Raw genomic sequence first — 57,671 nt, 5'->3', positions numbered from 1 at the left:
GACATAACGTTCGCGGTTTTCAAGGTGTGATGACAATGTTTTTGAACAGAAAGAGGAATGATTCGGTGTATGCTCAATGAAACGTCCATGTGCTCCTGGACCAAAGCCTGCATATTGGTGATAACGCCAATAAAGAAGATTGTGTGCTGATTCGGCACCGGGCATTGCATGGTTTGAGATTTCATAGGCAGGAAGTCCATGTAGTGCCGTTATTTCTTGAGTAAGATGATACAGATCTGCTGCTAGCTCTGATGGGGGAAGGATAAGTCTTCCTGCATCATGAAGCCGTTTAAAGGCAGTTCCTTCTTCGATTGTCAATTGATAAAGAGAAAGATGGTCCGCTGCTAAATCAATTGCTTGTACAAGTTCAGATTTCCATTGTTCAAGGGTTTGTTCGGGGCGGGCATAAATGAGATCAAAAGATAAACGTGGAAAAATTTGCCGTGCTAAAGTAATAGCGCAAAGAGCTTGTTCCACATTATGGAGTCGGCCAAGTTTGCGCAATGCTTTATCATTGAGCGCTTGTATCCCTAGAGATAAGCGATTAACACCTGCCGCACGGTATCCACGAAAGCGCTCTGCTTCCACACTGGATGGATTAGCTTCTAATGTAATTTCAACTTTATCATCGACTACCCATTTTTTTGCAAGTGCTTGCAATAGGGCATCGACAGTTTGCGGCTTCATAAGGGAAGGGGTTCCTCCACCAATAAAAATACTTGTAATATGGCGTGGGCCTATTTTGTGGTATTGCGTTTCTATTTCGCGCTTAAAGGCGGTGACAAAACGTGGTTGATCAACACCATGGATGCGAACATGCGAATTAAAGTCACAATAAGGACATTTAGCTACACAAAAGGGCCAATGAATGTAAATGCCAAAAGGTTCATTCATGAGAATGCTAAAAGGTTTTCTGCCAAAAGTTTGAAAGCACGTGCGCGATGTGAAAGAGGGGGAAGATCATTACGTTTCCAGTTGTGTTTTTGTTCTGTTGACATTTCTCCAAAGGTATTTTCACATCCATCTGGTAAAAAAATAGGATCAAAACCAAAGCCTTTGTCTCCTCGTGGAGGCCAAATGAACGTTCCTTCAACGCATCCGCGGAAGTAATCTGCATGAGCATCAGGCCATGCAATGCAAATGACGGATATAAAACGGCATTTCCGTTGGCTTTTTTCTTGTGCTCCGACTTTTTGGAGTTCATTTTCTATTTTTTTCATAGCTTTTGGAAAATTACGTGTACCATCGGCTTGAATTGCCCAATCAGCGGTATAAACGCCTGGCGCACCCTCCAATGCATCTACCTCTAAGCCTGAATCATCAGAGAGCGCAGGAAGTCCTGTTTTTTTTGCTGCTGAAAAAGCTTTAATATAAGCATTTTCTTCAAATGTTTTTCCCGTTTCTTTTGGTTCTGGCAAGCCTAGTTCTTTTGCCGATTGTATTATTAAACCGAAAGGCGTAATTAAAGTAGTGATTTCATGCAATTTTCCGGTGTTATGTGTAGCAATGACAAGTTTTTTATCTGCTATGCTTCTCATATAGATTTCTCCAAAAATGAAAGGGGAATTATTTTTGTGCTAAAAAACGGTTTAAATGCTCATACACACACATTCTGCTTGCTCTAAAGGGTGAAATTTTCTATTTACAGCGGTTTTTAATCAATCTAGATTCTCTTGACAAGTCCCTACAGCAGACCACTTTACAGATCAATTCTTAATCTTAAATATTTCTCACACACTCTAACAAAAATATTTCCTGCGTAATTTATCAAGCATCACTCTGAAAGGTAGCATTTTACAGCTCAATAGGATAATATGTTTTTATACTACTTTAGACTATTTGACCAAACCTTGGCAAAACTTATATAAGAGATGAGGATTTTAAAAGTAGTGAAACAATTGTGATGAAGCACAAAACTATTGATAATGAACTAAAATATCTTGATGAACGTTCGCGTGATATTTTTCGCCATATTGTTGAAGCTTATCTTAATGATGGTGAACCTGTAGGATCACGTAATCTTTCGCGGCTTTTACAACAGACATTATCGCCTGCGACGATTCGCAATGTGATGAGTGATCTTGAACATCTCGGTTTGATTTATGCACCACATGTTTCTGCGGGTCGAATGCCAACACAATCAGGTTTACGCTTTTTTGTTGATGCATTTATGGAAGCGGGTGATTTGCCAAACGAAGAGCGAGAAAATATTGAAATGCAAGTCAAAGAGGCTGGTCATGCACAATCGGTTGAACATTTTCTTGTTCAAGCAAGCCGAGTTCTTTCAGATCTTTCACGTGGGGCAGGGCTTGTTTTAGCAACAAAACAAGAAGGAACATTGAAACATATTGAATTTGTGCGCCTTGATAGGGAGCACGCTCTTGCCGTTTTGGTGACTCAACAAGGTGAAGTTGAAAATCGTATTGTTCATTTACCGGAAGGGGTTACTCATGCACAATTGACGGAAGCAACGAATTTTCTCAATGCCCATATTCAAGGGCGTACATTGAGTGAAGCTAAAGGGGAAATTGCCCGCTTATGCGCAGAAACAAGGGCCGCACTTGATGATTTATCACATCATCTTGTTGAAACGGGATTAGCTCTTTGGGGAGGAGAAGATGCTGATCATAAAATACACCTCATTGTTCGCGGGCGTAGCAATTTACTTGAAGATGTGAAAGCAGAAGAAGATTTAGAACGGTTACGCCATTTGTTTGATGATCTTGAAACGCGCGAGAGTATGGCACAGCTTCTCGATTTAACGGATGAAGGTTCTGGGGTTAGAATTTTTATTGGTTCAGAAAATAAGTTATTTTCTCTTTCTGGTTCTTCTTTAGTTGTAGCACCTTATCGTGATTCACAACAAAGAGTCATTGGTGCTTTAGGTGTTATTGGTCCTACACGGCTTAATTATGCAAGGATCGTGCCCATGGTTGATTATACAGCTCAACTTGTGTCACAGTTATTGCGTTAAAACGATGCAAGTAAGTATTTGTACTATAAAAGCTCATTGTATTATATACATTGCTACCCCTTGATTTTTGTCTGTAGAATTTCGATATCGAGAATAACGAATCTTATGAAGGAATAAAATTTTTATGTCTGATGAAAAAAACAAATTTACTGACGCTTCATTTGAAAATTGTGATTTAAAAAATCCAGCTGATCGTAATACACTTAAACAGGCAGCCGATGAATTTTTAAAAACACATAAAACAGAGGAACACGAAGTCGTTGAAACAGAAAGCAATGAGGTTAGTGATCTTTTAGCGTCTTTGCAGGATGAAAATAAAGAACTGAAAGATCAGCTTTTACGTCTTGTTGCAGATATGGAAAATCTTCGACGCCGTACTATGCGAGATGTGGCGGATGCAAGAGCTTATTCCATTGCTAATTTTGCACGGGATATGTTATCGGTTTCTGACAATCTCAATCGTGCTTTGGAAGCTATTCCAGAAGGTGCACGGGAGAGTGATGCTGGTTTGAAATCATTGGCAGAAGGCGTTGAAATGACTGAACGTGCCATGATGGCAGCATTAGAACGTCATGGGGTGCAAAAAATTCATCCAGAGGGGCAAAAATTTGATCCTCACTTTCATCAAGCGATGTTTGAAATTCCCAATGCTGATGTTCCAGATAATACTGTTCAACAAGTGGTTCAGGCAGGTTATATTATCGGGGAAAGGGTACTACGTCCAGCTATAGTGGGTGTAGCTAAAGGAGGAGCAAAAGAAGCTTCTGTTGAAGCTGATTCGGCTTAAAACACATCAATAATAAATCTCCAACATAAAATGCAGTATTCCCTGCAATTACACATATATGAAGTCTTTTCTTAAAGGGTTTTTAAAGGGTGTTATAAACACCCTTTTATCTTTGAAGCGCCCAACTTCCTTTTACAATATAGGGAGCCTTATTTAAGGGAGAGGCCGATAACAATAAAACAAAATGATCAACTTCAAAAGGAGGGACAAAAAAATCATCTTGAAAAGATAGATAAGAAGAAAGATCTTTAAGATTAATATCAAATATTCGTGCAAGAGTGATATGCGGAATGAACAGTCTTTCATCAGGCTTTAACTCTAATTTATTCCGAATATATTGCATCTTTTCATGTAAAAGAGTAAGCTTTTCACAAGGTTCAATGCGAACCACAAGAGAATGAGGAGCATTTTCTGAACCCAAAACTTCAAAACCTTTTATCTGTAGCGTAAAAGAAGGAAGTTCTATAGTGTTAAAGGTATGCATAATTTCATCTGCTAAGGAGCTTTCAACTTCGCCAAAAAAAGATAAGGTGACATGAAAATTTTGCGGGTTGATCCATTGCGCTTTTGGTAAGCCATTTTGCAATGATACGAGGGCTTTTGTTGTTTGTTGAGGAATCTGAAGAGCACTAAATAGACGACCCATGATATTATCTCCTTATAATGAAAGATGCTATCCCAAGCGCAATATAGATAATAAGGGCGGGGCACGTACCACAGAAAACAAGGCAATAGTATAGAAAAAGAATGTCTAAAAAATGCTTACTATAATTATGAGCGTACAAAGCTTATTCGTTTTAAGAAAATGGTTATGATATTGATAAGAATTGCGTTTTCAGGATCTGTATCACAATGATGTGCAATGGAAGATTACTTGTGTATTATAAAGGCTACAAAGTTAGCAGAAAATAAGAAAAGTTGATAGATTTTTGATGTGCGAAATTATTTTGACATTTATCTTTAGCCTAAAATAAAGCATACTTTAATACAAGGTGAAGAGTTCTCTTTTCTGTAAAAATTTAATTATATGATTAAGTCGGGGAATAGCCATAATACGCAAAACTATTCAAATTGGTCAAATAATGTTAGGAAAGGAAGAAAAAAATCGAGCATAACAAAATTACTATAAGCTTTTACATTTATGATAATTATGCCAATCTATAATGGATATGAATATTGGTATAAAAGCGGGAAGAGAAATTAAAATTCAAAATAATGATCGAAAGTTCCTATTTTCTAAGAATTATCATCTTTGTTTATGATGAAAAAGCACTAGTTTTCCTCTCCAAAGTTGTTATTGATGAGCTTTTCAAGAGCATTAAGAGCATCTGTTGCTTCTGGTCCTGAAACACGAATGGTGAGGTTGCAACCGGATGAAGCCGCTAGCATCATAAGTCCCATAATTGATGATCCGCCAACAATTTTCCCGTCCTTTTCAACTTCAACAGTAACATTAAAATTGTCAACAGTTTGTACAAATTTTGCAGAAGCACGTGCATGCAACCCACGTTTATTACAGATATTGAAATGACGACTTATACATGGGAGGGTATCTTTGGAAAACATTGGTATTTTATTATCCGCTATAAAATCATACTTGGTACATTAATATATTTACGCCCTGCTTCTTGTGCTATTCTTAACGCGTCTGATAATGAAATATCAGGACATTTGCGAATAGAAATCAGTTTAATAAGCATGGGCAAATTAACACCCGCAATCATTTCAACGCGTCCTTTTTCAATAGCAGGAATAGCTATATTTGATGGTGTTCCACCGAACACATCTGTTAATATGATGACGCCATGATCCGTATCTGTATCGGTTACTGCGGCTATAATATCACCTCGGCGCTGATCTATATCGTCATCGGGATAAACGCATATTGTTGCGAACTTTTCTTGTACTCCAACAACATGTTCCACGGCATGTAAAAATTCGACAGCCAGCTCACCGTGCGTTACAAGCACGAGTCCAATCATTTACGCAAACTCCTGTTAACTAATAAGACCCAACCATAGTTGGTGGGAAAGACATTGTACAAGGCTTTATCTTGCTGCCAAGAAAAATTTGCAAAAAAAAGGCAAAAATTGTGATTTTTTTATCTTTAGAAAAAAATTAGACAGATTTTTGCCATATTTTTCTAAACAAAAATGCTTCAATAGCTTGACAAATGGCTGTACAATCGGCTTCACGAAGAGAGGGAAGTTTTAAAAGAGGAATGTGCAAATTTTCAAATTGAAAAGTTTTATTTGTGGAAAAACGTTCATATTCCGGACCGAGAAAAATAACACAATCGATAGTTGTGTGCTTTTTGAATTCTATCATATAAAGACCAACGCCACGAATCTCGATGCCGCCCTCTAAATTATCGGGAGTGTATCCGTGAAGCTTTCCATTTTCCGCACGCAACATTGTATAATCATCACTGATAAGCTTCGCTTCACGTTTTGACCACTCAGCGCGGTCAAGCAAAGAAAGGGTGATGGTTGATTTTCCTGATCCGGATGGACCTATAATTAACAGCCCCTTGCCCCCCAGTTGAAGGCAATTTGCGTGGAGTATTTCACATTTTGTTTTCATGCCTTTTACTTTGGATAAAAGATTTATTTAGCAAGCGGAAGCATAATAGTAAAACGTGCACCAGTTTTACACTTCCCAAGTGTAGGATCGATAATATTTTCGGCTGTAATTGTCCCATTATGAGCCTCGATGATTTGCCGACTAATAGAAAGGCCAAGTCCAGAGTTTTGTCCAAAAGCATCTTCATTTGGTCGATCTGTGTAAAAACGTTCAAAAATGCGTTCAATATTTTCTGAACGAATACCTGGGCCATTATCTTCAATGGTTAAAATAAGGGTTGAAGCATGGCTTTTCATAGTAATGCAAATTTTGCCACGATTCCGAGGAATAAAAGAACGCGCATTTTCAAGAAGATTTGAAATCACTTGTCCTAAACGAAGTTCATGTCCCAATACAAGATAAGCTTTTCCATGAGGACGTGGGACAATATTAAGGCTTATATCAATAGTTTGCGTATTACGATACACTTCCTGAACAGCATGAACAAGACTTTCCAAAAGCGGTGTCATATCAACAATCTCTGCGGTTTCTCGTGCAAGCTCTGCATCGAGTCGCGATGCATCAGAAATATCTGTAATCAACCGATCAAGGCGGCGCACATCATGTTGAATAATTTCCAGCAATTTCTCTTGTGCTTCTTCATTTTTAGCCAGAGGGAGCGTTTCAACAGCACTGCGTAGAGAGGTGAGAGGATTTTTTAATTCGTGGCTTACATCAGCAGCAAAGCGTTCAATGGCTTCAATACGCATATAAAGGGCATTAGTCATATCACGAATAGAAGTTGAAAGGTGACCAATTTCATCTTCACGCATTGAAAAATCAGGAATTTCTACACGCTGATTATTACCATTACGCACTCGATTAGCCGAGGCAGATAATTTACTTAATGGATGGGCAATCGTATGGGCCAAAAAGAGAGAAAGAACCAAAAGTACGCTACCTACAACGGCAAAAACTTTAAAGATAACCAGTCTTTCGCCTTTTACAATGTTATCAATATCGGAACCAGTGGTCGAAAGAAGAAGAGCTCCAACCACTGCGCGATAGCGTTGAACAGGAACGGCAACAGAAACAATTAATTGCCCTTGTCTGTTGCGTCTTTTAGCCGTAGCAAGAGATCCGTTTAATGCGCGGTACACTTCTGGATAAGCAATACCACTGGTTTTTGTTTGTTCTCTGTCAAGAGCAATACCTTTGCCATAAAATGCGCTTGAATACCATGAAGTAAGGCGATCCCACATGTTTTGTTCTGTTTTAAGTGGGGGTAAATCATAACTAAAAACTTCTCCACTAGAATAAAGAACGCGCGAATCAAGAAGGAGAGTAGCATCACGATCATAGATACGTGCTCTTGTCGTTTTAGGTGTAATAAGACGCCGTAAAAGAGGGGCAACTTGCTCAGGGTTAATAGGAAAATCCCAAGAATCGGTTGATTGAGGAGCGGGTGTAACGCTTTCACCAGTCTGTAACTCTAAGAGTTTTTGAGGGTCAATGAGGATAGAATTTGTATCTACTGTTGCAGAAGCAGCAATAGCCCCAGCAATAATTTTTCCTTGGGTACATAAACTTTTGATTTTTGCTTCAATTAAACCATCGCGAAATTGGTTAAGGTATAAAATGCCTGTAACTAAAACGGCAAGGGCAGCAATGTTTAATATAACAATGCGACGTGTGAGGCTGGAAAAAAGCAATTGTCTAAAGAGACGTTGTGTTCGAAGATGCAAACGAGCGAACATAAGAAATGGCGTTGGGGATGTACCATTAACGGTTGTTTTTTGTAAAGTTTCCAGTTGAGAATTGTCTGTCATCGATTTGATTGCCATTCAAATTTTTGCGACAAAGTAGTTTTATACCTCGTGGAAACGATAACCTACACCATAAAGTGTTTCAATCATTGCAAAATCATCATCCACTTGTTTAAACTTTTTACGCAGACGTTTAATGTGACTATCAATGGTGCGATCATCTACGTAGACTTGATCACTATAAGCAGCATCCATTAAAGCATCACGACTTTTTACAACTCCTGGTCTTTGTGCTAAGGTTTGCAGAATCAAAAATTCCGTAACGGTTAAAATAACAGGTTTATCTTTCCATGTACAGGTGTGGCGTTCTTGATCCATCACAAGATCTCCGCGTTTGAGAGAAGAGGTGGAAGAAGTTCCTGTAGAAAGCGGTTGGTTACGTGCATTAGAACGGCGTAAAATAGCTTTCACGCGTTCAATAAGAAGACGTTGGGAGAAAGGTTTAGTAATAAAATCATCAGCTCCCATTTTGAGACCAAATAATTCATCAATTTCATCATCTTTAGAGGTAAGAAAAATAACTGGAAGATCAGATTTTTGACGCAAACGACGCAAAAGTTCCATCCCATCCATTCGGGGCATTTTAATATCAAAAATAGCTAAGTGTGGAGGGTGAAGTGTGAGACCCTTGAGTGCAGATGCTCCATCTGTATAGCTTTCAACCCGATATCCTTCTGTCTCAAGCGCAAAAGATAAAGATGTCAAAATATTGCGATCATCATCAACAAGTACAATCGTTTGCGTGATTGTTGGTGTATCTTTCATGGTTTCTTAGACCTTTCTATTGCTGTGGTAGCAAATTACCCACACTTATTTATATGGGAGTTCATATTTTTTTTGCAAAACAAATATGATACAAATTGTAGCAAAGTAAAAAACCTTTTGTCATTACTGTAAAATCTTGTTTTGCTTTCATAATTTATAATGTTTCTACGTCTATTAAGATCCCTTCATTTGAGAGAAAATTTTCATAAAGGCTTTTTTTATCAAGGTTTATTACAAAGTTTATTATTGTATTTGTCTCATAATTGAACAGATGTAGTTTTGATTGTTGAAGTTTAGAAAATCTGCCTATGTGTTTTAAGAGCAAAGAAAAGAATGTGGCAATATATGCACAAAAATTTGTTTCTGCTACACGAAAGGAGGTCGTAATGGGATTTTTTAATTTTATTAAAACTGTAGGGGAAAAGTTAGGTATTGGGGACCATGAACCAAAAGAAAAGGATTTTAAGAGAGCATTTGATCATTTTCAACTCGGTACAGAAAAAGTCAATATTCAAGTTGAAGACGGTAAAGCTATTTTAAGCGGTGAAGTTCCAGATAGGGAAACACTTGAAAAAGCACTGCTGGTTGTTGGCAATTCACAAGGTATCTCTTCTGTAGATGTTAATCAATTAAAGGTTATAGATACAACGCCTAGAAAAACTTCTCGCTTTTATGAGGTTAAATCTGGTGATAATCTTTGGAAAATTGCTGAAGAGGTTTATGGAAAAGGGCAAGGTAATAAAAACACATTTATTTTTGAAGCCAATAAGCCAATGCTAAAATCTCCCGATAAAATTTATCCTGGACAAGTTTTACGTATTCCTGAAATTGACCATAGTTAATTCATCAAAGGGGATAATTTTTTACTGATGGCATTAAACAAAAAATAAAGAAGCGTAAAAAAATTTCACGCTTCTTCATTTTATAAAGTGTGTATTTATAATAAAAGGAGCTTAGTGAACAGGAGAGGATTTAGAAGGTGATGGTACTTTCATAGCGTTTACAGAGAAATCAACATCAATGGTTCCTGCTTTCTCAAATGTTAATTTTGCGCTAATTTTATCACCTAACTTAAATGGTTGTGAAAGCCCCATGAACATAATATGATCACCGCCAGGCTTAAGCGTGATTTCGCCATTTCCCGGAATTTCAATGCCATTGTGCATTTTTTCCATTTTCATAATATCATTAACGACAGCCATAGAATGTATCTCTGTTGTTTTTACTCCGTTTGTGGAAATAGAAACCAAACGGTCTGGGGTATTACTGTGATTGATAATGTAGAGATAACCGCTACCAACTCTTATACCTCTAGGTGTTTCGCGTGTCCAAGGATTGAGAATTTCTATGTCGCCAAGTTTATATTGCTGAGCACCTGCTGGCAGGGTTATACCAGCAAAGAGAAGAGCACACACGATATTTATGATAACCTTTTTGTATGGATATTGTGTATGTATTATATTCTTAAAGATGAGATTTGTTATTTTCTTAATAATAGATGTCATCATTGATTTACCCTCCTTCATAAGATTCACACTTTGAATATTTTTATTTTAGCAGAGCTTTTATTTAAAATAAAAGAAAGAAATGCTAAAATGAAATTGATTTGAATATAAAAATCATAGAATTCTTGAAATTTAAAAGAAGACAGTAAGATTTACAATGACAACACACCTCTTAACGCTTCCGTGTTCATCTCATAAATAGTATTTGCAAATGGTATAAAATCTATGATGCACTACTATTTTACTTAATGAAGATATAATACAGAACAATCATCAACTACTTTACCAATTTTAATATTATGACAGCTCTTGGCATTTTAAAGCGTTTATACAGAGGTATTTTTATATATTTTCAAAGTTCAAAATTATACAGTTAAGAAAAAACGCTTTAGATGAATTTAAAGCACAGATTTCAAATAGCCGCAAACAATGAGACCGTTAGAAGGAGAATTTTTGAAAGGAGATCGATAGATAATACCTTTACTGATATGAGCATTAGATATGATGACTATTTTAGTCCAAGGAAAATTTATAATATTTGTGATATAAATTATTCGCCTTTTAAAAAGCTTTTACGTGAGTATGATTTTATCAATGATGAGAAGATCAAGAGCGAGAGTGCAATCATTCTTTTATTTTTTAATTTTTATAGAAAGATATATTTTTTGAGAATTGCAAGAAAAATATATTATGCTCTCAAGTCTCTCATAAATATGGTATTTATGGGTCATTAGAGTGCCTATTTTAAAATAAATTTTTTATTTTGGAGATGTTTCTCTCATTATTCTCTTGTAGCAATAAAAGCCTGTTCTTATATACGAGGCAGCAAGGCTTGTTGCGACTTGCAGTTTATTATTATTTATATTGCTTGAAGCAATATACGGGCTTTAGGTGTTATGAGGAGCTATCTTAAAAAGATGCTTTATGAAGGTTGAGGTAGCTTGCTGAATGGAGATTATAATATGGCAAAAGTAATTGGTATTGATTTGGGGACAACGAACTCTTGTGTGGCTGTTATGGATGGCAAAAACGCAAAAGTTATTGAAAACTCAGAAGGAGCGCGAACAACACCTTCCGTTGTTGCCTTTACTGATGGGGGAGAGCGGCTTGTTGGGCAGCCTGCTAAACGGCAGGCGGTGACAAATCCTGAAGGGACAGTTTTTGCAGTTAAACGTTTGATAGGGCGCCGTTTTGATGACCCTATGGTTGAAAAAGATAAAGCGCTTGTTCCTTATAAAATTGTTAAAGGTGACAATGGTGATGCATGGGTTGAAGAGGCGGGAAAGAAATATTCTCCGTCACAAATTTCAGCTATGATTTTGCAAAAGATGAAGGAAACAGCAGAATCTTATCTTGGTGAAAAAGTTGAACAAGCCGTTATTACGGTTCCTGCTTATTTTAATGATGCGCAACGTCAAGCCACGAAAGACGCAGGTAAAATTGCTGGACTTGAAGTTTTACGGATTATTAATGAGCCAACAGCTGCTGCTTTAGCTTATGGTTTGGACAAAAAGGACGGAAAAACAATTGCTGTTTACGACCTTGGTGGTGGTACATTTGATATTTCAGTCCTTGAAATTGGAGATGGCGTTTTTGAAGTTAAGTCAACCAATGGGGATACGTTTTTAGGGGGTGAAGACTTTGACATGCGCTTGGTCGGTTATTTTGCCGATGAATTCAAAAAAGAACAAGGAATTGATCTGAAAAATGATAAACTCGCTTTACAGCGCTTAAAAGAAGCGGCAGAAAAAGCAAAGATTGAGCTTTCTTCGTCACAGCAAACAGAAATCAATTTACCATTTATCACGGCAGATCAATCAGGTCCTAAGCACTTAACAATGAAATTGACTCGGGCAAAATTTGAATCTCTCGTTGACGATTTAGTGCAGCGTACCATTGAACCTTGTAAAGCTGCGTTGAAAGATGCTGGATTAAAGGCCGGTGAGATTGACGAAGTTGTTTTAGTGGGTGGAATGACACGTATGCCCAAGATTCAGCAAGTTGTGCAGAGCTTCTTTGGTAAGGATCCACACAAAGGCGTTAATCCTGATGAAGTGGTCGCAATGGGTGCTGCCATCCAAGGAGGTGTATTGCAAGGCGATGTCAAAGATGTGTTGTTGCTAGATGTAACACCTTTATCTTTGGGTATTGAAACCTTGGGTGGGGTTTTCACACGCCTTATTGAGCGCAATACCACTATCCCGACGAAAAAATCGCAAGTTTTTTCGACAGCTGATGATAACCAGAGTGCTGTGACGATTCGTGTTTTCCAAGGTGAACGGGAAATGGCAAGTGATAATAAGTTATTGGCTCAATTTGATCTTGTTGGTATTCCTCCAGCCCCACGTGGTATACCTCAAATTGAAGTTACTTTTGATATCGATGCGAATGGTATTGTTAATGTTTCGGCCAAAGATAAGGGAACAGGTAAAGAGCATCAAATTCGTATTCAGGCATCAGGTGGTTTAAGTGATGCTGATATTGAAAAAATGGTAAAGGATGCAGAAGAGCACGCGGCTGAGGATAAAAAACGCCGTGAAGGTGTTGAAGCTAGAAATCAAGCGGAGGCTCTTATTCATTCAACTGAAAAGTCGCTCAATGAATATGGCGATAAAGTATCAGCTGAAGAAAAGGGACAGATTGAAACAGCAATATCTGATTTGAAATCTGCGCTTGAAGGCAGTGATACGGAAGAAGTAACAACAAAGATGCAAAAATTAGCAGAAGTCAGTATGAAACTTGGACAGGCTATGTACGAAGCCTCACAAGCAGCGAGCGCTGACACTGAAACAGAGGCAAAGAATGATGATGTTGTTGATGCTGATTTTGAAGAAGTTAATGATAAGAAGAAATAGTGTCAGCATATGTGTTGATTAATTGATAAACCCAGCCTTTGAAATATAAGGCTGGGCTTTATTATTTGAGATAAGTTGCAACTTTGTTGCTAAAAATATAAATTAAAAGCAATATTATCCATAAAGATGGATGACAGAAAAATTATCAGGAATACATGATGAAGGTTGACTATTATGAAATTCTTGGCGTGACTCGCGAATGTGATGATAAAAAGTTGAAATCTGCTTTTCGTAAGTTGGCAATGCAATATCATCCTGATCGCAACGCGGGGGATAAAGAAGCAGAGCGAAAATTCAAAGAAATTGGCGAAGCCTATGAAGTTCTTAAAGATCCCCAGAAGCGTGCTGCTTATGATCGATTTGGCCATGCGGCCTTTGAAAATAGCGGTGGTCAAGGGGGAGCAAATCCCTTTGGTGGTTTTGCTGCTGGTGGTGGATTTGCGGATATTTTCGAAGACTTTTTTGGTGAGATTATGGGAGGGACACACCGTAAGCGTGGTGATAGTCGCGAACGTGGCGCAGATTTGAGTTATAATATGGAAGTGACTTTAGAAGAGGCATTTTCAGGAAAAACTGCAGAAATTAATATTCCCAGTTCCGTTACGTGTGATGTTTGTGAAGGATCAGGAGCGAGAAAAGGCTCTAAGCCGCAAGTTTGTGGAACATGTCATGGATCTGGTCGTGTGCGTGCTGCACAGGGTTTCTTTTCTATTGAGCGGACATGTCCTACATGTCATGGACGTGGTGAAACTATTACGGATCCATGCCCCAAATGTCAGGGGACACGGCGTATAGAGAAAAAACGTTCATTAAGCGTAAATGTTCCAGCTGGTATTGAAGATGGAACGCGTATTCGCCTTTCTGGTGAGGGTGATGCTGGTATTCGTGGTGGCCCCAATGGTGATCTTTATATTTTCCTTTCCATTAAACCGCATGAGTTTTTTCAGCGAGAAGGAGCAGATCTTCACTGTCGCGTTCCTATTTCAATGGTAACAGCTGCTTTAGGAGGAGAGTTTGAAGTTTCCGACCTTGATGGTGTTAAAGCACGCGTTAAGATTCCAGAAGGGACACAAAATGGACGTCAATTCCGCCTTAGAGGCAAAGGTATGCCCATGTTGCGCCATCAGCAAGCAAGGGGTGATCTTTACATCCATATCACGATTGAGACACCGCAGAAATTAACGCAAGAACAACGTGAATTGTTGCAAAAATTTGAGAAACTCTCAAATCATGAAAATTCACCGCAATCACATGGTTTTTTTTCACGTATGAAAGAATTTTTTGAAAATATTTCTGGTTAAAATTATGTGAATGTTCTCAGAATAATTAGAGAGAACTGTGGGAAAGTTATTTTCATTAAGCTTTCTATTGTCTCATTATCTTTGAAAAGCATTTTTTCTTGAAAAGAAAAGAGAGAGACAGCTAATTTAGGATAAATTCCTGCTGCTGATAGTTTTTATATTTCATGAGTTTTATGGATAAGTCTTATTTTTGAGTGTCTATGACATTTTAAAAAGGGCTTATCCATATAAGAACGCAATTGAGTGATTGATAATAAATATTGCCAGTGTCATGATAACTGCCTTTATGCATTCAGTATTTTTGGTGTTTATTTTTTCACTCAAAATTTCTTTTTAAAGGCTCTATAATAAAACTATAAAATAGGTAGCGGCTTGCCAAGAAACGCTAAATAAGCTGTTAGGCAATCCATCTTTTTCAAATAAAGTATCAACTTCTTATAACCGATTTTATTTTTGGCATTTTTCATAGTTTTAATCACTGCTTCCTTTAAAATAAGGGTTATTTTGTTCGGAATAGCTTTTACATGCCTCATCTTAGCTTTTAGCAGTAATCATGTCTTTTTAGATGCGGATTTAGTTTTGTATTTCTGATGTCATAAATAGTTCTTCCAGATAATAAAAACACTATAATCAAGTTTATTTTGTTCCAAAGAAATTGTGGAATGAGATAATGTGTGTTGAATGCTAAAGAAGACATAACAAAACACTTTTTGAGGTATTCGATGTATCTCTCTTGTGGGGAAACAGATTCGATGGAATTCACTTAATTGAATTTATTGGCATAATAAAAAGTTGGTGGGAAGATAGAGGAAGTTACCTTTAAAAAGAAAAAACAAATACAATAAAAAAATAGCACAATATGCTTAGAAAACAGCACGATATATTGTTGAAATTGATTGGTGATATGGAAAGAGAAGTATACGAAATGAATCTTTTTTCATAAAATAACATAATTAAAAGAATTAAAAATTCTAAAAAACATTGAATAATTCAAGCATGTATTGCTATGCAAAAAGAAAAACTTAATGACAGATCATGAAAAATGAGAAATTTTATCAAATCTTACGAAGAGAGTAATCTAAACAATTAAATGCTTTTACGAAGATGCTTTTGAAGAGCTATCACAATATATGGATAATGTTGCAAAGCCTTTTTTCGATTTTACGATATAAAAAGATAAATTATTATTATAAATCAACTTATTATGATTCTCCATAAGGAGCGTTCAGTTGACATTTCCTCATGTTTTATGATTGAGAAAAAGTCAAATTTTTAAAACCAAAGTTATAGTTTATTGGGATAAGCTATAAAGCAGTTGAGTGATTTCTTATCTTAGGAATATGTTAATTTTATTATTATAAGAAACTTTATTTTTATCTTAAAAAATCAATGGTTGTATATATTCCTATTCATTGTTAAGTATCCATAGGGATAAACTAATGAGTTGAATGTGCAGCGTAGCTTCAAAATTTTGCTTTTCAATTTTATATATAAGATCATAAAATAATGACGTTTTTTTACGCCTATTTTGTTTAATTTTTCGCTGTCAATTTTTAAAGGAAGTTTTTGTATTTCATTTCGCTATTCCTTTTTCGTAATTTAGAGGAAAATTGACGATTTTCAGGGGGGGATAGAGTAAAGTTTGGTTTTATTGTTTTCACTTTTCCTAAATTTCATTAAGAGATGGTAAAAAGTGATGAGGAGGCTCTATTGATGGATGATGCTAAAAACGGTGATGTAGATGTTTTGGAAAAACAAGCAGCATTTTTATCGTCTGCTTTACCCTATATGCAAAAATATGAAAATGAAACGGTCGTGGTAAAATATGGCGGCCATGCTATGGGTGATCCTGCTTTGGGGCGAGCATTTGCGCGTGATGTTGCTCTATTAAAGCAATCGGGGATCAATCCTGTTGTTGTTCATGGTGGTGGGCCTCAAATTGCTGAAATTTTAATGAAAATGGGGATTGAATCGCGATTTGAAAACGGATTACGGGTAACCGATGAGCGGATCGTTGAAGTGGTTGAAATGGTTTTAGCGGGTTCCATAAATAAAGAAATTGTTGCTCTCATCAATGCTGAGGGAGAATGGGCAATAGGATTATGCGGCAAGGATGGCAATATGGTTTTTGCCGAAAAGGCTTATAAAACTGTTATTGATCCTGATTCGCATATTGAACGTGTTTTAGATTTGGGGTTTGTTGGTGAGCCTGTTGAAGTTGACCGCACGTTGCTAGATCTTTTAGCATGTTCTGAAATGATACCGGTTCTTGCTCCTGTGGCTCCAGGACGCGATGGTAAAACTTATAATATTAATGCTGATATTTTTGCTGGAGCTATTGCTGGTGCATTAGAGGCTAAACGCCTTTTATTTCTCACTGATGTTCCTGGTGTTTTGGATAAACAGGGTAAACTTTTAAAAGAATTGACAGTTTCTGAAGCTGAGAAATTTATTAAAAATGGGACAATTTCAGGAGGCATGATTCCAAAAGTAGAGACTTGTATAAAAGCCCTTCAAAATGGTGTGGAAGGTGTTGTCATTTTAAATGGTAAAACTCCTCATTCTGTTTTACTAGAGCTGTTTACCGAACAGGGAGTTGGAACGCTTATTGTTTCATAAATTGTGGGGAAAATTGGAAGAGAAAGTTTTTCATGGTGAATCTAAAACAGTTTAAATATCCTTTATTAAGTAAGCCAGAATTGGCAATATTTACTGCGACAATATTGTGGGGCATTACATTTTTAGTCATTCACATTGCGGTACGCTATAGCGGTCCTCTGTTTTTTGTTGGATTTCGTTTTATTGTTGCATCTCTTATATGTGGGGTAGTTTTTTGGCGCTCTATAAAAGGGATAACTGTTTATGAAGTTTTCGCTGGGATGGCGATTGGTTTAGCCATGTTTTTGGGTTATGCTTTTCAAGCAGCTGGACTTCAAACGATTATTAGTAGTCAGTCGGCTTTTATCACAGCGCTTTATGTACCTATGGTTCCAATTTTGCAATGGATTGCTTTTAAAAAACCTCCCCGTTTAGCTTGTTGGATTGGCATTATTTTCGCTTTTATTGGGCTTGTATTTATTTCAGGACAAAAGCCGGGAAATTTTGATTTTTCAAAAGGCGAAATTTTAACTTTGTTAGGCGCTTTAGCGATTGCTGGAGAAGTCATACTCATCGGAATTTTTGCGAACAAGGTTGATAGTCGGCGTGTAACCATTATTCAGTTATTTTTTAGTGGTTTTTTTTCATTTGCTTGTATGCCGTTGATGGGTGAAAGCATCCCTGAATTTTCGTGGGTTTGGTTTAATATTGGTATAGGATTGGCATTAATGAGTGCCATCATTCAATTAGCTATGAATTGGGCACAAAAGTCTATTTCCCCTACGCGTGCGACACTCATTTACGCAGGTGAACCGGTATGGGCTGGTATTGTTGGGCGTTTGGCTGGAGAACATTTATCTCCCTTAGCTTTATTGGGCGGTTTGCTTATTCTGATTGGAATCATTGTGGCTGAATTACAACCTTCACAATGGCGTAAAAAAAATAAAGCAATTAAAAAAATTGATTAGCTATACATTTTTTTATTGTGATTTTATTGCATGAGCTTTTTGCTTGTAGAGTTTTCATTTTTGGAGCTTTTTTAATATTCAGATGATTAAGAAGTTCTATAAGTTATTCCAGCTTTTGCATACCAAATTGGAGAAATAGTATGCTTCTATCTGTTTGTCTGATTTCTGAACCGGGAAGACAACCTTTATTGAGCCAAAGCATGAGGTGATATAAAGGTAAAAATTAACGATCATGTTTAAATTTGGCTTTAACAACTTTCAAAAACATCTACGGTAATGTTTTTGAATAATGAAAATTACGCACTGTCGCACGTTATTTCTTTTGTCCTTTAATAGAGTTACGCTTCTCATGCAAAATAGAACGCCCAAAGTATCCCCATAACGTTGTACATTAAAGCGTTTTTTAAAAGATAATTTTCTCAATATACATCATATTCATTGACGGTTTGCATGAAGTATAGAAAAACCACAGAGCATCATCATTTTACTTAAAATAAAAGGCACGAGCATTTTCTTTATCTGTTCTCAATATTACGATAGTTTTTGGCATTTGAAAGAGAGAGGTATTTTTACTCATTTCTTAAACGTTTTTATCCATACACTAGCTCTGTTTTATAATGGGGGAGCAAAAAATTTATTGATTCATTATGAGAAGATTTAAAATGAGAGAAGCTCGCGATATTCAGAGCTTTAATTTAAATTGCAAAACAATAAACGATCATTATAAATCAATGCGTTATCCAATGAATCGAAGAGGATTGGTGTGTTTTATATTTAATGAAGGAAGGAGTTGTATAAAAAGTATATAAAACATCACTCAATAGAGCATATTTCTAAAGTTTTAAAAATTGAGAAGAAACTCTCTCGATATTCATGTTATTTTATATAAGATTGCTAAAAAAGCAGATTATTGCGTACAAATAAAAAAGCATTTCTTACGAATTTTATTGCAATCCTAAGTGATATATACGCCTATCATATAAATATGATAATACATTGATTTATAATGATAATATAGCATTATTTACATTGAATTAGAACCTTGAATACTGTAAAACTTTCTCACGTCAAATCATTTTCATGTTAAATCAATCCAAATCACTTGCTTACACGTCACAAGTGAATGAGTGGGGGGCATGTGGGTAAAGACTGTGCAAGAAAAGTATATCTCTGATAAACTTTTTCAAGTGTAAAGGATCGTCGCAATATTGGAGATTAGCAAAGTATGTGATGGTACTGGCTTATTACAGCATATGAGTCATCAAACAAGATGTGAAAAGATCATTTTAGGACCTTTTGTATTTAATTTCGCAAACAAAAGCCTTATTGTTTAGGCTATGAGAAGTTGTGTTTTGAGAAGCTTTTTTGGTTTATATTCTTTTGTAAGGAGCTGGAGCATAATTGGTCTTTGCGTTTTGTATTATTCTTTGCTAAATCGCCTTATATGACAATAGATCGTAATTATATTCGTAATTTTTCCATCGTGGCGCATATTGATCACGGCAAATCCACTTTAGCTGATCGTTTGATTCAAATAACAGGTGGGCTTGATACACGTGAGATGAAAGAACAAGTACTCGATTCCATGGATATTGAGCGTGAACGTGGAATTACTATTAAAGCACAAACGGTACGTTTACGCTATAAAGCCAAGAATGGTGAGACCTATATTTTAAATCTTATGGATACACCTGGTCATGTGGATTTTGCTTATGAGGTTTCGCGTTCATTGGCAGCTTGTGAAGGTTCTCTGTTGGTGGTGGATGCAAGCCAAGGCGTAGAGGCGCAGACGTTAGCAAATGTTTATCAAGCCATTGATAATTCCCATGAGTTGGTTGTTGTTCTCAATAAAGTTGATCTTCCAGCAGCAGAACCTGAGCGTGTTAAAGAACAAATTGAAGATGTAATAGGCATTGATACATCTCAAGCAGTAGAAATATCAGCAAAAACAGGTTTGGGTGTTCCTGATGTTCTGGAGGCAATTGTTGCACAATTACCACCTCCACATACAGGCGATGTTGCAAATCCCTTGAAAGCAATGTTGGTTGATAGCTGGTATGATGCATATCTTGGTGTCATTGTTTTGGTACGGGTGATAGATGGTATTTTAAAAAAAGGCCAAACCATTCGTATGATGGGTACAGGAGCAAAATATCCAGTTGAGCGCGTTGGGGTTTTTACACCTAAAATGATACAGGTTGATGAATTAGGACCGGGCGAGATTGGTTTTATCACTGCTTCTATCAAAGAGGTAGCAGATACACGGGTTGGGGATACGATTACTGAAGAGCGCCGTCCTTGTGAAAATGCTTTACCTGGTTTTAAGCCTGCGCAACCGGTTGTCTTTTGTGGACTTTTTCCAATTGATGCTGCCGATTTTGATGATTTGCGTGCAGCCATGGGCAAATTACGCTTAAATGATGCGAGTTTTTCTTTTGAAATGGAAACATCTGCGGCTTTGGGGTTTGGTTTTCGCTGTGGATTTTTGGGACTTCTACATCTTGAAATTATTCAAGAGCGATTAGAGCGTGAGTTTAATTTGGATTTAATCGCGACAGCACCTTCAGTTGTTTATCGCATGAATATGAATGATGGTTCTGTTAAAGAGTTACATAATCCAGCGGATATGCCTGATGTGGTTAAAATTTCTTCCATAGAAGAACCATGGATTCGGGCGACAATCATGACTCCTGATAATTATCTTGGGTCAATTTTAGAGCTATGCCAAGAGCGGCGTGGGGTACAGGTTGGTTTATCCTATGTTGGAACCCGTGCTATGGTAACGTATGATTTACCACTGAATGAAGTTGTTTTTGATTTTTATGATCGGCTAAAATCAATCTCCAAGGGTTATGCTTCTTTTGATTATCAAATGACAGATTATGCAGAAGGTGATTTAGTTAAAATGTCTATTTTGGTGAATGGAGAGCCTATTGATGCATTATCGATGCTTGTTCACCGCACGATTGCAGAAAAGCGCGGGCGTTCAATGTGTGAAAAACTGAAAGATCTTATTCCTCAGCATATGTTTCAGATTCCAGTTCAAGCGGCTATTGGTGGTAAAGTTATAGCGCGCGAAACGATTCGTGCTTTGCGTAAAGATGTAACAGCGAAATGTTACGGGGGTGATGTTACGCGTAAGCGCAAACTTTTGGAAAAGCAAAAAGAAGGCAAAAAGCGGATGCGCCAATTTGGAAAAGTAGAAATTCCACAATCGGCATTTATTCAAGCGCTCAAAATGAACAAATAATGAAAAAAGGGGTATTTTCTCTCATTGATTGCGCTTTTGCTTTTGTCGATTGGTTCAGGTGTTTAAAGAACACTTTTAAATAGAATTGCGTCGTGCTTCATGTTCTTGTGTATTGCATAATGGTATCACTTTCTCACGTAAAACAGAATGCTTTAAACAAAATACATTTATGTTGCATATTGGCGTGCTCGTTTTCGTAAATCATCACTCAATACATCAAACTCCATTTCACAACGGGGGCTGTGAAAAATATAACGTAAAATACACTGTGAATGATATAAAGTCCATTTGGCATTACCGCTTTTACGCGTCAGAAAGGTGCAAAGCGCACCCATCATACTCTTTTTCAGCTCAAAATATTATGACAGTCCTTATCACTTGAGAGAATTCATTAAAGGTATTTCACTCTTTTCTTGAAGTGTTTCTTACCCACATACCAACTGTGTTTGTAACGAGCAAGGAAATGATAGTGATTGATTCACTATGAAAGGATTTGAAATGAGAGAATCCTTGTATTCGAGGTTATTATTCAAGTTAAAAAACGAGGCAATATTATTATGCATTAATCTTGTGTCTAAGAACGTAAAAGATCATTAATAGATGTTTTTTCTCGTGTTTTTTGATCAACGCGTTTTACAATAACAGCACAATAAAGGTTTGGGCCTGCTTCACCATTTGGTAAAGGTTTTCCGGGGAGAGAACCTGGTACAACCACTGAATAGGCTGGTACTTCACCAATAAAAATTTCACCTGTTGTACGATCAATAATCTTTGTTGATTTTCCAATAAAGACTCCCATTCCCAAAACAGCACCTTCACGGATAATACAGCCTTCAACAATTTCAGAGCGAGCACCGATAAAGCAATGATCTTCAATGATTGTTGGATTTGCTTGCAGTGGTTCTAAAACACCTCCAATACCAACACCGCCAGAAAGATGGACATGTTTACCAATTTGTGCACAAGAACCAACGGTGGTCCATGTATCAACCATTGTGCCCTCATCGATAAAAGCACCAAGATTGACAAAGGATGGCATCAATATAACATTGGGTGCAATGTAAGCAGAATGACGTACAATGGCTCCAGGAACGGAACGGAAATCAGCACTTTTAAAATCTGCCTCTTGCCAACCAGAGAATTTTGAAGGAACTTTATCCCACCAATGTGTCCCATTGATTCCACCAGTAATAATTTGCATAGGATTAAGCCGAAAAGAGAGTAAAACCGCTTTTTTCAACCATTGATGAACATGCCATTGTCCATTTTTTTGTCGTTCTGCAACACGGATTTCACCTTTATCAAGAAGGTTCAATGCATGTTCAACACTCTCACGTATTTCGCCTTTTGTGGTAGTATCGATAGAATCGCGATCGTCAAAAGCTTGTTCGATAATAATTTCAAGTTGTGTGATATGGGTCATGACGAGAGTTCCGTTAAACAAGTTGAAAGCTTCAAGATTTATTCTCTATGAACTACGCGAAGAAATGTGTTCAGTCAATAAAACGATGAGGAAGTAGGACAGGTGCATGAAAAAAAGCTGTAAAGAAAAAAGAAAAAGGGAGCAAGAAAACTGGACGCCACTTCTCCATACGAAGGATGCTCTACAACAGATCCATAAAGTCTCTAATTCAGCACAGGTGCGTTCGTCTACTTATCGTTTAGCCTATATCGATCAAGATTTTATGATGCGTCCAGAGCTGCGTTCACAACGTATTAGTCTTGAATTTTTAAAGCCGGAAATAACCCTTAAAGAATATGATATTCAATCAACAGTTGTTTTATTTGGTGGTGCGCGTATTCCTGAACCTGGGCAAGCAGCGTGGGCTGCAAAGAATGAAATACAAAAGAAAAATTTGCATGCTATGTCACATTATTACGATGAAGCAAGAGAGTTTGCACGTTTGTGCTCACTTTATTCTGCTACGACACAATATCGTGAATTTGTGGTTGTTACAGGGGGCGGACCAGGAATCATGGAGGCGGGAAATCGTGGTGCTTGTGATGTTGGTGCCCCAACGATTGGCTTGAATATTATTTTACCACATGAGCAGGAGCCTAATTCGTATGTGTCACCGCATTTGTGTTTTAATTTCCACTATTTGGGGATGCGCAAAATGCATTTTTTAGTACGAGCGAAAGCCCTAGCCATTTTCCCTGGCGGATTTGGAACTCTGGATGAACTGTTTGAGACGTTAACTTTAGTACAGACGGGGCGTATGAAACAGGTACCAATTTTATTGTTTGGCAAAGAATTTTGGAGCAATACTGTCAATTTTGAGTATCTGTCTGCACAAGGTACAATTTCTCCTACTGATATTAATTTTGTGAAATTTGTTAATACAGCAGCAGAAGCTTTTGAAGAAATTCGTTCTTTTTATAAACTGCCTTAACGACTTTTGAGATGCTCACTCTTGAAGGATAATTAATACTCTACTTTGGTTAAATAAAGTCCTGAGGGGGGGGCAACAACACCACAACGTTTACGATCTTTAGCATGAAGAGCTGTTTCGAGATCTTGAGCTGTCCAACGTCCAATACCCACTTCCATGAGGCTTCCTGCGAATGAACGGATTTGATGATGAAGAAAAGAACGAGCTTGTGCATAAAGGAAAATTTCTTCACCTTCTCTTTGAATATCGAGACGTTCAAGGGTGCGAATAGGGCTTTTGGCTTGGCAATGTGCTGAACGGAAAGTTGTAAAATCATGTTGTCCTACAAGCTTTTGCGCAGCTTCATGCATGGCTTCAGCATGAAGAGGTTTTGGTATCCACCACACGCGTTTGGCATTTAAAGCTGGTGGAGAGCGACGATTAAGTATTTTAAAAAGATAATGGCGTTTTACAGCGGAAAATCGTGCATCAAAGTCATCAGGGACATTTTCTACATTTAAGATTGAAATCGCCTCTCCCTGTTTACGTAAAAGAGCATTGAGCGCGTCACGCACAGTATGGGAGAGCCAGTTTTTTTCAAAATCAACATGCGCAACTTGTCCCGTAGCATGTACGCCCGCATCGGTTCTTCCTGCTGTTGTTATGGTCAATTGTTGTCCACTAAAGCAAAAAATTGCTTGTTCAAGAGCTCCTTGTATCGTGTGAAGTTTTGCTTGACGCTGCCAACCAGCATAATTTGAACCATCATATTCAAGAGTGAGTTTAAAACGTGGCATCTTAAAAAACAGCAGAAATATGAGCACCTCGCAAAAAGGTTGCGCACTCAAGAATTTTACCGCCAGATCTTTGGAGAGAGGTTATTTCTATCCGTCCTTGCCCACAATGGATAATCAAAGAATCTGGTTCTATCCGTCCAATTTCAAGAGAAGGACCTGTTGTTAAACGACTATCAAGAATTTTTACACGTTCTTCTCGTCCACCGATATTCATATTGCACCAGCAACTAGGAGAGGGAGAGAGCGCGCGAATATGCCTATGAATAAACTCTGCAGGTTTTGTCCAATCAATGCGGGTCTCTTCTTTTCTAATTTTGGCGGCATAGGTGATGCCTTCTTCTGATTGTGGGGTCAGTTTAAGTTGTCCTTTTTCAAGAGTGGATAAAGTCTCTACCATAAGTTCTGCGCCAATATGTGAAAGTCTGTTTGAAAGCTCAGCAGTGGTGGTGTTATCAGTAATGGGGATGGAGCGAGAAAGAGCGATAGGCCCCGTATCAAGTCCTTCATCCATTTTCATGATCATGATACCTGTTTCTTTATCACCAGCCATAATTGCTCGTTGAATAGGCGCAGCACCACGCCAACGTGGTAAGAGTGAAGCGTGGGCATTAAAACAACCAAAACGTGGCGTTTCGAGAATAGCTTTGGGTAAAAGGAGTCCATAAGCCACCACAATAGCAGCATCAACAGAAAGTGCTGCAAATTGCTCCTGTTGTTCGATTGTTTTGAGTGTTTGAGGCGTGAAGACAGGAATGGATTTTTCTTTTGCTACGGTGTGAACAGCGGAGGGGATTAATTTAAGCCCTCGACGTCCTGCTGGGCGAGGGGGTTGACTATAAACAGCAACAACATCATGACCTGCATCCAATAAAGCATGTAAAATAGGAACAGAAAAATCTGGTGTTCCCATAAAACTTAATCGTAAAGCCATTACAAAACTGCTTCCTGCATGTTTTTTTCTTTTGCGCGTTTTTTAAATTTTCGTATCACCATATCGCGTTTGATCTTTGAAATGTAATCAATAAAAAGGCGCCCATCTAAATGATCAATTTCATGCTGTAAGCAAGTTGCTAAGAGATCGTCTGCTTCAATTTCTGTTTGTTTTCCTTCACGGTTCTGATAGCGAACACGAAGGCGTTTAGGACGTTCAACTTCTGCAAAATAATCAGGAATAGAAAGACAACCTTCTTTGTAAATATTACGCTCATCTGAAAGCCATAAAATTTCAGGGTTGATAATAACAAGTGGTTTTTCCTGCTCATCTTCAGAATTTCCAGAGACATCTATAACCAACATACGTAGCGGTATACCAATTTGAATAGCAGCAAGACCAACGCCCTTAGAATTATACATGGTTTCCAACATGTCATCCGCAAGTTTTTGGAGAGCTGAATCGACCTGCTCAACAGGTTTGGACACTTCCCGTAAAATCGGATCAGGTAAAGTAACTAAAGATCTCATTGGCATAAGTAGAGATTAATCAATGGTTTGTTATTGGTCAATATTGAATAACGGATTCTTGCGTTTTTTTACAATAAGAGCGTTATATTACAATTTATGTTTGATTCGTTTTTTTCCATACTCGCTGGTGATTTTTTTTCTAAACTAATGCTTTTGCTTTTATTTATACTTGTCTGTTTGGCATTTTTTATGTTGATACATTCTCATCGAAAAAAAGCATTTTTGGAAAATGAAATTGCTGAACGCGCACGTGAGGCACAAATGCAGATGGCTACCTTGCTGAAAACACAAGCTGAAATGCAAGGACGAATGCAAACGATGGCGGAAATTTTTGGTCAACGGCAGGCTGAATTGAATAAATCACTCAGTGAGCAACTCAATGGGATGACAACAAGCTTAGGCCAAACACTTCAGGTACAGACCAAATCCACTTATGAAAATTTGAATCGTTTGCAAGAGCGTTTAGCAGTGATTGATGCAGCACAAAATAATATTCAATCGCTTACGGGACAAGTTGTTCAGTTGCAGTCCATTTTAAGCAATAAGCAGACGCGTGGTACTTTCGGTCAAGGGCGGATGGAAGCAATTATTGCCGATGCCTTACCAACAAACGCTTATGCTTTTCAGGCTGTTCTTTCCAATGGAAAGCGCCCAGATTGTCTCATTCATATGCCCAATAAAGCTCCTTCTCTTGTTGTTGATGCTAAATTTCCTCTGGAAGCTTGGAATGCTATGCGTAAGGCAGAATCAGCGCAAGAGCGTCAAGAGGCAGAACGCCAATTTCGTACCGATATGGAAGTTCATATTCGTGATATTGCACAAAAATATTTGATTCCTGGAGAAACCCATGACACTGCTTTCCTTTTTGTGCCATCTGAATCGATTTTCGCAACAATTTATGAGGATTTTGAGGCATTGGTACAAAAATCCAATAGAGCCCATGTGATTATTGTTTCACCATCTTTGTTGATGCTCTCTGTCCAAGTGGTACAAACCATTATGAAAGATGCGCGTATGCGTGAACAAGCGCATTTAATTCAATCAGAAGTAGCAAAATTGATGGAAGATTTTGGACGAATGGATACGCGTGTTCGCGCACTACAGAAGCACTTTCATAAAGCAGGTGAAGATATAGAGGGAATTTTGATATCGTCCTCCAAAATCATGAAACGGGCAAATCGCATTGAAACTGTCGAATTAAAAGAAAATTACTCTGAACCAACAAAAATGACAACATTGGCTCAGTCGCAAACATTGCGTTTTGCTGATGAGGAATAAAGCAAAGCAAGCTTCTTAAATATTACAAGTTAGATCATGTTCTTTATTGATTGGTAATCATTTTTTAGTATCTCTATCTTGTTTTATTTCTTAAACGAGAGGAATAGGAATATGCGACACCTTTTGTTTTTAGGGGCACTGGTGTTTTTGCTAGAGGGATGCGCAACAACCACTCCCATCCACACAAATAATGCTTGTGCTATTTTAGCACAAAAAAATGGTTTTTTTGACAATTGGGGTAAGGTGTCTCAAAGAGCGGAAATGCGCTATGGAATTCCTATGCCTATTATTCTTGCAACCATTAGGATGGAATCGAGCTTTCGTCACAATGCACGTCCTCCACGCAAAAAACTACTTGGTTTTATTCCATGGAAGCGTCGGTCGACAGCTTATGGTTATGCTCAAGCGCTTGATAGTACATGGGCAATGTATCTTCGCTCTACAGGAAAGTCTTTTGCATGGCGTACGAATTTCGCAGATGCTGCTGATTTTGTTGCTTGGTATCATCGCCAAAGTGTTCAACGCAATGGGGTGAGGTTTGATGATGCATATAGCCTTTATTTAAATTATCATATGGGGCATGGTGCTTATGCACGTAGTGGTGGGCATGTCAGTGCTGCGCTTTCACAGACAGCACAGCGCATGGCAAGGATATCGAGGCTCTATGAACAGCAATTAAAAAGATGTGGATGGCATTAGGGAAGATTTTTGAAAATCTCAATCAGGGAATTGATGGGATAAAATTATTCGAAAGCAAAATTCCGCATGATATGATAAAATAGTGTCGTTTTTCCGATCGTTCAATGAAATAAATTGTTATTTTTTAGAATAAACTCAAGCAACAGAAAGTTTTTGCAATACACAATATATTTGAAGATACTCTCGACATTTTTACCTCCTTTGTTAAAAAAATTTATAATAGAAACCATTTTCTATTTAGTGTTGGCATTTCGCATTGGGCTAAGTACTAGAGGTTATTGAAGAAAAATTTTAAAATATAATATCATTTTTTATTTTCATTATGCGTATTACTGGCTGATTATTATATGAATATTTTCTTTGTTAAGTGTATAAAATAGCAATTAAAACAAATGCAATTCGGGCATCATAAAAAGGGTAAAATATTCAATATAAGAAAACGAGAAATGCATTAAACGAAAAAACGTTGTTTTGTATAAAGAGGGCGCTACAGTCTTCAAAAAAACTAAGTGTATTTAGTATTGTATGAAATAAAACATAGTCGTCCATCCAGTTCATCTTAATTGAAAGAAGTTATCTTATTGTATTGTAAAAACACTCCCGTTTATAGGATGATAAGGTATATGCAACTTTACACACAATGAATATTCAGGGTAGGGAATATTCAGAGAAAGATTTGTAACGCCTATGAAGTAACAAGTCAGTCTCCAATGTTGTGATAGCTTTTGCATTTGAGAATATTTATGAGAAGCATTTTTATTCTTTTTCTTAAATGGTTTAAGCATATTGATTTATAAAGATAATATATCGTTATTCATATTAAAGTAAGAATCTCGAATGGCGTAGGGTTTTATCGTTTCAGATCTCTTGAGGTTGAATCAATAAAACCATTGGCTTGCACATAACAAGCACAATGGGTATGTGGATAAAAACTGTGAAAGAAAAGACTAAAAATGTTTTTTTATGAACATACATTCTCAAATGTGAGAATTATCCGTAACATTGGGAATTAGCACATATAATGATAGCACCACTTTGCTCTTACACCTCGACCTTGTTTATGACGTGCAAGGAAAAAAATTAATTGATTCAATATATTATTTAAGTATTAATATACCTTAGTATTGAGCAGGTATACGCTACTCAAGGTGGATAATTTTTAATTGGCAGAACATCTGATCAGGCTAAAAATACTCGAAAAAAGTTCTGATTCGCAATAATTGAGAAGTATATTTTAATATTTTATTCTCTACTCTTTGTTTAAGTACTTCATATCTTTTAAAAAGATACCGGTAACCAACATATTATGATATTTGTGGAAATATTGTGGTAAAGGAAATTCAAATTTTGTCCTTTAAGACAAGGCGCAGGTTAAACAGCTCATTTTCTATTTCTGTGCAAAGCATAAAAAATTATCTACTTTCACGGTTGCGACAGTAAATTTTATAATCCAACAAATGATTAAAAATGTATTATAATATCATTAAGATGCAAGGAACAGGCGCTATTGGAATGATAATTAAATAGCACATAAACCTTTTAAATTGATGCACACATCTTTTATTATAATTGATTCCCTTGATAGAACAGTTGGTCTTTTTGGTGGAGCTAAGCGGGATCGAACCGCTGACCTCTTGCATGCCATGCAAGCGCTCTCCCAGCTGAGCTATAGCCCCTATAAAAACAAATTGTCCCAAAAAGACAGTATACAATTCCAGCTTTTCTAGAACGATCAAAATTGAAGATCAAGAAGAATTTACATTCAATAGATAAAGATGTCCTCTTTTACTTCTTTTAAGCATCGTCATCATTAGAAACACCGCCTCCGAGAATATCAGTAACGTCATCATCTTCATCGTCACCATCATGAGACAAAAATGTATCATCATCATCACCAAGATCTACATCACTATCTTCTAAATCAGGAAGATCGTCATCTTTAGAATCCACATCATCATCTTCAAGAAGCATAAAAGCAGATTTTTCAAGTGCTGTATCAAGCTCCTCAGTATCAACTTCTTCTTCATTATTTGCTTCAGCTGCTGCAACTTCAAAGTAAGAACGCGGATAAGAAATTCCTGTATAGGGCGACACAATAGGATCGCGATTTAGATCGTAAAATTTTTTTCCTGTTTCTGGATCAACACGTTTAGTTCCAAGTTCTTGTTTTGCCATAAACCGTGCCTCTTTGATTAACTATTATTCCATTAAAAGATAAATTTTATGGTGCTTAATCGAAAAATAATACCTTTGTCAAAGATAAATACACTGTTCCACAGTGATTTTTTCATGACGTCTTTTAAAGCATGTGCTAAAGGATGCACAATTTCATAAAAGTTAGATAGAATTAAATAGAATTTCCATGCAAAAAGCAATCCCTATAACCACCTATAAATCGAGTAGTCTCTCTGGAAAAATTCAAATACCAGGAGATAAATCAATCTCTCATCGCTCTCTTATATTGGGAGGATTAGCAAGTGGTGAGACATATATTCATGGATTACTTGAAAGCGCTGATGTACTCAACACAGCTGCTGCTATGCAAGCTATGGGTGCCTGTATTATTAAAAAAGATGACTTCTGGATCATACGAGGAACAGGGAATGGTTGCCTTTTAGCTGCACAAAAACCTTTAGACTTTGGAAACGCTGGAACAGGTGCTCGTTTGGTTATGGGAATGGTTGGTCCGTATCATATGAAAACAACCTTTATTGGTGATGCTTCTCTCTCTAAACGTCCAATGGGACGTATCCTTGATCCACTGCGTCTCATGGGGGTTGAAATTGAGGCAACGCGCGACGATCACCTTCCTTTAACGCTTTATGGTCCGAAAATGGCTAATCCGATTCGTTACCGTGTTCCAATAGCTTCCTCCCAAATTAAATCAGCAATCCTGCTTGCTGGACTCAATACCGCCGGCACTACAACTGTTATTGAACCAGTTCTGACACGAGATCATACGGAAAAAATGTTAAAAGCATTCGGTGCGCAACTTGAAATAGAAAAAGATAACGAAGGTGCGCGTTTGATTCATCTTAATGGTCAACCCCATCTTACTGGACAAACGATTCATATTCCGGGTGATCCTTCTTCTGCTGCTTTTCCAATTATCGCAGCCCTTCTTATAGAAGACTCTGATATCACCATTGAAAATGTTTTGATAAATAACTCTCGAATAGGACTTATCGAAACATTGTGGGAAATGGGTGCTCAAATTGAATTTTTGAACCGACGTCAAACAGGTGGAGAGGATGTTGCTGATCTACGGATAAAATCATCGGTCCTTAGAGGCGTTACGGTGCCCAAAGAACGTGCTCCATCGATGATAGATGAATATCCTGCTTTGGCAGTAGCAGCAGCCTTTGCAGAAGGCAAAACAGTGATGCTAGGAATTGAAGAATTGCGTGTAAAAGAATCGGATCGATTGTCTGCTGTTACTCAAGGATTAAAAATTAATTGCGTAGACTGTGAAGAAGGTCAAGATTTTCTTATTGTTTATGGAAAAGGTTCTGCCAAAGGTTTGGGGGGTGGGTATGTTGCCACACATCTTGATCATCGAATTGCTATGTGTTTTCTCATTTTTGGGCTTGTATCAGAAAAACCTGTTACCATTGATGATAAACGAATGATCGCTACGAGCTTTCCAGAATTTATTCCTTTTATAAAACAACTTGGGGGAAAAATCGCTTGAAGCCTTTTGTTATCGCCATTGATGGACCTGCTGCCTCAGGCAAAGGAACCTTAGCACGCAAAATTGCTGCACATTATCGCCTTCGTCATCTCGATACTGGTCTTACTTATCGTAGTGTTGCTCATACGCTTTTACAACAAAATTTAGCTCTTAATGATGAAAAAAATGCTATTATTTATGCTAAAGAACTTGATTTTAATACCTTAAATCCTTCTCTTCTTTCTTCTCATGAACTTGGTGAAGCGGCTTCAAAAATAGCAATTAACCCTGCTGTACGCAAAATTCTTGTCGAAAAACAACGCAACTTTGCTAAAGTTTTGCCCGGCTGTGTGCTTGATGGGCGTGATATCGGAACTATTGTTTGTCCTGATGCCGATATCAAGTTTTATATTCTAGCCAATGTTCAAACACGCGCCAAACGCCGCTACCAAGAGATTTTAAAAAAAGGTGTTCAAGCAAATTATCATGAAATCCTAGCTCAACTTGAACAGCGCGACAGTCGCGATATAACGCGCAAACAAAGTCCACTAAAACCAGCAAAAAACGCCCACTTGCTTGATACGTCAGAATTGAGTATAGAAGCAACATTTGAAATTGCATGCAGTTTTGTTGATCCAATCATAAAAATGCATATAATTGGATAAATTCGTTAAGGTAACTTCCAGCCTAGCGCTAACTTTTTTCCTTTATTCAAGGAAAAGGCTAGGGAGTTACTTATGTTAACACTAACCTAGCGCTCATACCTTATAATACAAGGTATATATTAGGAGTTCTTATGTCACAATACAATCCCACAACAGCGGATTTTGAAGCCCTTTTAACAGAATCTTTTCAAACTAATGATCTTAATGAAGGATCTGTTGTTAAAGGTCGTGTTATTGCAATCGAAAAAGACATGGCCATTATTGATGCTGGTCTTAAAGTCGAAGGACGTATTCCTCTCAAAGAATTTGGAGCTAAAGCAAAAGATGGTTCTTTGCAAGTTGGCGATGAAGTTGAGGTTTACATTGAACGCATTGAAAATGCGATGGGTGAAGCTGTTTTATCGCGTGAAAAAGCACGGCGCGAAGAAAGTTGGGTCCGTTTGGAGGAAAAATTCAATGCTGGTGCACGCGTTGATGGAGTGATCTTTAGCCAAGTAAAAGGTGGTTTTACAGTCGATCTTGATGGTGCCGTTGCTTTCTTGCCTCGCAGCCAAGTTGATATTCGTCCCATTCGTGATGTTTCACCCCTCATGCATAATTCACAGTCCTTTGAAATTTTGAAGATGGATCGTCGTCGTGGCAATATTGTGGTTTCACGTCGCACTGTTTTAGAAGAAAGTCGCGCTGAGCAACGTTCAGAAATCGTACAAAATCTTGAAGAAAACCAAATCGTTGAAGGTGTGGTGAAAAATATTACAGATTATGGTGCCTTTGTTGATCTTGGTGGGATTGATGGTCTCTTGCACGTTACAGATATGGCATGGCGGCGTGTTAATCACCCATCTGAAGTGCTCACAATTGGCCAAACGATTAAAGTACAGATTATTCGCATTAATCAAGATACGCACCGTATTTCTCTTGGAATGAAACAGCTTGAAAGTGATCCTTGGGAAAGCATCAGTGTTCGGTATCCGATTGGTAAAAAAATTACGGGTGCTGTTACCAACATTACTGATTACGGTGGTTTTGTTGAAATTGAACCAGGAATCGAAGGGCTGATCCATGTTTCTGAAATGAGCTGGACAAAGAAAAATGTTCATCCTGGAAAAATTCTGTCTACATCACAAGAAGTAGAAGTGGTTGTTCTTGAGATTGATCCTTCTAAACGGCGTATTTCTCTTGGCTTAAAACAAACATTTGAAAATCCATGGGAAGCTTTTGCCAATAAATTTCCTGTCAATTCGCAAATTGAAGGAGAGGTTAAAAATAAAACAGAATTTGGTCTGTTTATTGGGCTTGAAGGCGATGTTGACGGTATGGTTCATTTGTCTGATCTTGATTGGAACCGTCCTGGTGAACAAGTTATTGATACTTATAATAAAGGCGATATCGTTAAGGCTGTGGTCCTTGATGTTGACATTGAAAAAGAGCGCATTTCTCTTGGAATTAAGCAGCTTTCCAGCGATAAAGTTGGAGAAGCAGCTGCTTCTGGCGAATTGCGAAAAGGTGCAGTTGTAACATGCGAAGTGATTGCTGTTAACGACAATGACATTGGTGTGAAATTGATTGACCACAACCTTGAGACAACCATTCGGCGTGCTGATCTTGCGCGTGATCGTGATGAGCAACGTCCTGAGCGTTTCGCAATTGGGCAAAAGGTTGATGCTCGCATCACAGCATTTGATAAAAAAACACGTAAAATTTCAGTATCGATTAAAGCTTTAGAAATTGCAGAGGAAAAAGAAGCTGTTGCACAATATGGTTCTACAGATTCAGGTGCTTCTCTTGGTGATATTCTGGGTGCAGCTTTGAAAAAACAAGAACAAGATTAATCATCAATCATTAAAGTTGGTTTTATTATTAAGGTCACTCATTAGGAGTGACCTTTTTATTTTATAAAAAAATTGTCTGCTTATTTTTAAATTATTGAAACAAAAATTATAAATGCTTGCAAATAAAAACAAAAAGTTTGTTTTTTGTCTAACAACGGTTCACTATTCAGATAAAATGCTTAAAATTTAAATAAAAAACAATGTAATTGAATAACAATGGGACACTATGACGTGCATAATACCTTTCATAAAGTGCTTTTTTTCTCAAAAAGAGAAAAAAGATCATTTTATTAATACGGATTTTCCTCTTCGTGCAATTTATAAGGTACAGGAAGATCTTTATAACTTAGGGCATGATATAGCTTCTGGTAAAGAAATTTTACTCCCTGAATATGAAGGAGTAGGAGATTTTCGCAAGAGATTGAATGAAAATGCTAAACTTATTCTTCATGCCTTTCATACCAGTGATTTTGCTGCTCGAAATGATGAAACCATCGCACCATCTGCTCAATGGCTCATTGATAATCATTACACCATTGATAAAACCATACAAAAGCTACGTCGTAATCTACCCAAGTCCTTCATAAAGCAACTTCCTCTTTCTACACACAAAGCCGGAATACCACGAATTTTTGCTTTAACTTGGCTTTATATTGCGCATACCGATAGCAGCTTTTCACAAGAAACACTCACTGCTATGACCAACGGATTTCAAGAAATTTGTGCGCTCACAATTGGTGAATTGTGGGCTCTTCCTTCAGTTATGCAAATGCTGCTCATTGAAAATGTCCGTCGTCTTTCAGTACGTATCGAAAAAGCGCGACATATGCGCCATCTTGCTAGTCAAGTAGCTGATAAAATTTCTCTTGTAGAAAATAAAACAAATCTACACTCTCTTTTTACGCAGTATAAACCATTTACTGTTGATCCAACTTTTTCAGCACATTTATTCTATCGCCTGCGCAGTGCATCTGTCGATTCAACCGTAGCATTAACTTGGCTTGAAAAGCAATTGAAAAGCCAAGGCAGTAGCTTAGAGATTGCAACAGCTGATGAACATACCCGACAAGCAGCAGATGGTGTGACCATGGGAAATATTATCTGTTCTCTTAAAGCTATAGATGATGTTGATTGGACAGCATGGTTTGAAACAGTGAGTTGTGTCGATTCTATTTTGCGTAAAAATAGTGATTTTTCTGAAATTGATGCTCACTCACGCAATATTTATCGACAAGTCATTGAAAAAGTTTCTCGCTTTTCGCCTCTTAGTGAACTGGAAGTTGCACATAAAGTTGTAGAAATGGCAAATTCCACTTCTAAAGATATGCCTCATCATTCTTGTGTGGGGTGGTACCTTGTTGATGATGGTCGTGGCATATTTGAAAAGGCTTGTGGGTATATTCCGCCCTTTCTCATAAAATGGACACGCGCTTCCTGTTGCTCAAAATTGAGAGTCATCGCCGTTCCTGTCTCTTTTCTGACGCTTGCTCTTTTGCTGGTAATTTACGCCCTTTTACAGCTATCTGGCATGACACAATGGATGTCTTTTTGCTTTACTGGATTGGCGCTTTTTCCTGCTATCGATGCTGCTTTTGCTTTATTTAACACTGTTGTTTCGTGGTTTGTCCCATCAAAACAACTCATTGGTTATGAATATAAAGAAGGTATTCCAAAACATGCACGGACAATGGTTGTTGTACCTACTTTGATGACATCACGCGCTGACATTGATGAACAAGTGCGCAATCTTGAAGTGCACTATCTTTCCAATCCTAAAGGTGCCATTCATTTTGCACTCATTACAGATTGGGTGGATGCTCCATTGAGAGAAACGCAAGATGATCTTGATTTATTGCACTATGCGCAAAAGAGTATTGATAAACTCAATAGTCGTTATCATCGTGATAAACTTCCGCTTTTTTTCCTTTTACATCGCCGACGCCTTTATAATACAAGCGAAAAATGTTGGATGGGATGGGAACGAAAGCGAGGAAAACTTCATGAACTTAATCGGCTCTTAAGAGGCGATAAAAATACAAGCTTTTATCCTCCCAATCCACATCTTCCTATGGATTGCCGTTTTGTTATGACGCTGGATTGTGATACACGTCTTACTCCAGAGAGCGTCGCGAAACTTGTTGGAAAGCTTAACCATCCACTCAATTATCCCGTTTTTGATCCACAAAGTGGAAAGGTTGTAAAGGGCTATAGCATTTTACAACCACGCATTATTCCTTCTCTTACAACAGGAAAAAAAACATCAATTCTCCAACGGGTTTTTTCTATAAACCGTGGCATTGATCCTTATGTTTTTGCTGTTTCTGATACTTATCAAGATCTTTTAGGAGAAGGCACCTTTATCGGTAAAGGTCTTTATAATATTGATGCATTTGAACAAGCGCTTGATGGCAAAATTAAAGAAAATACTATTCTTAGCCATGATCTCTTAGAGGGAGGTTATGCTCGTACTGCTCTGGTAAGTAGCATAGAAGTCATTGAAGACTATCCAACTGCTTATAATATTGATGTTATGCGTTATCATCGTTGGGTCCGCGGTGATTGGCAGCTTTTGCCTTATCTTTTTCCCCACCGTCAAATAAGTTCCGTGACGCGTTGGAAAATGCAGGATAATTTACGTCGTTCTCTCACTCCACTTATGTGGTTAATCGCAGCATTTGCAGGATGGGCTTTTTTGTCTTTAAAGAGTGCAATCGTCTGGCAACTATTCTTGTTGTTTAGCTCCTTCATTTCACCCATTCTATGTGTATTAAAAACGCTTGTCTCATCCAATATAGATCATTCTTTGCGTGGACATTTTCAATTAATTTGGAACAAAATTGCTCTTACAAGCGCTGATATATTTCTTAAAACGACGTTTCTTGCTTATTCGGCGTATTTTATGACCGATGCGATTATTCGTACACTCTATCGTATGACGATTTCAAAACAGCATCTTCTTGAATGGAAAACTTCTGCCGCAACAAAATCAATACCCAATAGTTTGCGTTTCTATGTTTTTACAATGGCACCAGCATCGCTTATTGGTATTCTTACTATAGCACTCCCTCTTTTTTCTGATAGTTTTGCAAGCTTGGTTGCTTTGCCTTTTGGGATAGCATGGTTTTTTTCACCCTTCATTGCTTGGATTGTGAGTCAACCTTCAACCTTTCAAGATAGCCTTTATCTTTCTTCAAAAGATGAAAAAAAACTCCGTTCTATTGCACGGCGGACATGGCTTTATTATGCAACCTTTGTCAATGCACAAAACAACCATTTGCCTCCCGATAATTTTCAAGAAGATCCTGAACCTCTTGTTGCTCAACGTACATCGCCTACGAATATTGGGGTTTATCTCCTTTCTATTATTGCTGCACGTGATTTTGGTTGGATTGGTTTTGAAGAGACCATTACCCGTATTGAATGTACATTACGCTCTCTTGCAAAAATGGAAAAGTTCCGCGGTCATCTCTATAATTGGTATGAAACGGATACACTCAGGCCTCTTTTGCCTACTTATGTATCAACCGTTGATTCAGGAAATCTTGCCGGTCATTTGGTAACACTCTCTTCTGCCTTAAGTGAATGGGCTGAAAAACCTCATGTTTTTTTTCAAAGTGATCGAGAAGGCTTATCGGATGTTCTTGCTATTCTTGAAGAAACTGTCAGAGAAATTCCAGATCATCAACCCAGTTTACGCTCTTTACGCCAAAAAATCGAAGAAAACATCACTCGTTTTCATGATTCTATCTTCACTTTTATAGAACAAGAAAATACGATTCCTTCTCACATCATAGATCTTTCACTTGCAGCCCATGATATTGTGCACTTAGTCGGTGAACTTGACCACAAAATTCAAACGATAGAATCTGCTCGTGCGCTTTCTTGGGCTAAATGCCTTATCGACACCTGTAACGCTCATCATAATGATGCGACTGCTCATTGTGATACTGAAAAATTACGTAAAAAACTAAACAGGCTGGCTATAATGGCAAGGCAAATAGCCTTTGATATGAAATTTGACTTTTTAGAACAGCCTAAACGGCATCTCTTATCCATAGGATATCGTGTTCAAGAAAACAAACTCGATGAAAATTGTTATGACCTACTTGCTTCAGAAGCACGTCTTGCAAGCTTTTTTGCCATCGCAAAAGGAGATATAAAACTTAAACATTGGTTTCGTCTTGGTCGACTTCTCGTACCCATAGGTGGGAAAGGTGCACTCCTATCATGGTCTGGATCAATGTTTGAATATCTTATGCCATCTCTCGTAATGCATGAACCTTTAGGATCTCTCCTAGATCAAACAAATCGATTGATTATTCGTTGTCAAATACAATATGCCCATAAACGGGAATTGCCATGGGGTATTTCAGAAGCCGCATTTAATGCTCGCGATCATTTAATGAATTACCAATACGCTCATTTTGGTGTTCCAAACCTCGGACTCCAACGTGGTCTTTCACGCAATGCTGTCATTGCTCCCTATGCCAGCCTTCTAGCGGCACAATATGCTCCTGCTTGCGCTGTCGCTAATTTAAAACGACTCCGTGATCTTGGAGCTTTAGGAACATATGGTTATTATGACTCTGTTGATTTTACTCTAACACGCGTGAAAACAGGGGAAAAATACGCCATTGTACGCAATTATTATGCGCACCATCATGGTATGTCTATCCTTGCTCTTAACAATGTTATTTTTCAAGGGCGAATGCGTGATCGTTTTCACCGTGATCCCGTTATTGAAGCAACACAATTGCTCTTACAGGAAAGAGCGCCTCATCTCATTCCTATTATTCATACCAAAGCTGTTAATCGTATGCGCAATAAGTCTCAAGCATTTGACGCAGCCCCTTTGCACATTATTACAAACCCGTTACTCAAACCACGAGCAACTTTACTTTTGTCTAATGGCTTTTATTCTACCATGTTAACAGCGAACGGTTCTGGTTACAGCCGTTGGCACGATTATGCGATTACGCGCTTTATTCCTGATGCAACAGAAGATCAACAAGGTACTTTATTCTTCTTACGTGATACGCATAGTGGACGGTGGTGGTCTGTTACTGGTGAGCCAACACGTGTTATTGAAGAAGAAGCTGTCAGCATTTTTACAGATGAAAAGGCTGAATATACAAAAATGGTTGATGGTATTAAATCAACACTTGAATGTCTTATTACATCTGAAGGATGTGGCGAAGGGAGACGTATTCAACTGATGAATACGACAAATAAAGACCGACTCATTGAAGTGACTTCTTATGGTGAATTAGCGCTTGCCACGATGGATACAGACCAAGTTCATCCTGTTTTTTCCCGTATGTTTATAGAGACAGAAATTACTGAAGAAGGTAAAACAATTTTTGCCAAAAGGCGCAAACGCTCGCCTAGTGATCCTGAAATCTATGTTACCCATTTTGTTTCTAGTACAACAGATATTCTCCAAGAGACAGAAGCTGAAACAGATCGCTCTCTGTTTATTGGTCGGGGGCGATCCATTCATCGACCCGCTGCATTTGACCAAAATGCTCGTTTCAGTAACAGTCAAGGTTGTGTTCTTGACCCTGTTATGTCATTGCGATGCCGTATAAAAATTTCAGCCCATGAAAAAGCAGAACTTATTTTTTGGACTTTTGCTGCTCATACAAAAGAAGCGCTAAATAATCATATTAAACATTATCGACAACCTGATATGTTTCAAAAAGAACTTTCAATGGCATGGACGCGCTCACAAGTCGCACTGTATCAGAGCGGAACCCAGCTTAAAGAAGCTATTGTCTATCAAAAATATGCAACACCGCTTATTTATCCAGAAAGAACGTGGCGTCTTCCTTCTGAAATATTAGCAAAAACGCTAGGAAAACAGTCTAATCTTTGGCCCATGTCTATCTCAGGAGACAATCCACTCTGTCTTCTTAGATTAAATAACGAGGGAAATATAACTGTACTGCGCGAGCTCCTTAAAGCACATGAATATTGGCGTATGCGTGGACTCATTGTTGATTTGGTCATTCTTAATGAACAAACATTTTCTTATATACAAAGTACACAACGCGCTCTTGAGTGGGTCTGTGAATCTTATTATCACCACACGCAAAAAGCAGATGAACGCCAACATATTTTCATGCTTCGACGCGATCAAATGAGTGAACAGAGTTTTAAAACGCTTCTTGCATCAGCGCGTATCGTTCTTGATGCCCAAAATGGCTCTTTATCTGAACAACTTAAACGACTTGATGAGAATGATTTTAATCTCACAATTCGTAAAAATTATCAAGAACCTTATGATCAATTAGACTTGCCAAGATATAACGAAGGACAGCAATTTACAACACAAACTGAACAAAATCTTTTTTCTTCCATTGGTCTTATTAGCCAACAAAAACCATCCTCTTTTCTCCCAAATGGAGAAGATCTAAGATATTGGAATGGTTACGGTGGTTTTAATCAGCACAATCATTATGTAATACGTCTTCATGGACGTACCACTACACCGCATCCGTGGATTAATGTCATTGCTAATCACAGATTTGGTTTTCATGTCTCTGCTGAAGGTGCAATTTTTACTTGGGCTAACAATAGCCGCGATTATCAACTAACTCCTTGGGCGAATGATCCAACGTCTAACCGACCAGGAGAAGCTCTTTATCTGGTTGATCGCCAGTCTTTAAAACGTTTCTCACCCGTTTCTACTGTTGAATGTGACGAAAATATTGTCTATGAGGCGTGTCATGGGTTTGGATTCTCAACTTTTAAATCAACACATTCAGAAATCGCATTAGAACTGACTCATACACTTGATCCCGAAAAACCTATTCGCTTTTCACGTCTTATCCTTACGAATGAAGGGAAAAAACCACGCAGTTTACGCCTTTATAATTATGTTGAATGGGTTTTGGGAAATGTCCGTACAAAATATGCCCCCTTTATTGTTTCCTCTTATGAGACCAGATGGGGTGCACATTTTATTCAAAATCCCTATCACATCGAAAAATCTCAACAAGTTACATTTTTATCAGCGTCCGAAATGCCAACCAGCACTACGACCAATCGCGCTGAATTTATTGGTGCAACGGGAACCGTAACACGTCCAAATGCGATCCGTAAAGCCGCTGCTCTTTCGAATACCATTGAAGCAGGATGTGATCCTTGTTCAGCATTCGCCTATGATATTGATCTTCAACCAGGGCAAACAAAAGAAATCATCTTCTATCTTGGCAGTGCTGAAAATAGGCAAGAAGCTGAAAAATTACTCAATCAAGTACGTGCAAGTGATTTTGAAATTCAGCTCACAAAACAAAAACAGCAATGGAGTGATTTTGTTTCTCCTTTCCAAGTCAAAACACCTGATGCTTCTTTTAATCTTATGGTCAACCATTGGCTTCCTTATCAAATCTACGCATGCCGCATCATGGCACGCGCAGGCTTTTACCAAGCGAGTGGTGCATTTGGTTTTCGTGACCAGTTACAAGATAGCTTGTCTTTGTTATTGCTGGAACCACAATTAGCACGTGAACAATTGTTAAATGCAGCAGCGCACCAATTTCTTGAAGGTGATGTGCAACATTGGTGGTTGCCTGACACAAATGCTGGTGTTCGTACATACATTTCTGATGATATCGTTTGGCTTGCATATGCAACAGCTCTTTATGTCACTACCACTGGTGATGACGCTTTTCTTGATACGCTCATTCCTTTTATTGAAGGTGATGTTCTCAAAAGTGGGCAACAGGATGCTTATTTTCAACCCACCCAATCCCCAAAGGTTGCAACAGTTTATGAACATTGTGTTTTAGCTTTAGACCTTGCCATTAAACGCTGCGGATCACATGGTCTCCCTCTTATTTTAGGTGGGGATTGGAATGATGGCATGAATTTGATCGGTGTGGAAGGAAAAGGCGAAAGCATTTGGTTAGGATGGTTTCTTGGGTACACATTACAAGCATTTATCTCTTTAGCCAAAAAACGTGGTGACAATAGCCATATGCAAATATGGAGTACGTACCTTGAACATTTAACAAAATCCCTAGAGAAAAATGGTTGGGATGGTGCTTGGTATCGACGTGGTTATTTTGATGATGGAACACCTCTTGGCTCTAAAATCAATGATGAATGTCAAATTGATACCATTGCTCAATCTTGGGCTGTCATTTCTCAAATGGCATCGCCTGAACGTCAAAAACAAGCAATGACATCAATGTTGGAACATCTCTATGATAAAAAAGGCGGACTCATTCGCCTTTTTTGGCCGCCTTTTGATAAAAGTACGCTCGAGCCTGGTTATATAAAAGGTTATCCTCCAGGAATTCGAGAAAATGGTGGTCAATACACGCATGGTGCCATTTGGAGTATTTTTGCGTTGGCTGAAATGGAACAAAACGATAAAGCTTATGCTTTATTTTCTATGATAAACCCAATTACCCATGGACAAGATCCTGAAATTTATCGTGTTGAACCTTATGTAACGGTCGCAGATATTTATGCTGTTGAACCACGATGTGGTCAAGGCGGTTGGACTTGGTATACAGGTTCAGCCGGTTGGTTTTATCGCGCCGCAACACAAGCTATTCTTGGAATACAGCGTCAGGGAGACCTATTGTTTTTGCAGCCACATTTACCCTCTATTTGGCCAAAATATGAAGCAACAATGAAGTTTTATGATGCCATTTATCGCATTAAAGTAAAATGGGGACCTAAAAATATGCTCTATATTAATAGCAAAGAATATACCGAAGTTCATACAGGGATAAAGTTACAAAAAACAGGTCAGCATGAAATTATACGTATTGTCAAATCTTAAAGATTAAAGATGAAAAAAGAGAGCAGACTTTTTATTCTTGTCCAAAACTGTAGAGTTGTTATATTGCACCGCCTATATTAGCCGTGTTGGTGCATAATATTTTAGATTTTATGAAAATGAAAGAAAAAGGTTATGAATCATCCGGATATTGCTAGACGTGTTTACAATCACACTTGGAAACTTGATCCCATTATTCGGTCACTTCTTGATACGGATTTTTATAAGCTTCTAATGGTGCAGATGATTTGGGGGTTATATCCTAATGTTAATGTTACTTTTTCCCTCATAAATCGCTCTAAAACAATACGTCTTGCCGATGATATTGATGAGAGTGAATTGCGTGCCCAACTTGATCATGCTCTTAGTTTGCGCTTTACAAAAAAAGAAATGATTTGGCTTGCTGGTAATACATTTTATGGACGCAAACAAATTTTTGAACCGGATTTTCTTCAGTGGCTTGAGAATTTTCAACTTCCAGAATATGAACTCACCCGCAAAGATGGCCAATATATCCTTCATTTTCATGGACCCTGGGCCCATAGTTCCATGTGGGAAATTCCTGCCCTTGCTATTATTAGTGAATTACGTTCACGTGCTGCTCTCAAAAAACTAGATCGTTTTGCTCTTGATGTACTTTATGCGCGTGCTAAAGCAAAAATGTGGAGTAAAGTTGAACGTCTCAAAAAATTGCCTGATATTAAAATATCTGACTTTGGGACAAGGCGTCGCCATTCTTTTTTATGGCAGCGCTGGTGTGTGGAAGCATTAAAAGAAGGCATTGGTCATTCTTTTACTGGAACTTCTAATGTTCTTCTTGCCATGGATACGGATTTAGAAGCTCTTGGAACCAATGCACACGAATTGCCTATGGTTATTGCGGCTCTCAGCAACAATGATGATGAATTACGCAGAGCTCCGTATCAAGTCTTGCAAGATTGGAATCGTTATTATGGTGGAAATCTTCTCATTGTATTACCTGATACCTTTGGTACAGAAGAATTTTTACGCAATGCACCAGATTGGGTCGCTGATTGGACGGGTTTCAGACCCGATAGTGCGCCTCCTATTGAAGGTGGTGAACGTATTATTCAATGGTGGAAAGAAAAAGGAAAAGATCCACGCAAAAAACTTTTAATTTTTTCTGATGCTCTTGATGTCAATACAATTGAAAAAACCTATCATCATTTCCATGGTAAAGTGCGCATGAGTTTTGGATGGGGCACGGATCTTACCAATGATTTTACAGGCTGTGCACCTCAGGAAATCGAAACTCTTGATGCTCTTTCCCTTGTTTGTAAGGTGACCTATGCCAATGGTCGACCAGCCGTAAAACTTTCAGATAATCCTGAAAAAACGATCGGTGATTCAAAAGAAGTACAACGTTATCTCAATTTTTTTGGTAATAAAAAGCGAATTGCTAGACCTATAAAGACATAGTTTCCGGTTCTTTAAAACAAGTATATTGATCCATCATATTGTTTATAAGATTGATTTTTGTCCTACCCTAAGGACGAGGATTCTTAACCTTTGCTGGTCTGTAAACAGTTCGGCTGTTTTTGAGCAGATTCTACTTGGCCTACCACGCATACGCTTCACTTACATAAGGCGCGATAGATAAGACTTAAAAATATTTACGACGCATTAAAAAATACTTAACGGGCCAAGGAAGTTTAGCCAAGGAGATTTTCTCATTTTAACCCTGTTAAATCAAGCACACTCATCTCCTTGCATGTATGAAGGTTTTCAAGTTCTAAGGGTTATTGTTGTAGTTTGACAGTAGGTTTTATACTAAGTGGGAAGAGGTTGGATTAAGTAGGAATACGTGGTAATTTGTTGTTTTTATGTACAATTTTGACCATTCAATGCGCGTTTTATCAAAATAGATTTTGACACCTAAAATTGCAAAAATTACCGAAAATCAGAAAAAAGTGCGTTTCCATAAGTAAAAATGAGAAAAGGCTTTCAAAACCCTTTGAGAACATCTTTAAACTCTTTGAAAAAAATAAATTGGTACAAAATCTAGTGTCAAAATATACAAAACCAGATGACAAGCTATAATTGTAGCATTAGGAATTACTAAGGCAACATTGGAGGATGACAAATAGCATGGTGACTATTGGTGTGCATTTTGAAAGGCAAGGATGATGGTGCTCAAATAGATTTTATACACGTTACAATGAGATTTTACTTTATCCATGTATGGTCTGCTATTATGAAATGAGTAAAGCGTTGAGAGATGTTTCATTAAAATAAATGTGTAAATAACATGATTTGGGAGACCTTTTGTTTTACGTGAGGGGCATGACTTTATTAAAAAACAGAGAATGCAATAATATTTTTATTTCGAATAAGCTTTATACAAAGACAGAGAAATTATTTATTCGCATATTATAATAAGAATGCGTGTATATATAAAACCATTTGAAAAACTCTGTTGTTTCTTATGAATTATTCTTAAGTTAATAACAGATGTAACATTAAAGATTGATATAATAGACCGGCTTCTTAACTGTATAAGTATAAAAATGATGGTGTTTAGTAAGCTTTGTATTATATCCTCATTAAGAGATATGAAAACAAACGAAATGTCTTTTAGAAAGAAATGACTATCATATCAATGACTTTTTAATGATGTATATGTAGAGATTCATACAAACATGCTTTACAAAAATAATGACTCTCTTCCATGAATGTGATTTATCATTGTTTACCAAGTGAGAACATTTTGAGTGTTCATAAAAATTATTTCACAAACATATTATTAATTAATTGCGTTCAAAAAGCTTGCTATTTCATATGCATTTTGGAAATGGAGAGCTTATATTCAAAACTTAAAAGTTCTCATAGTTTTTACAAATAAGTTGAAGCTAAAAAGAGTATCCCATAAAGCCTTTTTTATCATTAGGAAGATGGACGTGTTACAATATAAATGGCAATCAGCAATAATATAACCGCAACAAGTAAAGAAATCCACAAAGGAGGGTGTAGCATTACAAAAAAGGATAAAAATCCTCCTGTCATACTCATCATTGCAAAAACTTTAACGAATGGAGAGATTGCTTTTTTTTCTTCCCATCGCTTAATAGGGGGACCAAAAATACGATGATTATTCAACCATTGATGAAAACGTGGAGAAGAACGCGTAAAACACCATGAGGCAACCAATAAAAAAGGCACAGTTGGCATAATAGGTAATACGACACCGATAATACCTAATATAACCATCGTCCACCCTGCTATATAATAGCAGATACGTAAAGGGTGCGATATCTTCAAATCTTTTTTCATTTTCTCGTACTATTTTCCTCTACGCAAAACCCTATACAAAAACATTGTATCTGTTTTTTTCTGTTTACATGTCTGAGTGTACAATTACGCTCTATCCCTTCATGCGTAAGTGTCTTTGCTGTTATAAGTTCCTTGAAAATACCGAATAGCTTACACAATATTATAATCATTTTAAATGATTTCAAGAAATGAGAAAAAGTTTTAGAAAAAAATAAAAAGGCTGCAGAATAAATCAATGCAGCCTCTTAATTAAAATGCAGTGTTGGGGGGGAGAAAATTTACTGCATTCACCTGCTAGATATTAGGAGGAAAAATAATCTAGCACCTCGGACTCTAATTAAAATAAAAATGAGAAACAATATATAAAAATGCATGGCTGATATGCATGAATTTTAACACTTTCAAGTCTCTTGAACTGTGTTTCGACGAAAGAAAATCATCATGAAAATAGCCATAAAAATCAACGTCAAGATCAACACAATTGTGGAAGCAGAATCAGAGCCGATAAATAAGCTGAGATAAATCCCTAAAAAACCAGAAAAAGCTGCAACAAGTATCGCGATCATTAACATAAAAGAAAACCGCTTTGTGACAAGATAGGCAATTGCTCCTGGTGCTATCAGTAAAGAAATAACGAGTACGATACCTACAGCTTTCAAAGCCGCAACAATTGTAAGAGAAATCATCGTTAGCAGGGTATAGTGGAGTAGAGATATTGGTAACCCCATTGCACGTCCTTGAACTGTGTCAAAAATATACAGCATAAAGTCGCGCCATTTTGCTGCTAAAATAAAAGTGACAACAGCAGAAATGATTGCCGTCTGCGTTATATCAAGCCAGTTAACACCCAAGAGATTACCAAATAGAATATGATTCAAATCTAAGCTACTATAAATAGACGTGGCTAAAACAAGCCCCAAACCAAACATTGAAGAAAAGACCACACCCATCACCGTGTCCTGTTTGATACGGCTATTGCTCCCTAAAAAACCCGTTAATAGTGCACACACCATTCCTGCAACAAAAGCACCGCAAGTAATCAAAGTCATTGTAATATTCTCTGGACGCATATGCTGAAACCAAGCAAATGGCAAAGAAGTTAAAAATGCGATTACCCATGGTGTTGTCATATAACCAACAACAACACCTGGAAAAACTGCATGAGAAATGGCATCGCCTAACAGCGCCCATCCTTTCAAAATAAGAAAACAGGAAAGCATCGCCATGGGAATAGAAAGAATCATGACAATAAGCATACCCTTAAGCATAAAAGAAAACTGAAACGGAAGCAGTAATTGATCAATCATGATAATATTACACCCTTTTTTGCCGCATTTATGCGTAAGCGCGCAGCAATAAACCCATGTTTAGGAGCAAAAATAAAAGCCAAAACAAATAAAGATGCTTGAAAAAGCACTACAACCCCCCCCGTTTGTGCATTCAAAAAATAACTCACATAAACACCCAAGACACTTGTGAAGGTTCCAATTACAACTGCAATAACCAAGATGTTTACGAAACGATCACTTAAAAGATAGGCCGTTGCCCCAGGTGTCACAACAAGACAAATGACTAAGAACGCTCCAACGGTTTGCATCGCAGCAACGGTACAAGCGGCAAGCAATGTGAAAAAGAGAATCTTTAAAAATTTTACGTTTAATCCAATGGCATGCGCATGCGTTTCATCAAATAACGAAACAAGAAGATCTTTCCATTTCAAAAGCAATATAAGCAACGAAACAAAGCCGATAAAAGCCAATTGTAGAATATCTGTTGAACTCACTGCTAAAATATTTCCCAAAACAATCGTATCAATATTAACAGCCATTGGTTTTAATGATTTGAGAAACAACCCAAAGGCAAAAAAGGAAGAAAAAATGAGCCCAATAATGGTATCTTCTTTAAGCTTTGTCCGGTGGTTAAAAAAGAGCATTGCTGCTGCTGCAAGACCACCAGAAAAAAAAGCGCCGAGTGAAAAAGGTAACCCTAAAAGGTAAGCTCCTGCTACACCAGGAACAATCGAATGGGAAAGTGCATCACCAATCAATGACCAACCTTTTAACATCAAAAAAGCTGAAAGAAAGGCACAAACACACCCAACTAACCCAGAAACCCACATTGCATTCACCATATATTGATAGCTCAGTGGCTCAAGCAACCAAGAAATCATGCAACGTGCTCCACTCTTTCAATATCTTCACAAACTGCAGACTGCTTTCTTCCCATGAAAACATCATTTTTTTTTGTGGTTTGAAGATCAAAAATATGGTGATGCAAAGACCCTCCAAAAGTTTTCTCCAGATTTTCCTTTGTAAAGATTTTTTCTGTTAACCCAGAAGCTAAAACAGTACCTTTTATTAAAACTGTATGATCACAAAATTCGCGAACAGAACCCAAATTGTGAGTTGAAACCAAGATCACTGCTCCTTCTTTACGAAGATCTTGTAGCAAAGCAATGATTTTATCTTCTGTTGTAACGTCAACCCCTGTAAACGGCTCATCTAATAAAATAGCTTTTGCTTTCTGTGCAAGAGCGCGCGCTAGGAAAACACGCTTTTTCTGTCCACCAGAAAGTTCTCCAATTTGGCGCTTGGCAAAAGCCAACATATCAACGCGTTCTAAGGCAATACGAACGGCTTCATAATCTTGTGTACGGGCATAGCGAAAGAAATTCATATGACCGTACCGCCCCATCAATACAACATCTTCAACCAAGACAGGAAAATTCCAATCAACATCTTCACTTTGAGGAACATAAGCAATAAGATTTTTTTTCAAAGCTATATCAACGGGCAAATCAAACATACGAATTTTTCCCTTTGAGGGGCGTACAAACCCCATAATCGCTTTAAATAACGTTGACTTACCGGATCCATTAACACCAACCAATGCCGTAATAGAACCCTTTGGACTTTCAAAATTCACTTCGCGTAAAGCTGTATGTCCATTACGATATGTTACCGTTACTCCTTGGGCAAAAATTCCACATTCCGTCATTGGTTTTTTACTCCCTCTACTAAAGCATTGCTAATACGCCCACTCGTGACACGTAATAAATCAATATAAGTGGGTACCTCACCATTTTTCTCACTTAAAGAATCAACATAAAGAACACCACCGTATTTAGCTCCTGTTTCTCTGGCAACCTGCTTAGCAGGCGCAGGGGAAATAGTGCTTTCAGAAAAAACTGCATGAATATTGTATTTGCGAACCATATCAATAACATGCTTGACCTGCTGTGGTGTTCCTTGTTGGTCAGCATTGATGGGCCATAAATAAAGTTCTTTTAGATCAAAATCACGCGCCAAATAGCTAAAAGCCCCCTCACTGGTCACAAGCCAACGTTTATCTTGCGGTACAGCTTCTAATTCAGCCCTAATTGGATCAATCGTTGCACGAATTTTCTGTTTATAAATTTCAGCATTCTGTTTATAAATTTCAGCATGTTCAGGATCATATTTTACAAAAGCATCGCGAATATTATCAACGTAAATCAAAGCAGAGGTCGGTGACATCCACGCATGAGGATTGGGTTTACCGCTAAAGGGGCCCTCACCAATTTTAATGGGTACAATACCTTTTGAAACAACAACACTTGGAACATCCTTGATATTTTGAAAAAACTTTTCAAACCAAAGCTCTAACTCTAAACCATTCCACAATACAAGGTTAGCTCCCTGAGCACGCATAAGATCGCGTGGGGTGGGTTGGTATTCATGAATTTCCGCACCTGGTTTTGTAATGGATTCAACATCAGCGGCATCACCTGCTACATTGCGTGCCATATCAGCAATGATAGTGAATGTCGTAACAGCTTTAAATTTACCAGCACACAAAGCAAAATTGGGTGTAAAAAAAATAACACTTCCAAAAACTATGGTGAAAAACGTTCTTACGTTCATTGATTCTCTCTTTCCTTTATATGCCTTCTTTTTATTGCAAATAATTTGCATTATCATTTAGCAATAGCAGTTATCTTTTACATTTGCAATGAAGGATTAAGAGAAAAAATAACTTTTCAAGATGTTTAAAAACAGTTTTTTCATATTGAAAAAATTGATGATTTAAGCAGCTTGTTTTGGTAAGGAGGTCCCCTTTCAAGAAGTTCTATAGCTCTTGAGTGCTAAACAAAAAGGGAGTACTCAAACAAGCTCCCACTTCATGTAAAATATCTCATAAAAAATGAGAATACTCAGTAGCGTAAATATGCACCTGTCATTTTGGTAACATTATCCACGATCTTTGAGGCAAGCTTTTCTAAATCTTCATCTGTTAAAGTCCGTTCTATGGGCTGAATAGTTACTTCAATTGCAACAGATTTTTTATCTTCACCAAAGCTTAAATCTTCAAAAATATCAAAAACCTGCACTGAATGAATAAGTTTTTTATCGGCTCCACTTGCCGCCCGAATAATAAGAGAAGAGGCAACAGTTTTATCCGCTATAAAGGCAAAATCACGCCGCACCATTTGAAAAGGTGAGAGTTTCAAAGGAGGACGGCTTTTGGTCGTTTTTTTCTTTGATTCTGGAATTCGATCTAGAAAAATTTCAAAGCCGCATAAAGGGCCACTGACATCTAACTTTTCTAATGTAGCAGGATGAAAAACACCAAAAAAACCAAGAATAATCTTTGATCCAAGTTTTATGACACCTGAACGACCAGGATGATACCAATCCGGTGCTCCAACTTCAATCTGCACTTTCCCAACATCCATATCGCATGCTTCTAAAATAGCTAAGGCATCTGCTTTGGCATCAAAAACATCAACGACGGTTGCATTTCCATTCCAAAAACGCCCAGCCCCTTTAAATTGCTCTGTTCCGCGACGAATTCCACTAACAACACGGTGTTGTTTATCAGGGGTGTCGCCCTCATAAATACTTGAAACTTCAAACAAAGCAAGATCGGAAAAACCACGATCAGCATTTCTTTGTGCCGCCATAATCAAGCCAGGTAAAAGGGAAGGACGCATCATTGACATATCAGCAGCAATAGGATTAACTAATTTAAGCTCTTCTTGACCTCCTCCAAAAGCAAGAGCTTGATTTTCAGAAATAAAAGACCATGTCACCGCTTCTTTCATACCACGTTGCACTAGAGCCAAACGTGTAGCACGTGAACGAATTTGTGCGCATGTTAAAATTTGATCTTTTCCTTCTGCAAAGTTTTCCAAAGGAATAGGTTTAATTTTATCTAACCCATAAATTCTCATAACCTCTTCCACCAAATCGGCTTTACCCATAATATCAGGGCGCCATGATGGTACTTTTACCGTAACGACTTCTCCTTTTCCTTCAACAAAAAATCCAAGTTTTGTTAAAATAGAGATGACTTTTTCAGGTTCTATTTCCAAATTTGTTAAACGTTTAATTTCAGAAAAAGGAAAAGCGATCTGTTTGATTTCTTGTTGCTGATAGCCAACGATCTTCTTTTTAGATACTTCACCACCACAAAGACGTAAGACCAATTCTGTTGCAATCTCAAGTCCTGTTTCTATAAAAGCCGGGTCAACACCTCGTTCAAATCGATAACGTGCATCACTGATAAGACCTAATGCTCTTCCTGTTTGTGCAATGCTTCGCGCATCCCAAAGCGCCGATTCAATAATAATGCGATGTGTTGTTTCATCACAACTCGTTCTTTCACCGCCCATGATACCGGCAATCGAAACAACCTCCTCGTCATCTGCAATGACACAATTCTTAGGGCCCAGATGATAGATTTTTCCGTTCAGTGCTTGAAGCTGCTCTCCTTCACGCGCGCAACGTACACACAAATTACCTTTAATTTTATCTGCATCAAAAACATGGAGCGGACGACCAAGGTCAAAACTGATGTAATTGGTCATATCAACAAGCGCATTAATCGGTCTCAGACCAATTGCATTCAAACGCTGTTGCATCCACTGTGGTGATGCACCATTTTGAACATTGCGCACTTCACGCCAAGCAAAACCTAAACATAATGATGAATCTTGCGAAAAATCTAATGAAACATCGAGAGGTGTTTCAAAGGAAGGATCAAATTTTGACAGGGATAATTCTTTTAATTTTCCCATTCCAGCGGCAGCAAGATCACGTGCAATACCACGAACACCTGTGCAATCGGAACGATTAGGGGTCAAACCAATATCAATAACCGGATCATCTAAACCAGCATAAGCTGCAAATGAACCTCCAATAGGTGCATCTTCTGGAAGTTCAATAATCCCATCATGCTCATTTGATAATTCAAGCTCCGCTTGTGAACACATCATCCCAAAACTTTCAACACCTCGGATTTTTCCTACAGATAATGTTACATCAAGTCCTGGAATATAAGTGCCTGGTAGTGCCAGAACACCAACAAGACCTGCGCGTGCATTTGGTGCTCCACAGACAACTTGAACAGGTGTGGAAGTCCCTGTATCGACGGACAGAATCTGGAGTTTATCTGCATCAGGATGCTTTATTGCTGTTAAAACTTTTGCAATCACAAAACCTTTTAAAGAAGACCGATCATCAACGTAATCAACCTCAAGACCTATAGCGGTTAATTTTTCACAAATTTCATTCAAAGATGCATTTGTTTCTAAGTGATCTTTTAACCAGGACAATGTAAACTTCATTTTAAAACCTCACATGAAAGCGATGACTAAGATCACACATTTCTATTAGGAAAAAAAGCAGGCATATCAAAGCAACGAAAGCCATAATGGTCTAACCAACGCAGGTCAGCATCAAAAAAAGCCCGCAAATCAGGCATACCGTATTTCAACATGGCAATACGATCAATGCCCATGCCCCATGCAAAACCTTGATATTCATCTGGATCTAAACCAACATTTTTCAACACTTGGGGATGCACCATTCCGCATCCTAAAATTTCCAACCAATCCTGTCCTTCTCCGAACTTTACTTCTGAACCAGAACGATCACATTGAATATCTACCTCCATAGATGGTTCGGTAAAAGGGAAAAAAGAGGGACGAAAACGCATTTTTACAGAGGGAACTTCAAAAAATGCTTTACAAAAAGTTTCATGCAGCCACATCATATGGGCAATGGTGGAGGTTTTATCAATGACAAGACCCTCGACCTGATGGAACATGGGAGAATGTGTTGCATCCGAATCCATGCGGTAAGTTTTTCCAGGAATAATGATTCGTATCGGTGCTTTTTGTTTTTCTAGTGTGCGAATTTGTACGGGTGATGTATGGGTTCGCAATAATTTTCGTTCTCCCATTTTATCAACATCAAAAAAAAAGGTATCATGCATTTCACGCGCTGGATGCCCTTCAGGAAAATTCAATGCTGTAAAATTATAATAATCTGTTTCAATATCAGGTCCCTCTGCAAGAGAAAAACCCAACTTTGTATAAATGGCAATAATTTCCTCAATCACTTGTGAAATAGGATGAATGCGTCCCCGTTCTATAGGTGAAGAGCGAACAGGCAAGGTAACATCAACTTTTTCACGAGAAAGACGGGCATTCATTGCCTGTCTTTTCAGAAGATCACGCTTTTGTGCCCATAATTCTAAAATGCGATTTTTTAATCCATTAAGAACTGGTCCAACTTTATGGCGCTCGCCAGCATCCATTTTTCCTAATTCTTTTAATTTTTCAGAGATACTACCTTTTTTACCCAATGCTGCAATACGCACTTCTTCAAGTGCTTGTTCATCACCTGCTGCCTCTAAGGCTAAACAAATTTCTTGTTCCAGACGCTCAATATCATTCATATTTTTGCCTATTTTTTAATAAAGAAAAACCCGCACTCGCAATAGCCAGCACGGGACCTCGAATAAATGAATGCTTTAAGAGAACACGACTGGCTTATTTGACAGCGCCTTCGAAAGCATTAGGTGTCGTATCTTTTAAATATTCTAAAGCTTTTTTTGCCGAAGTTACTAAAGCAGAAAATGCTTCTGCCTCATGGATTGCTATATCTGAAAGAACCTTACGATCAACCTCAATACCGGCTTTTGATAAGCCATCAATAAAACGTCCATAAGTTAAACCTTCTGCGCGAACAGCCGCATTAATTCTCTGAATCCACAAAGCACGGAAAGTACGTTTCCTATTTTTGCGATCACGATAAGCGTATTGCTTTGAACGATCAACCGCTGCTTTAGCTGCACGAATGGTATTTTTACGACGACCGTAAAAACCTTCAGCCTGTTTAAGAACTTTTTTGTGCTTAGCGTGTGCTGTCACACCTCTTTTCACACGAGCCATATTATAATCTCCTCAAAATCAAAAGCGTAAGGTTTAAATACCATTCGGCAAATAATGCTGAATGACTTTTTTAGCATCTTGTTCACACAAAACCATTGTTCCACGTGCATCGCGAATAAATTTATTCGAACGCTTAATCATGCCGTGGCGCTTACCGGCAGCTGCTACTTTAATTTTGCCTGACGCAGTGATTTTAAACCGCTTTTTAGCGGATGATTTGGTCTTCATCTTGGGCATTTTGCTACTCCGTACATTAATTTATTCAATCAAACATTTTATTCACTCAAGCGGACCAACGCTTGAACAAGCATTTAAACAGCCACGGCATGCCCTGCCGGGCGGCTCTTAAAGACGTTTTCATAAGCTAGTATACACAAAATAGCAAGACCGTATTACAAAAAAATCGGCGCTCCATTGTCTTGAAGCTCAACCAAAGGTGCTGGAATTGCATTTGTTTTGATGGCTGCTTTACATAAATCGGCAATAATGCATTGCGTACATTGTGGTTTACGGGCTTGACAAATATAGCGACCATGTAAAATCAGCCAATGATGCGCATGGCGAATATAATGAACCGGTATAATCTTTAATAATTTTTTCTCAACAATTTCTGGTGTTTTTCCAGGCGCCAAACCAAGACGATTGCTTAAGCGAAAAATATGTGTATCTACTGCCAATGTAGGCTGACCAAAAGCAACATTCAAGACCACATTAGCCGTTTTGCGCCCCACTCCAGGAAGGGCCATGAGTGCTTCACGCGTATCGGGTACTTGACCGCCATAATAATCAATTAAACAGTTGCAAAGCGCATAAACATTACGTGCTTTTGCACGCCAAAGGCCAATTGAACGGATATGATTTGCTATTTCTTCTTCCCCTAATGCAACCATTTTTTCCGGTTGATCAGCAAGGCAAAATAATTCTTTTGTCGCTTTATTAACGCTTACATCTGTCGCTTGAGCCGAAAGCACAACGGCAACTAAAAGTGTAAAAGTATTTATGTAGTTAAGATCACTCTTAGGTGTTGGGCGTTGCACAGAAAAACGGCGAAATATTTCCGCAATTTCATCTTTATTATACAATATACTAGATAAATTTCGCACCTTTGATAATTTTATGTTACTTTGAGGCATTGAACTCTCTTAAATCTTCTCTCTTGAAGTTATCATTCACGCTCGCCATATGAGAGGAGTGCAGCGAACACTTTTATAGAGTTTGGTCAAGTAAAGCCATTTTAAAGAGGATACTCATGAATGACACATGTGACGCCTTTCTCCAATCCTTTTCTTTTAGGGTTTGAAACCGTAGAAAAAATATTGCAACGTATCGGTAAAGCTGATGAGGCTTACCCAGCCTATAATATTGAACGTTTGCATAAAAGTGATGATGCAAATCATATCCGGATAACTTTGGCTGTTGCTGGATTTAAGATTAACCATCTTAATATTTTACTCGATGATAATCAATTGGTTATTCATGGTAAACAAACAGACAACCAAAATCATCAATATTTATATCGCGGTATAGCTGCGCGACAATTCCAGCGAATCTTTGTTCTCGCGGAAGGGATGCATGTTACAAATGCAGAGTTGAAAAATGGTCTTTTATCAATTAATCTGTATCAACCAAAATTAAAAAAAGAAATAAAACAGATTCCAATTAAAGTCAGTAGTGGTGAGTCATAAAAGTTAAGGCGTAAAGGAACAGTGAAATGGGAGAACACAAACAAAACTTGTCGTTTCAGAACACATCCTACTCTGATGCGGGACAGATTGCCTATTTAAAAAAAGTTTGTACAGATGATCTGGCTAAAAACTTTCCAGATCTTCCACCAATGACCCCAGGCATTACGATATGGGCTCTCTTTGGTGAAACAGGTTATCCTATCATTTTATCCGATGAGCGTTCTATCGCCCTTGCTGGAGCCAATGAGCATGAACTACAAATTGTAACTCTGCACTAGATTACCTTACGAGAAAAAGCTGTACTCTTTATAAATTCTATCTGTTTTTTCGTAAAGGGTGTAATGTGAGTTATAATTAGATTAAGTATTGATTTATATTCATAATTAATTTTTTACAACTGGAATGAGAGTCCCGAATATCATAAGGTTCTCTCATTTGAGATCTTCTTATATTGAAACAATTAAAGTCACTTGCTTGATGTCATAAGCAGGGAGAGCCATGTGGATAAAAACACTTGAAGAAAGGAATAAAAATATCTCTTTTTAATTGTCTCAATTACCAAGGACGTTCACGATATGGGGATAAAAAAATGTATGATGGTGTCAGTTTTCTTCTTCATAAGTGTGAAGATGTCCCTTATAGATTTATATTATTCACGGGGGCTGTTATACCATTCATAGGCGCTATCGTGAAATGGGCTCGAGTGCATTGAAAGATGTCTCTTTAAAATGAGTATAAAGGCTATACAAGTGTATTTTGTTTGGTGTGTTTTGTTCTTCCTTAGGGGAGTAGCTCTATTGAAGAGTGTAAAAACAAAAGCATGAGATAATGCGTCATCATTATTTAAAAGATATTTTTTATGAATGCGTTTGAAAGGTGTAAAGCTGAATTATAAGGAGATGATAGATTTTTATCACGATTTCTTTATATTCTTTCCAATTCCAGAAATTACGCAAACAGATAGATGCAATATGCTAACCAAATCTGGCATACAAAAATCTGGAACAGTTCGTGTCATACTGAAGCGTTTTGATATTTGTCTCAAACGTGGACTTGCACAGGGATTAGATGTTGATTAACAGGTAATAAAAAACAAAGGCTTTATGAAAAAGTTTATGCAGAGCTTTTAATTTTGTGCTTCAAATGCCGCAGTACAAGGTATTTTTCTCTTTTGAATATTAAAGCTCTTGTTTTTATAATGAAGTTACAGCACAACAAGCAAAATGGAATTATTTGAGGGGAAAAAAATAATGCCTTCTTACCGTTCAAGAATATCAACCCACGGGCGTAATATGGCAGGAGCCCGCGGACTTTGGCGTGCAACAGGGATGAAAGATACTGATTTTGGTAAACCCATTATTGCGATTGCGAATTCTTTTACACAATTTGTACCAGGGCATGTCCATTTAAAAGATCTTGGGCAATTAGTCGCACAACAGATAGCAGTTGCCGGTGGTGTTGCGAAAGAATTTAATACCATTGCTGTAGATGATGGAATTGCGATGGGGCACGATGGAA

At 37.8% G+C, this 57,671-nt stretch carries 44 protein-coding genes and 1 tRNA gene (2 of these 45 cut by a window edge); 20 read left to right on the top strand and 25 right to left on the bottom strand.

Features of this window, described 5'->3' with window-relative positions:
• Positions 1-894, bottom strand: partial view of a radical SAM family heme chaperone HemW gene (gene hemW, locus ACFIMA_RS00435; protein ID WP_375692995.1) — the 5' portion only. Its footprint begins 306 nt before the window's first position; 894 of the gene's 1,200 nt are visible here — the first part of the coding sequence; it begins with the start codon at positions 892-894; its stop codon lies beyond the left edge, outside the window.
• The gene (gene rdgB / locus ACFIMA_RS00430) at positions 891-1,538 is read right to left on the bottom strand and encodes an RdgB/HAM1 family non-canonical purine NTP pyrophosphatase (protein WP_375692996.1); all 648 of its coding nucleotides are present in this window, start codon (positions 1,536-1,538) and stop codon (positions 891-893) included. The genes hemW and rdgB overlap by 4 nt, the downstream gene beginning before the upstream one ends.
• A 365-nt stretch (positions 1,539-1,903) precedes the next feature.
• Here rdgB and hrcA point away from each other — a divergent pair, with 365 nt between their 5' ends.
• On the top strand, positions 1,904-2,974 hold the full coding sequence (hrcA, locus tag ACFIMA_RS00425) for a heat-inducible transcriptional repressor HrcA (RefSeq protein ID WP_273790224.1): 1,071 nt from the start codon (positions 1,904-1,906) through the stop codon (positions 2,972-2,974).
• A 124-nt stretch (positions 2,975-3,098) separates the two neighbouring features.
• The gene (gene grpE / locus ACFIMA_RS00420) at positions 3,099-3,761 is read left to right on the top strand and encodes a nucleotide exchange factor GrpE (protein ID WP_375611384.1); all 663 of its coding nucleotides are present in this window, start codon (positions 3,099-3,101) and stop codon (positions 3,759-3,761) included.
• A 106-nt stretch (positions 3,762-3,867) separates the two neighbouring features.
• Here the strand turns inward: grpE and thpR are convergent, their stop codons facing one another.
• From thpR to ACFIMA_RS00390, 6 genes are all read right to left on the bottom strand, one after another.
• The gene (gene thpR / locus ACFIMA_RS00415) at positions 3,868-4,407 is read right to left on the bottom strand and encodes an RNA 2',3'-cyclic phosphodiesterase (RefSeq protein WP_375632137.1); all 540 of its coding nucleotides are present in this window, start codon (positions 4,405-4,407) and stop codon (positions 3,868-3,870) included.
• A gap of 626 nt (positions 4,408-5,033) precedes the next feature.
• Positions 5,034-5,327 (bottom strand): HPr family phosphocarrier protein, encoded by a 294-nt coding sequence (locus ACFIMA_RS00410; protein ID WP_012754483.1) that lies wholly within the window; start codon positions 5,325-5,327, stop codon positions 5,034-5,036.
• A 17-nt stretch (positions 5,328-5,344) separates the two neighbouring features.
• A complete protein-coding gene (locus tag ACFIMA_RS00405) occupies positions 5,345-5,743 on the bottom strand; it encodes a PTS sugar transporter subunit IIA (protein WP_375611386.1) in 399 nt (132 codons plus the stop codon).
• Between the two features lie 136 nt (positions 5,744-5,879).
• Positions 5,880-6,344, bottom strand: coding sequence for an HPr kinase/phosphatase C-terminal domain-containing protein (locus tag ACFIMA_RS00400; protein WP_375612806.1), 465 nt, complete (start codon positions 6,342-6,344; stop codon positions 5,880-5,882).
• A 23-nt stretch (positions 6,345-6,367) separates the two neighbouring features.
• Entirely contained in the window at positions 6,368-8,152 is a 1,785-nt protein-coding gene (locus ACFIMA_RS00395) for a stimulus-sensing domain-containing protein (RefSeq protein WP_375632138.1), read from the bottom strand.
• Between the two features lie 39 nt (positions 8,153-8,191).
• Complete coding sequence (locus tag ACFIMA_RS00390) at positions 8,192-8,914, bottom strand: response regulator transcription factor (protein WP_005774392.1); 723 nt, start codon at positions 8,912-8,914, stop codon at positions 8,192-8,194.
• 386 nt (positions 8,915-9,300) lie between these two features.
• Between ACFIMA_RS00390 and lysM the strand changes: the two genes are divergently transcribed.
• Positions 9,301-9,756, top strand: coding sequence for a peptidoglycan-binding protein LysM (lysM, locus tag ACFIMA_RS00385; protein ID WP_375611389.1), 456 nt, complete (start codon positions 9,301-9,303; stop codon positions 9,754-9,756).
• A gap of 111 nt (positions 9,757-9,867) precedes the next feature.
• Here lysM and ACFIMA_RS00380 read toward each other — a convergent pair whose 3' ends face one another.
• Positions 9,868-10,422: a copper chaperone PCu(A)C gene (locus tag ACFIMA_RS00380; protein WP_375611390.1), complete on the bottom strand. Its 555-nt coding sequence runs from the start codon at positions 10,420-10,422 to the stop codon at positions 9,868-9,870.
• A gap of 959 nt (positions 10,423-11,381) precedes the next feature.
• Here ACFIMA_RS00380 and dnaK point away from each other — a divergent pair.
• From dnaK to lepA, 5 genes are all read left to right on the top strand, one after another.
• A complete protein-coding gene (gene dnaK, locus ACFIMA_RS00375) occupies positions 11,382-13,274 on the top strand; it encodes a molecular chaperone DnaK (protein ID WP_273790233.1) in 1,893 nt (630 codons plus the stop codon).
• A 158-nt stretch (positions 13,275-13,432) separates the two neighbouring features.
• Entirely contained in the window at positions 13,433-14,575 is a 1,143-nt protein-coding gene (gene dnaJ / locus ACFIMA_RS00370) for a molecular chaperone DnaJ (RefSeq protein WP_375632170.1), read from the top strand.
• A 1,713-nt stretch (positions 14,576-16,288) separates the two neighbouring features.
• A complete protein-coding gene (gene argB / locus ACFIMA_RS00365; protein ID WP_375632139.1) occupies positions 16,289-17,194 on the top strand; it encodes an acetylglutamate kinase in 906 nt (301 codons plus the stop codon).
• 32 nt (positions 17,195-17,226) lie between these two features.
• Positions 17,227-18,141, top strand: coding sequence for a DMT family transporter (locus tag ACFIMA_RS00360; protein ID WP_375632140.1), 915 nt, complete (start codon positions 17,227-17,229; stop codon positions 18,139-18,141).
• Positions 18,142-19,585: 1,444 nt separating this feature from the next.
• Positions 19,586-21,391 carry a translation elongation factor 4 gene (gene lepA / locus ACFIMA_RS00355; RefSeq protein ID WP_375693010.1) on the top strand — a complete coding sequence of 602 codons (1,806 nt, stop codon included), beginning with the start codon at positions 19,586-19,588 and terminating at the stop codon, positions 21,389-21,391.
• Positions 21,392-21,965: 574 nt separating this feature from the next.
• Here lepA and dapD read toward each other — a convergent pair.
• Complete coding sequence (gene dapD, locus ACFIMA_RS00350; RefSeq protein ID WP_375611393.1) at positions 21,966-22,814, bottom strand: 2,3,4,5-tetrahydropyridine-2,6-dicarboxylate N-succinyltransferase; 849 nt, start codon at positions 22,812-22,814, stop codon at positions 21,966-21,968.
• 106 nt (positions 22,815-22,920) lie between these two features.
• Between dapD and ACFIMA_RS00345 the strand changes: the two genes are divergently transcribed.
• Positions 22,921-23,784, top strand: a complete 864-nt coding sequence (locus ACFIMA_RS00345; protein ID WP_375611394.1) for an LOG family protein — start codon at positions 22,921-22,923, stop codon at positions 23,782-23,784.
• A gap of 32 nt (positions 23,785-23,816) precedes the next feature.
• On the opposite strand, the gene truA is transcribed toward ACFIMA_RS00345, so the two are convergent.
• From truA to def, 3 genes are read right to left on the bottom strand one after another with little or no spacing between them, the layout of a single operon-like run.
• Positions 23,817-24,560, bottom strand: a complete 744-nt coding sequence (gene truA, locus ACFIMA_RS00340; protein ID WP_375612809.1) for a tRNA pseudouridine(38-40) synthase TruA — start codon at positions 24,558-24,560, stop codon at positions 23,817-23,819.
• 1 nt (position 24,561) lies between these two features.
• Positions 24,562-25,491 (bottom strand): methionyl-tRNA formyltransferase, encoded by a 930-nt coding sequence (gene fmt / locus ACFIMA_RS00335; protein WP_375620855.1) that lies wholly within the window; start codon positions 25,489-25,491, stop codon positions 24,562-24,564.
• Positions 25,491-26,027 carry a peptide deformylase gene (gene def / locus ACFIMA_RS00330; protein WP_375612811.1) on the bottom strand — a complete coding sequence of 179 codons (537 nt, stop codon included), beginning with the start codon at positions 26,025-26,027 and terminating at the stop codon, positions 25,491-25,493. Before def ends, fmt begins: the two co-directional genes overlap by 1 nt.
• A gap of 90 nt (positions 26,028-26,117) precedes the next feature.
• On the opposite strand from def, the gene ACFIMA_RS00325 reads away from it, so the two are divergent.
• Positions 26,118-27,299 carry a DNA recombination protein RmuC gene (locus ACFIMA_RS00325; RefSeq protein WP_375612812.1) on the top strand — a complete coding sequence of 394 codons (1,182 nt, stop codon included), beginning with the start codon at positions 26,118-26,120 and terminating at the stop codon, positions 27,297-27,299.
• Positions 27,300-27,410: 111 nt separating this feature from the next.
• Positions 27,411-27,998: a hypothetical protein gene (locus ACFIMA_RS00320; protein ID WP_375652397.1), complete on the top strand. Its 588-nt coding sequence runs from the start codon at positions 27,411-27,413 to the stop codon at positions 27,996-27,998.
• Positions 27,999-29,598: 1,600 nt separating this feature from the next.
• Here ACFIMA_RS00320 and ACFIMA_RS00315 read toward each other — a convergent pair.
• A tRNA-Ala gene (locus ACFIMA_RS00315) sits at positions 29,599-29,674 on the bottom strand.
• Between the two features lie 118 nt (positions 29,675-29,792).
• The gene (locus tag ACFIMA_RS00310) at positions 29,793-30,173 is read right to left on the bottom strand and encodes a TIGR02300 family protein (RefSeq protein WP_375611400.1); all 381 of its coding nucleotides are present in this window, start codon (positions 30,171-30,173) and stop codon (positions 29,793-29,795) included.
• 187 nt (positions 30,174-30,360) lie between these two features.
• On the opposite strand from ACFIMA_RS00310, the gene aroA reads away from it, so the two are divergent.
• From aroA to pncB, 5 genes are all read left to right on the top strand, one after another.
• Positions 30,361-31,689, top strand: coding sequence for a 3-phosphoshikimate 1-carboxyvinyltransferase (gene aroA / locus ACFIMA_RS00305; RefSeq protein ID WP_375652398.1), 1,329 nt, complete (start codon positions 30,361-30,363; stop codon positions 31,687-31,689).
• Positions 31,686-32,333, top strand: coding sequence for a (d)CMP kinase (gene cmk, locus ACFIMA_RS00300; protein ID WP_375611402.1), 648 nt, complete (start codon positions 31,686-31,688; stop codon positions 32,331-32,333). Before aroA ends, cmk begins: the two co-directional genes overlap by 4 nt.
• A gap of 131 nt (positions 32,334-32,464) precedes the next feature.
• A complete protein-coding gene (gene rpsA / locus ACFIMA_RS00295) occupies positions 32,465-34,165 on the top strand; it encodes a 30S ribosomal protein S1 (protein WP_026500132.1) in 1,701 nt (566 codons plus the stop codon).
• A 226-nt stretch (positions 34,166-34,391) separates the two neighbouring features.
• Entirely contained in the window at positions 34,392-42,962 is an 8,571-nt protein-coding gene (locus tag ACFIMA_RS00290) for a GH36-type glycosyl hydrolase domain-containing protein (protein WP_375692997.1), read from the top strand.
• Positions 42,963-43,094: 132 nt separating this feature from the next.
• Positions 43,095-44,399 (top strand): nicotinate phosphoribosyltransferase, encoded by a 1,305-nt coding sequence (gene pncB / locus ACFIMA_RS00285; RefSeq protein WP_375611404.1) that lies wholly within the window; start codon positions 43,095-43,097, stop codon positions 44,397-44,399.
• Positions 44,400-45,863: 1,464 nt separating this feature from the next.
• Here pncB and ACFIMA_RS00280 read toward each other — a convergent pair.
• The 10 genes from ACFIMA_RS00280 to nth form a co-directional block, all read right to left on the bottom strand.
• A complete protein-coding gene (locus ACFIMA_RS00280; protein ID WP_375632144.1) occupies positions 45,864-46,250 on the bottom strand; it encodes a YbaN family protein in 387 nt (128 codons plus the stop codon).
• A 401-nt stretch (positions 46,251-46,651) separates the two neighbouring features.
• The gene (locus ACFIMA_RS00275) at positions 46,652-47,557 is read right to left on the bottom strand and encodes a metal ABC transporter permease (protein ID WP_273790250.1); all 906 of its coding nucleotides are present in this window, start codon (positions 47,555-47,557) and stop codon (positions 46,652-46,654) included.
• A complete protein-coding gene (locus ACFIMA_RS00270; RefSeq protein WP_375611406.1) occupies positions 47,554-48,420 on the bottom strand; it encodes a metal ABC transporter permease in 867 nt (288 codons plus the stop codon). The genes ACFIMA_RS00275 and ACFIMA_RS00270 overlap by 4 nt, the downstream gene beginning before the upstream one ends.
• A complete protein-coding gene (locus ACFIMA_RS00265) occupies positions 48,417-49,247 on the bottom strand; it encodes a manganese/iron ABC transporter ATP-binding protein (RefSeq protein WP_273790252.1) in 831 nt (276 codons plus the stop codon). Before ACFIMA_RS00265 ends, ACFIMA_RS00270 begins: the two co-directional genes overlap by 4 nt.
• Positions 49,244-50,152: a metal ABC transporter substrate-binding protein gene (locus ACFIMA_RS00260; protein ID WP_375611408.1), complete on the bottom strand. Its 909-nt coding sequence runs from the start codon at positions 50,150-50,152 to the stop codon at positions 49,244-49,246. The genes ACFIMA_RS00265 and ACFIMA_RS00260 overlap by 4 nt, the downstream gene beginning before the upstream one ends.
• Positions 50,153-50,442: 290 nt before the next feature.
• A complete protein-coding gene (gene pheT / locus ACFIMA_RS00255) occupies positions 50,443-52,857 on the bottom strand; it encodes a phenylalanine--tRNA ligase subunit beta (RefSeq protein ID WP_375692998.1) in 2,415 nt (804 codons plus the stop codon).
• Between the two features lie 32 nt (positions 52,858-52,889).
• The gene (gene pheS, locus ACFIMA_RS00250; RefSeq protein WP_375692999.1) at positions 52,890-53,972 is read right to left on the bottom strand and encodes a phenylalanine--tRNA ligase subunit alpha; all 1,083 of its coding nucleotides are present in this window, start codon (positions 53,970-53,972) and stop codon (positions 52,890-52,892) included.
• Positions 53,973-54,066: 94 nt separating this feature from the next.
• Positions 54,067-54,468, bottom strand: a complete 402-nt coding sequence (gene rplT / locus ACFIMA_RS00245; RefSeq protein WP_375632149.1) for a 50S ribosomal protein L20 — start codon at positions 54,466-54,468, stop codon at positions 54,067-54,069.
• Positions 54,469-54,501: 33 nt separating this feature from the next.
• Positions 54,502-54,705, bottom strand: coding sequence for a 50S ribosomal protein L35 (gene rpmI / locus ACFIMA_RS00240; RefSeq protein ID WP_183193590.1), 204 nt, complete (start codon positions 54,703-54,705; stop codon positions 54,502-54,504).
• A 155-nt stretch (positions 54,706-54,860) separates the two neighbouring features.
• A complete protein-coding gene (gene nth, locus ACFIMA_RS00235; RefSeq protein ID WP_375693000.1) occupies positions 54,861-55,601 on the bottom strand; it encodes an endonuclease III in 741 nt (246 codons plus the stop codon).
• A gap of 120 nt (positions 55,602-55,721) precedes the next feature.
• Between nth and ACFIMA_RS00230 the strand changes: the two genes are divergently transcribed.
• The 4 genes from ACFIMA_RS00230 to ilvD form a co-directional block, all read left to right on the top strand.
• Positions 55,722-56,153 (top strand): Hsp20 family protein, encoded by a 432-nt coding sequence (locus tag ACFIMA_RS00230; RefSeq protein ID WP_375632150.1) that lies wholly within the window; start codon positions 55,722-55,724, stop codon positions 56,151-56,153.
• A 26-nt stretch (positions 56,154-56,179) separates the two neighbouring features.
• The gene (locus ACFIMA_RS00225; protein WP_012754519.1) at positions 56,180-56,431 is read left to right on the top strand and encodes a DUF1150 domain-containing protein; all 252 of its coding nucleotides are present in this window, start codon (positions 56,180-56,182) and stop codon (positions 56,429-56,431) included.
• A 621-nt stretch (positions 56,432-57,052) separates the two neighbouring features.
• Positions 57,053-57,232, top strand: a complete 180-nt coding sequence (locus ACFIMA_RS00220) for a hypothetical protein (RefSeq protein ID WP_375652402.1) — start codon at positions 57,053-57,055, stop codon at positions 57,230-57,232.
• Between the two features lie 171 nt (positions 57,233-57,403).
• A protein-coding gene (gene ilvD, locus ACFIMA_RS00215; RefSeq protein WP_375611414.1) for a dihydroxy-acid dehydratase crosses the window boundary here: on the top strand, positions 57,404-57,671 show its 5' end (the start). The gene runs 1,571 nt beyond the window's last position; the window shows 268 of its 1,839 coding nt (coding positions 1-268); the start codon lies at positions 57,404-57,406; the stop codon falls past the right edge of the window.

This window comes from Bartonella sp. AP88HLJMH, from assembly GCF_042195605.1.
Taxonomy (GTDB): domain Bacteria; phylum Pseudomonadota; class Alphaproteobacteria; order Rhizobiales; family Rhizobiaceae; genus Bartonella.
The sequence above is the reverse complement of the archived record's forward strand: the minus strand, read 5'-3'. Positions and strand labels throughout refer to the sequence as shown.

What these genes read in the sequence shown, in the direction of transcription:
- rdgB (WP_375692996.1), bottom strand. Translation starts at nt 1,538, where the DNA reads ATGAGAAGCATAGCAGATAAAAAACTTGTCATTGCTACACATAACACC.
- hrcA (WP_273790224.1), top strand. Translation starts at nt 1,904, where the DNA reads ATGAAGCACAAAACTATTGATAATGAACTAAAATATCTTGATGAACGT.
- grpE (WP_375611384.1), top strand. Translation starts at nt 3,099, where the DNA reads ATGTCTGATGAAAAAAACAAATTTACTGACGCTTCATTTGAAAATTGT.
- thpR (WP_375632137.1), bottom strand. Translation starts at nt 4,407, where the DNA reads ATGGGTCGTCTATTTAGTGCTCTTCAGATTCCTCAACAAACAACAAAA.
- ACFIMA_RS00410 (WP_012754483.1), bottom strand. Translation starts at nt 5,327, where the DNA reads ATGTTTTCCAAAGATACCCTCCCATGTATAAGTCGTCATTTCAATATC.
- ACFIMA_RS00405 (WP_375611386.1), bottom strand. Translation starts at nt 5,743, where the DNA reads ATGATTGGACTCGTGCTTGTAACGCACGGTGAGCTGGCTGTCGAATTT.
- ACFIMA_RS00400 (WP_375612806.1), bottom strand. Translation starts at nt 6,344, where the DNA reads ATGAAAACAAAATGTGAAATACTCCACGCAAATTGCCTTCAACTGGGG.
- ACFIMA_RS00395 (WP_375632138.1), bottom strand. Translation starts at nt 8,152, where the DNA reads ATGACAGACAATTCTCAACTGGAAACTTTACAAAAAACAACCGTTAAT.
- ACFIMA_RS00390 (WP_005774392.1), bottom strand. Translation starts at nt 8,914, where the DNA reads ATGAAAGATACACCAACAATCACGCAAACGATTGTACTTGTTGATGAT.
- lysM (WP_375611389.1), top strand. Translation starts at nt 9,301, where the DNA reads ATGGGATTTTTTAATTTTATTAAAACTGTAGGGGAAAAGTTAGGTATT.
- ACFIMA_RS00380 (WP_375611390.1), bottom strand. Translation starts at nt 10,422, where the DNA reads ATGATGACATCTATTATTAAGAAAATAACAAATCTCATCTTTAAGAAT.
- dnaK (WP_273790233.1), top strand. Translation starts at nt 11,382, where the DNA reads ATGGCAAAAGTAATTGGTATTGATTTGGGGACAACGAACTCTTGTGTG.
- dnaJ (WP_375632170.1), top strand. Translation starts at nt 13,433, where the DNA reads ATGAAGGTTGACTATTATGAAATTCTTGGCGTGACTCGCGAATGTGAT.
- argB (WP_375632139.1), top strand. Translation starts at nt 16,289, where the DNA reads ATGGATGATGCTAAAAACGGTGATGTAGATGTTTTGGAAAAACAAGCA.
- ACFIMA_RS00360 (WP_375632140.1), top strand. Translation starts at nt 17,227, where the DNA reads ATGGTGAATCTAAAACAGTTTAAATATCCTTTATTAAGTAAGCCAGAA.
- lepA (WP_375693010.1), top strand. Translation starts at nt 19,586, where the DNA reads ATGACAATAGATCGTAATTATATTCGTAATTTTTCCATCGTGGCGCAT.
- dapD (WP_375611393.1), bottom strand. Translation starts at nt 22,814, where the DNA reads ATGACCCATATCACACAACTTGAAATTATTATCGAACAAGCTTTTGAC.
- ACFIMA_RS00345 (WP_375611394.1), top strand. Translation starts at nt 22,921, where the DNA reads ATGAAAAAAAGCTGTAAAGAAAAAAGAAAAAGGGAGCAAGAAAACTGG.
- truA (WP_375612809.1), bottom strand. Translation starts at nt 24,560, where the DNA reads ATGCCACGTTTTAAACTCACTCTTGAATATGATGGTTCAAATTATGCT.
- fmt (WP_375620855.1), bottom strand. Translation starts at nt 25,491, where the DNA reads ATGGCTTTACGATTAAGTTTTATGGGAACACCAGATTTTTCTGTTCCT.
- def (WP_375612811.1), bottom strand. Translation starts at nt 26,027, where the DNA reads ATGCCAATGAGATCTTTAGTTACTTTACCTGATCCGATTTTACGGGAA.
- ACFIMA_RS00325 (WP_375612812.1), top strand. Translation starts at nt 26,118, where the DNA reads ATGTTTGATTCGTTTTTTTCCATACTCGCTGGTGATTTTTTTTCTAAA.
- ACFIMA_RS00320 (WP_375652397.1), top strand. Translation starts at nt 27,411, where the DNA reads ATGCGACACCTTTTGTTTTTAGGGGCACTGGTGTTTTTGCTAGAGGGA.
- ACFIMA_RS00310 (WP_375611400.1), bottom strand. Translation starts at nt 30,173, where the DNA reads ATGGCAAAACAAGAACTTGGAACTAAACGTGTTGATCCAGAAACAGGA.
- aroA (WP_375652398.1), top strand. Translation starts at nt 30,361, where the DNA reads ATGCAAAAAGCAATCCCTATAACCACCTATAAATCGAGTAGTCTCTCT.
- rpsA (WP_026500132.1), top strand. Translation starts at nt 32,465, where the DNA reads ATGTCACAATACAATCCCACAACAGCGGATTTTGAAGCCCTTTTAACA.
- ACFIMA_RS00290 (WP_375692997.1), top strand. Translation starts at nt 34,392, where the DNA reads ATGACGTGCATAATACCTTTCATAAAGTGCTTTTTTTCTCAAAAAGAG.
- pncB (WP_375611404.1), top strand. Translation starts at nt 43,095, where the DNA reads ATGAATCATCCGGATATTGCTAGACGTGTTTACAATCACACTTGGAAA.
- ACFIMA_RS00280 (WP_375632144.1), bottom strand. Translation starts at nt 46,250, where the DNA reads ATGAAAAAAGATTTGAAGATATCGCACCCTTTACGTATCTGCTATTAT.
- ACFIMA_RS00275 (WP_273790250.1), bottom strand. Translation starts at nt 47,557, where the DNA reads ATGATTGATCAATTACTGCTTCCGTTTCAGTTTTCTTTTATGCTTAAG.
- ACFIMA_RS00270 (WP_375611406.1), bottom strand. Translation starts at nt 48,420, where the DNA reads ATGATTTCTTGGTTGCTTGAGCCACTGAGCTATCAATATATGGTGAAT.
- ACFIMA_RS00265 (WP_273790252.1), bottom strand. Translation starts at nt 49,247, where the DNA reads ATGACGGAATGTGGAATTTTTGCCCAAGGAGTAACGGTAACATATCGT.
- ACFIMA_RS00260 (WP_375611408.1), bottom strand. Translation starts at nt 50,152, where the DNA reads ATGAACGTAAGAACGTTTTTCACCATAGTTTTTGGAAGTGTTATTTTT.
- pheT (WP_375692998.1), bottom strand. Translation starts at nt 52,857, where the DNA reads ATGAAGTTTACATTGTCCTGGTTAAAAGATCACTTAGAAACAAATGCA.
- pheS (WP_375692999.1), bottom strand. Translation starts at nt 53,972, where the DNA reads ATGAATGATATTGAGCGTCTGGAACAAGAAATTTGTTTAGCCTTAGAG.
- rplT (WP_375632149.1), bottom strand. Translation starts at nt 54,468, where the DNA reads ATGGCTCGTGTGAAAAGAGGTGTGACAGCACACGCTAAGCACAAAAAA.
- rpmI (WP_183193590.1), bottom strand. Translation starts at nt 54,705, where the DNA reads ATGCCCAAGATGAAGACCAAATCATCCGCTAAAAAGCGGTTTAAAATC.
- nth (WP_375693000.1), bottom strand. Translation starts at nt 55,601, where the DNA reads ATGCCTCAAAGTAACATAAAATTATCAAAGGTGCGAAATTTATCTAGT.
- ACFIMA_RS00230 (WP_375632150.1), top strand. Translation starts at nt 55,722, where the DNA reads ATGACACATGTGACGCCTTTCTCCAATCCTTTTCTTTTAGGGTTTGAA.
- ACFIMA_RS00225 (WP_012754519.1), top strand. Translation starts at nt 56,180, where the DNA reads ATGGGAGAACACAAACAAAACTTGTCGTTTCAGAACACATCCTACTCT.
- ACFIMA_RS00220 (WP_375652402.1), top strand. Translation starts at nt 57,053, where the DNA reads ATGATAGATTTTTATCACGATTTCTTTATATTCTTTCCAATTCCAGAA.